Here is a 52,666-nt window from a genome sequence, read left to right as displayed (position 1 = left end):
ATCCTAATCCTCTGGACCCGCGTTCTGACACCGGACGGAACCTCGATGGAAATCTCCGCCGTGGGCGGCGATCAACTCGGTCGCTCAGGCCTCACCGGTCTCGTGGACACCAAGTTCGCCGAGCGCTTCGGTGGCGCGGCGCTGATTTCCGTGATCGGGGCAGCACCGGCCGTGGCGGCGGAAAGTGCCAACAACGAGACGACAAGCATCGTCCTGGGCGATGTCGGCAGCGACCTGCAGGATGCGGTCGGGTCCGTCATCGCCGAGCAGGTTTCGATCGCACCGACGATCTATGTCGATCAGGGTGCCTCGGTCACCGTGCTCGTGGACAGGGATGTGGTGATCTACGGGGGTTCCGGTTCACAATGAAAAAGAAGCATCAGGTTTCGCGTTCGAGCCGCAGGCGAGAGGCAGCGAAACCAGGTTCAATATTACCGGAATCACCGAATTGATGGATCAGGCGTCACCATCCTCCTACCTCGAGCGATATCTCGACCCGTTCCGCGACCTTCTAAGGCGTGACGACGTGGTCGAGATCGCGATCAACCCGGACGGCAAGGTCTGGCTCGAGGTCGCAGGCGACGCCACCATGCGCCACGAAGGTCAGACCGTGGATCGCACCACCGCCCTCAACATGGCCCAGACCATCGTCGGCGACGCCAAGGCCCGCGTCTCTGAAAAGAACCCCCTCGTCTCCGGCAAGGTGGAATATGCCGGCCGCCCGCTTCGGGTCCAGGTCGCCGTGCCACCCGCCATCGATCGCGGGGCCTCGATCACCATCCGCCTCTTCGCCTCGGGCAGCGTCCAGGATTACGCCCCCGCCTATCTCTTCGGCAAGGCCGTCTCGCTCGATGCGCTCCGCGCCGAGAAAATGAAAAACATCGCCAGTCTCGCCGAAGAAAGCCTCGAGGCCGCACTGCAAACTCTTGTCGAGGCGCGGCTCAACGTCCTGATCAGCGGCGGCACCTCGACCGGTAAGACCACCTTCGCCCGCCACCTTCTGACCCATGTCAGTGAACACGAACGGCTGATCACCATCGAAGACGCCTTCGAACTCTTCCCTGGTCAGCCGAACACCGTCGCCCTTCTGGCCGACCGAGGTGCCGGGTCGCAACGCAGCGCCAACGCCCTTCTGCAGGCCTCCCTCCGCATGCGCCCCGATCGGATCATCGTTGGCGAGCTGCGCGGGGCCGAGGCCTTGACCTATCTCGAAGCGATCAACACCGGTCATGGCGGCTCGGTCTCCACCATCCACGCCGAAACCGCGGAACTCGCCATCGATCGGTTGGCGATCATGGTACTGCAGGCGGGAACGCCGCTGACCTTCGCCGAGGTGCGCGAGTACATCCGCAAGTCCATCGATGTGATCGTACAACTGGGGCGGGCCGAGGGGAAGCGGGGGATTACGGAGTTCTATTTGCCGGGGTGGTGACTTACATCATTGAAGCCGTACTTTGCACACATTTGGCGCAGCGAGTAAGCTTAAGCCTGTAACCTACAGCAAGAAGGCTTGCGACCTTACACTTAGGCTATACGTTTGACACAAATTCTCAGGTGTGTGTTTTGCCCGAAAACAACTCGGCGGACCTGCCTAGAAAGTGGACGGCGATCCCAATAACCACCCCCCAGAAGGCCGAACCGATTCCGAACAGGGTCACACCAGATGCCGTGAACAGGAACGTCAGCAGCCCCGCCTGAGCATCTTCAGACGCAAGCATCGCACCGGTGAATTTCAGGATAGGTTGTAAGAGCGCGAGACCAGCCAGCAGGGCAATAAGCGCCGTCGGCAAAAGCACCAGTACTTCAACGATGGTCCCGGCGAAAACGCCGCCAAGGCAGAAGAAAACGCCACAGGCGATGCCGGCGACATAACGGCGGTCGGGGTCTTCATGGCTATCCGATCCCGCACAGAAGGCTGCGGTGATCGAGGCCAGAGCGGTTGTTATTCCGCCCAAGAGCGCGGCCAAGACAGAGACAAGGCCGCCAACAATGAGGATCGGATTTGCCGAAATCCGGAAGCCATTGGCCCTTAGGATCGCCATCCCCGGAAGGTATTGTCCGCTCAGTGTTGTGATGAGCAAAGGCAATGCCAGGCTCAGCATGGCCCCCATTGAAAAGACCGGTCCGCTGACTTCGAGGGACGCGAAAACCACGCCCACGGTTCCAACCGATGCATCGTAGAAGACGGCGCTGATCAACAGTGCCGAGGCCAGCAGGACAAGCATGGAATAACGGGGAAAGAGCATCGCGCAGACGGCGAAGACGACGATCAGCAGCGCAATTGCGGCAGGATCAGTTGCCAATCCTCCGGCGGCCTTTAGGCCGAATCCGAAGAGTATGCCAGCCATCATTCCATTGGTCACCGAAGGCGGGAGGAGTTGTACAAGCCGTTCGAAGACGCCGGAAAAGCCGATGAGCACCAGAATCGCTGCCACAGCGACATAGGCACCGACCATCTCGGCGGGTGACAAGGATGTCCCGAGAGAAATCAGAAGGACCGTGCCAGGGGCCGACCATGCCATCGCGACCGGAACACGGAACCACAGGCTGAGCCCGATGCTCGACAGCCCAGCTGCCACGGAAATTGCGAAGACCCAGGACGAAAAACCCTCCTTCGAGGTGCCCACCGATTCCGCAGCGCTCAGATAGATCAGAAGCGGACCGGCGTAGGACACAAGGACTGCAAGAAAACCGGCCCCGATTGCGGAGCCGGAATGTCATTCAGGCGTAGCCCGTGATATCTAGATGCTTCAGACAATCGTTGCCTCGGTCGCCTTGATGATATCGTCGCGGGAGACAGCATCGGCGCATTCGACGATGTGCAGGCCCTTGTGGGTCACGTCCAGAACACCGAGGTTGGTGATGATCCTGTCGACCACGCCTTTGCCAGTCAACGGCAACGTACACTCCTTCAAGAGCTTGCTGTCACCATGCTTGTTGGTGTGATCCATCACCACCACAACACGGCCAACACCGGCAACGAGGTCCATCGCACCGCCCATACCCTTCACGAGCTTTCTCGGGATCATCCAGTTTGCGAGGTCACCCTTCTCGGAAACTTCCATTGCACCCAAGACTGCCGCGGCGATCTTGCCGCCGCGGATCATTCCGAAGGACATGGCGCTGTCGAAGTACGAGGTTCGGTTCAGCTCGGTGATCGTCTGCTTGCCGGCATTGATCAGGTCCGGGTCCTCTTCGCCCTCGAACGGGAACGGACCCATGCCGAGCATGCCGTTTTCCGACTGCAGCGTGATATCCTTGTCGCCGACGTAGTTGGCGACAAGCGTCGGGATGCCGATCCCGAGGTTCACATACATGCCGTCTTCGAGTTCCTGTGCGGCACGTGCCGCCATCCGGTTGCGATCCCAGGGCATTATGCTTCCTCCCGCTTGCGTGTTGCCCCTTCGGACCGCGCTCGCGTTGTGCGCTGTTCAATCCGCTTTTCGTGTTCGCCCTGTATCAGGCGGTGCACGTAGATCCCCGGCAGATGGATATGGTCGGGGTTGATCGAACCGCGCGGCACGATTTCCTCGACCTCGGCTACGCAGACCTTGCCGCACATGGCGGCGGGCGGATTGAAGTTGCGCGCGGTCTTCCGGAAAATCAGGTTGCCTGTGTCATCGGCTTTCCACGCCTTGACGATCGACAGGTCGGCAAAAATGCCCTCTTCGAGGATGTACTCTTTGCCGTTGAACTCTTTGACTTCCTTGCCTTCGGCGATCTGGGTGCCAACACCTGTCTGGGTGTAGAATCCGGGGATGCCTGCCCCGCCAGCGCGCATGCGCTCGGCCAACGTGCCTTGCGGGTTAAATTCCAGCTCCAGTTCTCCGCTCAGATACTGGCGCATGAACTCGGCATTCTCGCCGACGTAGGACGACATCATCTTCTTGATCTGGCGGGTGGCCAAGAGCTTGCCGAGGCCGAAGTCATCGACGCCCGCATTGTTCGAAGCGACGGTCAGGTCCTTCACGCCGCTTGCCATAATGGCGTCGATCAAAAGTTCCGGAATGCCACAGAGGCCAAAGCCTCCGGCCGCGACCAACATCCCGTCATGCAGGAGGCCATCCAGAGCCTCGGCGGCTGTTTTGTATACCTTGTTCATGATGCGCGTCCTTTTGAGGCATTCGCAGACAAGCGCAGTCCAAGAATGCGGCGCGCCTCTTGCCACGTTGCCACCGAGCGATCGTTTCTTTCACAAATCTCAACAGCCCGGCGCACCAAGGCTGCGTTGCTGGGAGCGAGCGTGTCGCGATCAAGTCGAACGTTGTCTTCCAGACCGGTGCGGGCATGACCCCCCGCAGCGATAGCCCATTCGTTCAGTTTGAGCTGGTTGGCACCAATGCCCGCGGCGCACCATGGAGCGTCTTCACCGAAGAGGCGGCGCACGGTGTGGATGTAGTAGTCGAACACATCACGATCGACCGGCATCGCGTTTTTCACGCCCATCACGAACTGGATGTAAGGCGTGCCCACAAGCTGACCTTTGTCAGCCATGTCCTTGGCTTTCAGGATATGGCTCAGGTCGAAGGCTTCGATCTCCGGTTTGACGCTGTAGGTCAGCATTTCGCTGGCCAGCCAGTCCACCAGATCAGGCGGGTTTTCGTAAACACGTGTCGGGAAATTGTTCGATCCGACGGACAGCGAGGCCATGTCGGGCGAAAGCGGCAACATCCCGCCACGCGTCTGACCCGCGCCTGATCGCCCTCCGGTCGAGAACTGGATGATCATGCCGGGGCAGTGTTTCTCGATCCCTTCTTTCAGCGCGGCGAACTTCTCAGGGTCTGAAGACGGAGATTCATCATCGTTGCGCACATGGGCGTGCACGATGGTGGCCCCGGCCTCAAAAGCCTCGTGTGTGGAATCTACTTGTTCCGACACACTGATCGGGACAGCCGGATTGTTGGCTTTTGTGGGCAGGCTGCCCGTGATCGCCACACAGATAATGCAGGGATTGGTCATGGGTGTACTTCTCCGTTGGATGCGACCGGACGGGTGCCAGCATGTGCGGGTTCAGGTTTCAGAAAGGAACGGTCGAAAAGTGCCGGACGCTTGCGCAATGCCTCGGTGGCCTTTCGCTCGTCATCGGTGAAGAACATCCAGTCTGCGTCGGCTTTTTCATGTTTCTTGCATCCGGGACACGGGGTTTTCGCGTTCGTGCACATGACTCCTCCTCCTGCGCAGGGGTTATCGGTCAGGTAGTTTTCGCCGCCGGGCTTGGCATCTTTTCCAGTGCGTCCACGAAGAACGGGCGGAAGCCCTCAGGGTGTTCGCTCATCGGAAAGTGGCCCAGTTCATCCATGACGGCCAAAGTGGCGCCAGGAATGGCGTTGGCGGTTCGCTCGGCATCCTCGGGCGTGCAGGTCAAATCATAGGCGCCTACGATGATGTGCACCGGCGTCTTTGCAGTATCGATCGTTGGCAAGCGCGGGATCAGGCTGTCATCCTTGGTGTAAAAGCTCAGATCGCCGCGGAAAACGCCCGGACCGCTTTGCATGAACATCCAAAGCGTGTTCCAGCGTTCGGAGTTGGGCGCAAAGGGTGAGATGTTGGCGGATACGAGAGCAGCACCCATCTCGCCGCCATGGGCATCGGGTCTGTGGAACCAGTCGATGTCGTACCAGGCAGGCTGAAAATCCGACGCTTCGATCGCAATGAAGCCGCTAAATTTTTCCGGGTGAAGCGCCGCGATTTGGAGGGCAATGCGCCCGCCCATCGAGCAGCCAGCAAGGACTGGGCGATCAAGGCCCAGACAGTCGACGACGGCCAGAACGGTTTCGATGTAGGCTTCTGTCGTCAGGAGGTATTCCTGTGTCTCGAAGCCTTCTGGCGGCAGCGATTTGCCGTGCCACGGCATGTCGAAGGCGATCAGGCGGTACGATGCGGTGATCTCGGCGTCATTCATCAGGTGACGCCACTGGCGGGTATCGGCGCCTGCGGTGTGCAGGCAGATGACCGGACGCCCTTGCCCCGCCTCTTCGAAATAGATACGGCGCGGGGCACCGCTCATGGTGGCAGTTACATAGCGACCGGTGATCGGTTCGATGCTCATGCTACCAACTCCTCTTTTGCACGGGCGAGAGTCAGCACTTCCTTGAAGAAGCGCAGGTTTTTGACGAGGTTCAGAATGTCGCCATCGACCCGACCGCGACCGATCTTCACCAGTCCAAAGATGTCATGGAAGCCGGGTTCGGGGCGCGCTTGCCAGAATTTGGTAAGAGCCTCGGAGTCGGTCCGCAATGCAAAGCGCCAAGGCGTCTTGCGGCTTGGGCCCTCTACGACCGATACGATGTGCCCCTTGTCGAAAGTCAGGTAAAATTCGTCACCGCCCACCTCGATGAGCACGGTTTCGGAAAACAGCCGGCCGAGGCGCAGCAAATGCGGCGTTACCTCAAGGCGTGTTTGTATGTGCGTGAAGGTGTCGATCACCTTGGCCTCCCATGCGTTAATAAGTTGAGCAAAAGCTGCCACGATCGCGAACCCGTCGGCCATACCGGCAAGGGTATGGGTCAATACTCTACCTTGAGGTCTTTGGAAAAACACCGGTTCACAGGACTCGGGTTACCGTCGGTATCAAGCAATACCGTTGTGGGCATTGGGGAAATCTGCGGACTCGGCAAAGTCTGTATTGCGACGAGAGGCAGTCAAGCAACTCGTAACCGGATCTACAGATTGCCAGGAGGAGGAACTACCCATGGGCATCGTCAACCAACACAACATCACCGACGTCGTGATCGCGAGCCTCGGTAAGCATGGAGACATCACCGACCGCCAGCGCGAACTCGCGACTGGCCTGGTCAAACACCTGCACGCATTCATCAAGGACGTGAAACTGCAGCATAACGAATTCCTGTTCGTCTGCGACTACCTCGCCCGCGCTGGTAAGCTCTGCAATGACAACCGGCAGGAGTTCATCCTTCTGGGCGACATCCTTGGCGTCGAGGTTCTGGTCGACATGATGACCAATCCCGTCGAAGGCAACGAAAGCGAATCCACCGTTCTGGGCCCGTTCTACCGCGAGAACCCGCCGGTTCTGCCCAAGGGCGGTTCGACAATCCAGAAGCACTTTGACAACGAAGAAACCGCGTACTTCGAGGGCTACATCAAGGATGAAAACGGCAACGGCATCGCCGGTGTGACGCTCGACGTCTGGGAAGACGCGCCGAACGGCGTCTACGAAAATCTCGACCCCGACCAGCCCGAATACAACCTGCGCGGACGGTTCGAGACCGATGAAAACGGCCATTACGCTTTTGTCGCCGTGCGCCCCGTCCCCTACCCGATCCCGGACGATGAAACCGCCGGTGAGCTGCTGCGCTTCATGGGCCACCACCCGAACCGCCCGGGCCACATGCACTTCATCATCTCGAAGGATGGCTACCGTCCGCTGATCAGCCAAATCTACGACGCCGACAGCGCATGGCTCGAAGAGGACAGCGTCTTTGCGGTCAAGGAAAGCCTGATCGGCAAGTTCAAACCGGCTGCCGCCGACCTGGGCACCGACCTGCACTTCGAGTTCGATTTCGTCCTCAAGACGGCCGCCAACGGAAAGGCGACCGCCGCCGAGTAATCCCCGATACCTCCCTGAAGACTGGCCCCCGCAAGACGGGGGCCTTTTTTTTTTCGTTTAGAGGTATAGAATATCGTAAGTTCTTGGGAGGACGGCGAAAATGAATTTCAAACAGCTGACCTATTTCATTGCAGTGGCAGAGGAGCTGCATTTCGGGCGCGCCGCAGAACGCCTCGATATGGCGCAACCCCCGCTCAGCCGTCAGATCAAGCAGCTCGAGGAAGACCTCGGCGCAATCCTGTTCAACAGGGGCCGGAGCACGATCACCCTGACACAAGCAGGTGAGCGGTTGCTGAAGCGCGGCAAGACAATCCTCGCAGAGCTTGAAGACACGCAACTGGAAGTGCGTCGGCTGGGACAAGGGGCGGAAGGACGACTCAGGATTGGGTTCGTCGGCTCTGCCACATACGGAATTCTGCCAAACATCATCAGATCGTATCGGGCGAATTACCCGGACGTGAACCTAAGTCTGATCCCGATGAACAACGCCGAACTGCACCGGTCCCTGGTGTCACGGGAACTGGACGTTGTATTTGCGCGCCCAACCCTGAAGGATCCCGAGTTCCTGTCAAAGCATTTGGTTGAAGAAAAGCTGATCCTCGCCTTACCTGACATCGTCGATACGGGAACTCGGACAGTGGCCAAGCTCGAACGGCTGATGACCCACCATTTGATCCTCTATCCCGAACGCCCCAGGCCCAGCTATGCCGACATGGTTCTCAAGGCGGTTGAGGATGCGGGATTCGAGGCGCCCCTGCGCATCTGGTGTATGGATCTGCAAACCGCCCTCAGTCTTGTTGCGGTCGGTGAAGGCGTGTGCATTGTCCCAGAATCCGTCGCCAATGCGCCGCGCAAGGGTATGAAGTTTCTCAATATCGAACCCGAGATCGCGCGAACTGAACTCTCGGTCAATTACCGCCTCGATGAACAGGGCGTTCACGTCAAGAATTTCGTTAACATCGCGCAGAAAGTCGCGCGAAAGAGCCCTGTCAAAAAGGGGTGAAGGTGCAAAGCGCGTTGGCCCTGCACGCAGATTTCACACGCCCAGCCAAGTGTGCTGTGCGTCTTCATCGGCCTTGATCGCCTCGGCATCTCCCGTCCAGACGATCTGCCCTTTGCTGACGACGACCACATCGTCGGCAAGCGACGTGGCAAAACCGAAGTTCTGCTCAACGATGATCATCGACAGGCCCGCCGCTTTCAGCTCTTGCAGCTTGTCGTGGATCAGTTTGACGATGATCGGGGCCAGGCCCTCGGTCGGTTCATCAAGGATCAGCAGCTTTGGGTTCATCAGCAGTCCCCGCGCGATGGCCAGCATCTGCTGCTCGCCGCCCGAAAGCTGCGTGCCGCCGTTGTCCATGCGCTCTCCTAGTCGCGGAAACAGGTCCAACACCCGCTCCATCGTCCATTCAGGGTTCGACCCGCCAAACCGCTTGGCCGCGATTTCGAGGTTCTCACGCACACTGAGCGACGGAAAGATATCGCGCGTCTCTGGCACATAGGCGATCCCGCTCTTGGCGATGTCAAATGGTTGCCCCGCGATCGGCTTACCACCCCACAGGATTTCGCCGGACTTCAGCGGCAAAAGGCCCATGATCGTTTTCAGTGTCGTGGACTTGCCGGCGCCGTTTCGCCCGAGGATGGCCAAAACCCGGCCCGTCTGCGCTTGAAGCGACAGGCCGTAAAGGACCTGCGTTTCGCCGTACCCGGATTCGATTGCGTTCAGTTCAAGCATCTTCCCAGCTCCCCAGATAGATTTCCTTGAGCAGGCTCGACCCGCGTGCCTCTTCGGGCAGACCATCAAAGACCACTTCGCCGTAGTTCAGCACCGTGATCGTGTTGGCCACGTCAAACGCAAGGTCCATGTCATGCTCGATGATCAGCATGGTCAGGTCGCGGGGCAGGCCCGCCAGCAGGTCGTGAAAGCCTTTCGACATTTCCGGCCCGACGCCGCTGGTCGGTTCGTCCATCAGCAGAACCAGCGGCCGCGTGGCCAGCGCCACACCGACTTCAAGCTGGCGACGCACGCCATAGCTGATCTCGGACACTTTCGCGTGGATGAAAGGCATCAGGTTCACCTGGCTTGCCACCTCCTCCACGATCTCACGGACTTCGGGTTTTGCCAGGCTGTCCGACCAAAGCTGCGTCGCATTGCCGGTGTGGACTGCCGCCGCAAGCCCAAGGTTTTCCTCGACCGTCAGACCATCGAACAACGTGTTCTTCTGGTAGCTCCGCGAAAGCCCACGACGGGCGCGTTTGGCAACGGGAAGTGCTGTGACATCTTCACCGGCGAGATGCACCGATCCGCTGTCTGGGGTCAGCTCGCCGACAAGCTGGTTGAAGAGCGTCGTCTTGCCCGCCCCGTTCGGCCCCAAGATCACCCGGCGCTCGCCACGTTCCAGCTTTAGCGACACATCGCGCGTGACGTGAACGGCGCCAAAACTTTTGTCCAGATTACGTGTCTCAAGCATCGGTCAACACCTCCTCAGGCTCCTGTTTGCGGGTCGCATCGGCGAGACGGCGGTCGAATACGCCGCCCCAGCGGGCCTCGATCCAGCCGAAGATGCCATTGGCGCGGCTCATCACGACGGCGATCAGGATGACACCGACAACGAGGTGCCAATAGGTCGTGACCGAGCTCAGTTCATGTTTCAGGACAACAAAGGCGGCTGCTCCGATCACCGGTCCGACAAGCGTTCCAAGACCACCAAGGATCACCACAACCAGTGCTTCGCCCGAGACCGTCCAGCTGAGCAGACCCGGGGAGATGTACATGATGTGTTGTGCGGCTAGCGCACCGGCGAGGCCTGCGATCATGCCGGACAGTCCGAACACATCGGCCTTTACACGCCAGACCGTCAGGCCAAGCGCGCGCATCCGCTGCTCATTGTGCATGACACCGGTGAGCGAGCGGCCAAGACCGGATCGGAGGATCAGTACAGAAGCACCGTAGACCGCCCCGAGAGTGGCCAGACAGAAGAGAGCAAAGCTGCGACTGTTGTTCAGATCGACGCCAATCAAGCTCAAGTCCAGCCGGGATATGCCGCCCAACCCATCGTCGCCGCCAAAGAGCGGCGCCTCGAATACGTAGGAATAGGCCAATTGCCCGAAAGCGAGTGTCGCCATGATGAAATAGATACCATGGCTGCGCGACCCGATGGCGCCGATGACCCAGGCAGCCGCGCCGGTCAGCGCGATACTGCCCGCCATGGCAACGGGCAGTGCGATCCCCGCCTTGGTCGACAGGACTGCGTAGGCATAGGCCCCGACCCCCATCAGAGCGCCATGGCAGAGCGAGACCATGCCACCGAAGCCCGCAACGATGTCGAGCGCCAGAACCAGCATGGCAAGGATCAGGATCTCTGTCAGGATCTCCAGACCGAAATATTCAGCCGTGAAAGCCTGAAAGAGGGCACCGGCTGCGAGCAGGACCAGAGCGGTGTAACGAAGAGTGTTGTGGCGAAACATCGTCTTATCCTTTCGCTGGAAAGAGGCCCTCTGGCTTGATCACAAGGACCGCAGCCAAAAGCGCGTAGATGAGAACAGAGGCCAGTTGCGGGGCCAGAACCGCACCGAAAGTCTGCACAAAGCCATAGATCAGTGATCCGGCGATGGCGCCCTTGAGGGAGCCGAGACCACCGATCACGATCACGATCAGAGTCGGGATCAGGATCTGCAGACCCATGTCGGGCGTCACACTGAGAAGCGGTGCCGCGACGGCCCCGGCCAGGCCCGCAAGGGCACAGCCCAGACAGAAGACGATGAAGAACAGCCGTTCCACATTGATGCCCAGACAGGCCGCCATGGCATCGTTATCGACACCGGCACGGATCATTGCGCCGATCTGGGTGCGGCTGAGCACGAAGGCCAGTGCGCCGAAGATGGCGAGACCCAGAACGATGATGAACAACCGGTAGGTCGGATACTCGACACCAAGGAAGGTCAGACGACCGCCAAGCAGCGTGGGTACGTCGATGGCGAGAGCCAGATCTCCCCAGAAGATGCGAGTCAGATCGAGCAGGACAAAGATCAGCCCGAAGGTGACGAGAACCTGTGCCATGGGCCCCGATTTCCGCATGCGCTTTATGAGGCCGGAATAGAGGAGGATCCCCACCCCGGCGACCGCCACGGGCGCCAGAAAGAACCCCATCCAGTAGCCGCCCACGGCAGCCAGCGAGGCAGCGAAATACGCGCCAAGAGCATAAAGCGAGCCATGCGCGAGGTTCACGAAGTGCATCAGCCCGAAGATGACCGTCAGGCCGATGGAAAGAAGAAACAGAAGCATGGACAATTGCAGGGCGTTGAGCGCCTGAAGGGTCCAGAATCCAAGATCATGTGCCATGAGCTAAGTCCTCCTCGGACGTTATGTCCCGGCCGCAGGCGAGCGGCCGGGACAGATTGGTCAGTTGGAGTCGGGTGCCATCTCGCAGCCATTGGTCGCGTCGGCTTCCGCGGGAAGCTGAGCTAGGACCTTCTGCGTCAGCCCACCTTCACCAGCGACGGTTTCGTAGACATAGACGGGCTGGATGATGTTGTTGGTTGCGGGGTCGATGGAGAGCTGACCGCGCGGCCCCTCAAAGCTGACCTGGCGCAGGGCAGTCGCCAAAGATGCACGGTCATTTGCGCCGGTTTTTGTTGCCTCAATCAGCGCGCGAGCCGCATCGTAACCTTGGACGGCGAATTCCGACGGCGCGCGGCCGGTTTCCTCGGTGAACGCGGCCACGAAAGCGGCGTTCGCCTCGCTGTTGATGGTCGGCGCGTAGTGAAGCGCTGTGATGACGCCTTCGGCAGCCTCGCCCTGTGCGTTCACATAAAGCGGCGAGGTCAGGAAGCCCGAGCCATAAAGGGGAAGGTCAGCTTTCAGGCCAAAGCTGTCATATTGCTTGACGAAGGAAATCGCCTCGCCGCCTGCATAGAAAACGTAGACCGCATCCGCACCGCTGGCCTTGGCAGGGGCGGGGTAGGGACCGAAGTCCTGCGTCTTTTGGAACGGCGTGAATTCCTGCCCGACGATCTCGCCGCCTGCGGCGGTGAAGGTCTCGGTGAAGGCGTCGATCATCTGGCGACCGGCAGCATAGTCAGGCGCAAGCGTGAACACCTTCTTCACACCCTGCTCGGCCATCCAGGTGCCCATCGGACGGTTGATCTGGCCGTTGGAAAACGACATCCGCGTGATGTAGGGTGAACAAGACCCGCCAGTCGCTGCATCATTGCCGGCATTAGCAACGATCAGTGGCACACCTGCGCCATGCACCATGTCACGCACCGCACCCAGAACACCGGAACTGACGATCCCGACCATGACATCGACCTGGTCCTGTAGGATCAGTTTCTTGGCTTTGCCAAGTGCGACAGGCGGCTTCACCTCGGTGTCTTCACGGGCGATCTCAAAGGTTGCACCAGTCTCGGAACCGAACTGTTGCAGACCGAGGTTGAACCCGGTCTCAATTTCATTTCCGAGCGACGCATATACACCCGAGAACGGGAGCAGAAGGCCCACCTTGATCTCTTCTTCTGCCACAGCAGGCACAGCGAAGCTGGTGGCGAACCCAAGGGCCGCCAGGATTGCGCGTTTCATTTTGTATCTCCTCCAGTTGGTTAACGACCCCTCCTCAGGGCCTAGCCTAAGTCGCCCCCACCCACCGGGACTGTGACACCGGTGATGTATGAGGCTTCGTCCGACGCCAGAAACAGGATGGGACCTGCCTGCTCGTCGAGCGTTCCATATCTTTTCATGAACGAGGACTGGATCGTCTGGTCGACGATGGTCTGGTACCAGTCTTCGCGTTGTTCTTCTTCGGCATTGGGGTTGCGCGGTACGACCCGCGGCGGGGCTTCGGTTCCGCCCGGTGCGGTTGCAACGACGCGGATCCCGCGTTCGGCAACTTCCCAAGACAGGCTAGCCGTGAGCGCGTTCACGCCGCCCTTCGCTGCTGCGTAGGGCACGCGGTTCAGTCCGCGGGTCGCAATGGAAGACACATTGACGATGGTGCCCTTACCTTGCGGTAGCATCCGTTCAATGGCGGCGCGGCAGCAGTAGAGTGTCGGGAACAGCGAACGGCGCACTTCTGCGTCGATCTGCTTGGGCTCGTAATGCTCAAACGGTTTGGCCCAGATCGTGCCACCGACGTTGTTGATCAGGATGTCGATGCGGCCCCAGAGATCCACGGCCTTGCCGATGGCCTTGTCGCAGCCACTCCACGTCTCGAGGTTAACCGAGATCGCCTCGACCTCGCCCCCCGCTTCGCGGATCGCCGCGACGACGTCTTTGCGTGCGGGCGAGCGGTCCACGATCAGAACCCGTGCGCCTTCGCTTGCCGCTCGTTCGGCGACGCGGCGGCCGATACCTTGTGCCGCGCCGGTGACGACCATCACCTTGTTGTCGAAACGGCCTGTCATGCCGCTTCGGCCTTCTCTTCGGTGGGGTTGAATTTCTCGTAGTAGAAATTCGTGGGCTCGACGCCCAGTTTCCCGAAATGCGCGCGCACGGCATCGACCATAGGCGGCGGGCCGCACAGGTAGACGTCGCAATCGCCGCCCGACAGGTCATCGCCGCTGAGGTGATCGGTCACGAACCCCTTGCGCTCATGCGCGTCTTCTTCGGCGGCCAGAATGGTGATCACGGTGACGTTGCCGATCTTTTCAGCAAGCGCGCTAACGCGATCCAGTTCCACGAGGTCAGCGGCGCGCGTCACGGCATAGTAGAGCGTGATCGGGTGCTCTGCTCCCTGCTCAGCCACTTGTTCCAGCATGGAGAGGAACGGCGCCAGACCGGTGCCACCGGCGAGCCAAACCTGCGTGCGCTCGATTGGCCGCAGGTAAAAGGCACCCATCGGACCGGTTGCAGTCAGAGCGTCGCCGGGCTTCGCCTGCTCGCCAAGATAGGTGCTCATGACACCGCCGGGCAGGTTGCGGATCAGGAATGTTGCTTCCTGCGCACCCGGTGCGGACGAAAAGGAATAGGACCGGTGTTTGTCCGTACCGGGGACTGTCAGGTTCACATACTGGCCCGGCAGGAAGTTGATTGGCTTGGCCAGATTCACCCGCAGACCGAAGGATGTCTCGGAAAGTTTGTCAACGCCCTGCACTTCGGCTTCCACTGCCTCGGGCGCGGTCTTGCAGATGGCGGATGAGGCCGGAACCCGCACAACGCAGTCGCTTTCTGGGGTCATCTGGCAGGTGAGCGCGTAGCCTTCTTCGGCCTCCTCGTCGCTCATCGACTCGTCCATGTAGAATTCCAGCTCGTACTCGCCCTTCTCGACAAAGCACTTGCAGGTGCCGCAGACGCCATCGCGGCAGTCCATCGGCAAGTTGATCTTCTGACGGAAGGCCGCATCGGTTACCTTCTCGTCGTCATCGCACTGGATGACGCGTGTGACGCCATCTTCGAAATTCAGGGCAACGTTGTAGGTCGTCATGGCATGCTCCTCCCTTATCCGCGCACCCAGACGTAGATGCGCGGAGGTCTTCAGGCTCCCGGAGTAACGGGGATCAGGTGTGATAGACGTCGATCACGTGGTGGATGTGATCGTTCTTCAGGACGACCTTCTTATCGGTGATCAGCGGCTTCGGCCCGCTGGTGTCGATCGAGTAGAACGACGTGCCCCAGTGGGTATCGGTCTCGGCGTAGCGGTAGCTCAGCGTTTGCCAGTTGAAGCGCAGCTTGATTTCGCTACCTTCGCGGCTCAGCACTTCGATACCCGACAGATAGTGGTTCGTGCGCGGCTCCGGCAGCGAGGTCGCCGACGACCGGTCGGTCTTGATCCGGAATACGCGGTCCTCGATGCCCTGCTTGTTGGGGTAGTACATCAAGGACATCTCGTTCTGCGGATCCTCCGTCAGCGTGTCGAAGTCATCCCATGCGGGCATCCAGAACGGACAGTCCTTGTGGTAGAATGTCAGCCAGGTGTCCCAGTCGCGATCGTCCAGAGCGCGGGCCTCCGCGAAGAGAAAGGCCTGGATGTCTTCGAAGCTCATCACATCGGTTGCAGGGCGTTCAAGAGTCGCAGTTGTCATGTTCTTTCCTCCTCACTCGGCTGCGACCGACGCCTGAGGCGCGGTTTCGCGTTCCTTGGCGATGGCGTCTCCCATCCGCTCGGACCAGTTGCTGTGCTGGATGACGAAGAGCCCTTCGTCCTCAGTGCGCGCACCGGACATAACCGGGTTGATGCCAAGGGCCTTGGCGTCTTCATCGGGACCTTCGATCCATTGGGTTGCTCCGCGGGTCAGGTCGTTCCACTTGGCGTGTGCCGCACCGGCATAGCCGCGCTGTGTGGCCCGGAATTCTTCGGTATCATCCGGCGTCGCCATGCCAGAGGCATTGAAGAAGTCCTCGTACTGGCGGATGCGTCGGGTGCGTGCTTCCTGGCTCTCGCCCTTCGGCGCGATGCAGTAGATCGTGACCTCGGTCTTGTCGACCGAGACGGGCCGGAAGACGCGGATCTGGCTGGAGAACTGGTCCATCAGGAAGACGTTTGGATAGAGGCAGAGGTTGCGCAGCACTCCCACCATCCATTCGGCCTTGGTCTTGCCGTACTTCTCCGTCCATTCCTCCAGACGCGGATAGCCGGGGCGGTTGGTCGGGTCGGCCCATTCCGTCCAGAGCAGGATGTGACCATTCTCGTAGGCGTGGAAGCCACCGCGCTGCTTCGCCCATTTGGACGCGTCGGTTGCCTTGATGTTGTCTTCTTTGCCGTCATCGGTACGGTGCGCCGTCGTGGCCACGTAGTTCCAGTGCACGGCCGAGACGTGGTAACCGTCAGCGCCGTTTTCGGCCTGCAGCTTCCAGTTGCCGTCATAGGTGTAGGTGGACGAACCGCGCAGCACCTCGAGACCTTCGTCAGCCTGATCGACGATCATGTCGACCATCTTGCGTGCTTCGCCGAGGTACTCCTCCAGCGGCTTCACATCGGCATTGAGGGAGCCGAACAGGAAGCCACGGTAGTTTTCGAAGCGGGCAACTTTAGTCAGGTCATGGGAGCCGTCCTTGTTGAACTGCTCAGGATAACCTGCACCCTTGGGATCCTTGACCTTCAGGAGCTTGCCAGTGTTGGAGAATGTCCAGCCGTGGAACGGACAGGTGAAGGTTTTCTGGTTGCGGCGCTTGAAGCGGCAGAGCTGCGCACCACGGTGCGAACAGGCGTTGACCAGCGCGTGCAGCTCGCCGTCTTTATCGCGGGTGATGACGACAGGCGTGCGGCCCATGGTCAGAGTAAAGTAGTCGCCCGGGTTCGGGATCTGGCTTTCATGCGCCATGTAAATCCAGTTGCCTTCGAAGATGTGCTTGATCTCAAGCTCGAACAGCTCTTCGTCGGTGAAAATATCTCGGCGGCAGCGGAACACGCCATTTTCCGGGTCGTCCTGAATGGCGCCGTCGAGCCGTGCTTCGAATGCGTCGAGATTGGATTGGGTGAACATCTGTGATCCTCCTCCAGACTGCCTCAGCATGGATGCATCGGCTGGTTTGTTGTTCGTGTCGCGGGACTATTCACCCGCGACGGCTTTCATGCTCCGCCGACCATCTCGGCGGAAGAAATCGATCTTGTCGGGGTCGAGCGTCGCGCCAATGCCCGGGCCGTGTGGAATTTCGACGCAGAAATCTCTGTAGACGATCGGATTTGCGAGAATGTCCTCGGTCAGCAGCAGCGGGCCGAACAGCTCGGTGCCCCACGCCAAGTCATCAACGGTAGAGAACAACTGCAATGCCGCAACGGTGCTCAGGCCGGTTTCGAGCATGGTGCCACCGTAAAGGCCAAGGCCCGCAGCCTGCCCAATGGCTATGACTTCTGAGGCGCGCTTGAGCCCGCCGGATTGCCCGATCTTTACGGCGAAGACGTCCGCAGCTTGTGCCGTTACCACTTCGAGAGCATCCTCAGGCCCGTTAAGCGCCTCATCAGCCATCACGGCGATTTCGTAGCTACGCGTCAGTTCTGCCATTGCCCGGCGATAACGCGCGGGGACAGGTTGCTCGACAAGTTCGCAGCCCGCCTCTTGCAGCCCCCTCAGACCCCAACGTGCATCCTGCAACGACCAAGCCGTGTTGATGTCAACGCGCACGCTGGCTGCATCACCAACCGCCTCTTTGATGCGGGCGACATGGGCCACGTCATCACGGACCGCTCGCTTGCCGATCTTCAGTTTGAAGACGTTGTGGCGGCGGGTTTCGATCATCTGCTGGGCTTCGGCGATGTCGGTCTCGGAATTGCCGGAGGCCAGCGTCCAGGCGACCGGTAGACGTTCGTGAACGGCCCCACCAAAAAGTTGCGACACCGGCACGCCCAAGCGCTTGCCCAGCCCGTCCCACAGAGCTATCTCGACAGCTGTCTTGGCGATCCGGTTACCTTTCACCAACTTGTCGATGAGCTGTATTGCACCATTCACATCGTCGCTGTTGCGACCAAGCAGGCCGGGCGCGATATAAGTCTCGATCGCCGACTGGATGCCTTCAGGGCTTTCCGGTCCGTAGCTCAGCCCGCCAATCGTCGTGCCTTCGCCGATGCCTTCGGAGCCGTCCGAGAACTTGACCCTGACCAGCACCGCAGTTTGCGTACGCATCGTGGCCATCGAAAGCACGTGACCGCGAATGGTGGGAATGTCGAGGATCAGGGTCTCGATCTGGTCAATCTTGGTCACTGGGGCTCACCACATCTGCAGGTTTCTAATGGATGCAGATTGCCCGCCCGAGCCGGATTCTGTCGATGATTGGGAGGGTCTTGGATAATACCCTGGCGAGATGGGACAGTAAAAACCGAGCGAAGGTCAGACCCGGTTTCAGGCCGCTCTTCGCCGTCAATTGAAAAACAGCTATTTAGATTTTCTGGAAACAGGTCTCACCGAGAAACCTTCCGCAGCACGTGAAATTCTAGTTGGCATTTTTGCTAGAACGCAGGTGGCACAAGGTAAGTAGCTCCACAACAACTGCAATGCTGGCTGAAAAAGTTGAACGAATGCAAGAGTTACGCAGCGAGCAGCAGTCATCACTCACCCTCCCAACAATTCCTCGATGAAGTCCTCCTGCCGGTCGAGCGCCGCCTTCCAATCCTTCGGCACGGCGGCTTCCCTTTCGAGCGTCTCGGGCTCGGGCTGCCCGCGTCCGGCCTCAATCGGCATCACGCTCATCGCGCGCGCTTCGCGCCGCTGCGATCGATCCCGGACAGGCGCACGTTCGGCTAGTTTCGCCTGGTCGTCTGCGCCGACCTCAAAGTCACCGCCCCAGGGCCCCACGCCCTGCACACTCGGCGGATAGGGGAACGGCTTGCCGTCCTGGCGGGCCAGCATGTCCTTGAAGAACGGATCGTCGTAATACTTGATCCGGCTAGCCTTGATAGGGTGCTGGGGCGAAGCGAGGATTATGACCTCGTCGGGATCCATGAGGCGCGCTTCCGTCTCGGAAAGTAGCGGCCGCTCTTCCAGACGCGCCGAGGTCGAGGTCGCGCCAAGGAAGCCCTTGTTGCGACCGTACATCCGGGTCACCGCCTCGCGGGTGGTGCTGCCGACCGCGGCGGAGACCTCTTTCACCGTGCGCTGGTCCCGCGGGGTGATGTAGAGCTTCAGCCCTGCCCCGTTCTCGAGACTTTCACGGCCCTCGGGCCCGTAAATCCGATCAAGCGAAGCCAGCGACTGCGCGATCATCGCGACGCGGCCGCCATAGCTTGCCAGCGAATGGATCGCCCGCTCGAGATAGGGCATCGCCCCCATCTGCTGGAATTCGTCGATCATCATCATGACCGGCCAGGGCTCGTCCGGGCCGGGCTCGTTCAGCCGGATCGAGGCGATGAGATCGGCGAACATCAGGCGCAAGAGCGGCGCCAGCGTCGCGATGTGATCCTCGGACACCGCGATGTAAAGCGACTGAGGGGTCTTCCGGAAGGTCGAGAAATCGAAGTCGCTCGCCTCGGTGGCCGAGCGCACCGCCGGGTTGTCCCATTGCTTGAGACCGGCCGTCATCAGCGCCTGAATGTTCGAGGTCAGCAGCCGCGACGAGGCTGAGGCCGCATTGGTCCAGAGCTCGCGCAGGATGTCTTCCTCGGCCTCGTCGGCATAGGTCTTGTACTGGGCGTTCTTGTATTCGCCCCCGGCGACGATCTTGTTCACCTCGCCGAGGTTCGGCGTGCCGCGTTGGATCGCCAGCAGACAGGCCGCAACGAAGATCGACTTGCCGGCCTCGGAAAAGGTGTCGAGCGTCTTGTTGTCCTTGTCGAGGAAGAGGTCTGCCAGGATCGAGACCTCGGTGAAGCGCTGCGCGAATGTCGGGGCCTTGGCAATCCGCGCAAGCGGGTTGTACCGATGCGTGGCATTGGCCCAATCAAACGGGCTGAACCGATAGACCTCGTCGCCGTTGAGCGCCCGGAGCCGCGCGGTCTTCTCGAAGTTCTCGCCCTTCACGTCCAGCACCACAACCGAGCCCGCAAAGCTCAGAAGATTCGGGATCACGAAGCCAACCCCCTTACCGGCCCGGGTCGGCGCGACCATCATCACATGCGGGATGGTGGTCGAGGAGATGAACTCAGCTTTGGACGTCGGGGCTCCGAGCTTGCCACAGACAAAGCCCTTGCCAGGCGCTTGAAGCATGTCGTTCTTCTTCAGCTCCGCCTTGGTCTGCCAGTGGGCCGAGCCATAGTCGTCCCGCTCCTTCTTCCAGGTCCAGGCAAGCGCCAGGGCGCCGAGGCCAATCGCCCCGAAGCCTACGGCGCCAAACCCCACCTTGAACGCTTCGGGATGCGCCGCTCGGGTGCCCGCGCTGGCTTTCCAGAGCGCCAGCATGTCAAAACTACCAAACCCGGTTTTCAGGGCCAGGGTCAGGTAGAAGGCGGCGACGATGGTGCCGATGACGGCGCCGCAGATCACCCCGAAGAGGAGCGCGGCCCAAAGGGGGAGTGTCTTGGTCATGGTTGTCATCTCCCCCTTAGAATTCCATCTCGTCATCGAGACCACGATCTAGTGTTTTGTTTCGGGCAAGTTCACGCCCCATTTCCTGCGCCTCTTGCTGGCCGCGCATCCGCGCCACCTCCGTCGCCTTGTCCTGCTGCAACCCGGCGGCGCGGTCGGTGAAGACTTGGTCGCCGGTCTCCTCAAACGTCATCTCGAGGAATTCCTGCGTGACGGTGATCTGGTCGAGCTTGCTCGGAAGGGCCGCGTCCAGCACCTCGTAGTTGCCGCGGCGAAGTGCAGCCAAACCCTCCTCACCCAACTCCTTGAAGAGCTCGGATTGCAGGGTCCGCTCAACCACCTCTTCCTGTTCCTCGGTGAGCTTGCCGTCCCGAAGCATGTCGGCCAGGTCCTGCAGGTAGGGATTGGGCGTCCGGTCGTCTTCGTCGATGAGGGGCAGTGTCGCCTCCTCTTCGTCCGCGAGGGTTCGGCCGATCTCGACGCCCAGTTCCTTCGCCCGCTCCATCAGTGCGTCCATCACGCCGTCGACCTTTTCGAGCGCGGCATCGAGCTGGTCGTCACTCGCGGTCTCCACGCTGAGACCGTCCTTGGCCAGCACCGCATTCATGTCGCGCTCAACCCAGTCCTGCGCCATACCGTAGTTCCGCGTGCCGCCGGCCATGATCCGGGCCACCAGCTCCTCGCTGTCCATGCCTGCCTCTTCGGCACTCTCGAGCACATCGCGCAACCCCTCGTCATTGCCGGACTGCAGCGCGCCGATCAGCACCACGCTGCCCGCCCCCGGGGGATAGGGTTCTTCAAGCTGCTTGCCGAAGCGCGCCCGTAGCTCCGGGTCGGGCACCATCTGCGAGAGATCCGCGATGATCGGCGCGGCCTTGGCCTCGAATGCGGCGCACTCGGCCGGGTCCAGTTCCTCGGCCTTGAGCCTGAGCGCCTCGATCGTGCGCTCGGAATAGTCGATCGCATCACCGACGGTCTTGATGTCCTTCATGTCTATCTCTCCTTCGGTGAAGTTCCACGGCGCGCCGGAACCGAGCCCCTCCGCCATGCCGCGCAGGGCGCGGGCCATGTGGCGCTGGTCCATCCGGTCCAGCAGGTCAGCGAGGTTCTTGTAATCCTTGGCGAAGCCCACCACCTGCGCCTGCGCCATGGCGGTTTCCTGGGCCGTCAGGGCGATCTCGCGCGGTAGGCGGGCCTCTTCCTTGGCGCGGTAGATCTCTTCGATCCCGGCGGGTTTCTCGAAGATGCCGCGCTCGAGCCGCGTGGTGGCATCAAGCATCACGCCGTAGCGTTCCGCGATCTCGGCCTGTTTCTCGCGCATGAGCTGCGGCGACATCACGCCTTCGGCCCAGCAAGAGAACCAGGTGCCTTTCTCGAGGCCGCGATTGTTCAGGATGATGTGGGCGTGTTTGTGCGCCCGGTCGTCATGGACCGCGAGCACATAGTCCCACTGATCGCCGTATTCGCCGCTCTCGAAAAAATGCTCCGTCCAATCCATGGCGATGTCGCGCACCTGATCGACCGTCACGTCGGTCGGGAAGGAGAGCAACATGTGAGAGGTGAAGCCGAGCTTGGTCGAGCCGCGCCAGGTCCCGGCCCAATCCTCGATGATGTCCTCTTTCTGCCCCTCAGACAGCACCGCCGCATCGGTCAGCGCATTGGTCATTGTCGAGTAGGTGTAGACCGCCTTGTCGTTGATGTAGGAGATCTGCGCTCCGAGCGACGCGCGCGTCTTGCAGCCTCCCGCCCGGATCCGTTTGAAGACCGCCGCCCGGCTCTGACCCGACGCAGCCTTCAGCGCGTTGCGCGCCGACATGGATCCGACGCGCGAGAAACTCCGCCCCTGCCGACGCCCCGCCAGCCGCGCGTCGATCCGCGCTGCGGCCTGACCCCGGATGCGCTCATCCTCCCAGAGCCGGCCCATGACCGAGGCGTAGAGGGCGAGGGGATCAGCCACTGCGCACCAGCCTCAGACCGCCGTTTGTCACGGGCGAACCGTCCTCCAGAACCGCGCTCTCCGCCCCCTGCCCTTCTTCCTTTTGTGGCCACTCCTGATGACGCATCGCCTGCGCCGCATCTTTCATCCGGCCCAATTCACGGCTCATGGATTGCGCCAGATCAAGGAGATCAATCAGCACCGCGCGGTCTGCCTCCGAGACCTCCAGCCGACCGCGATGGACCGCCTTGGCGAGCATCAGTCCGGCGTCGCTCACATCCTTCGCCTGACGCCACGCTGCACAGAATTCCGCGACCAGATCACGGGGCACATCGAGGAATCCGCACCGTCCGCGCAGCACCGCATTCAACGCCTGCGACCGGTTGGCAAAACCCCGTTCGCGCCACTCCGCATCGAAGGCCTCCAGTTCGGATCGGCTTGCCCGGAATGCCACTGTCTCGCTCGGATCGCGCACCGTGATCCCCTCGCCCGCCTCCTCTTTCGCGAGCCGGTTCACGTGGCGCGCAGAGATGCCGAACGCCGCCGCCAGCTCCTTGGCACTTTCGCCCGCCGCAAAGCGCCGCGCGACTTCGATGCGCTGCTCAAGCTTCAGGTTTTTCGCTGGCCTCGGCACTAGGGCGTTCTCCCGCTGCCAGAAAAAGATTGCATGCGCAGACGCGCGCGAGGCAGCGATTGCTCGCAATCGCTTTCGCGTGCGGCGGAGCATTCAGCTTTGCGGGAAACGCCCATGACAGACCCCTCGGACAAAATGTGCAAACATTGGCCATATCCTGCCAACGTCTTCCTTCTCTCCTTTGCTTATACTTCAATACATCACATTGCGCAATATAACGTTTTGCATGCTGTGTCTTTTTGCTGGCAATAGGGTGCAGTCAAGACTGCTCCGCAGCGCGACATGGAACGCCGCCGTCCTCATCGATGCGCGGCAATCTGGTCGAATTAATCTGCCTAAACTTGCGCTGGAGCAGCACGCGATGTCAGGCAAACCGAGCGCCCGAGCCGGTAACGGATCGGGCGCGAAGAACACGAAAACGGCCCGCGCGAGATAGCGCGGGTCCCACCATTCGAGGGCGTCACGAAGCTTCTGAGAGACGGTGTCAAACCCCTGCGGATCAGTAGACCCGCAGGGGTGTCTGGGTCAGTGACCCAGTCCCTGAGAGCGCAGGTCGTCGTAGCGGCTGCGGGCGATCAGCGCCTCGGTCTCGAGGCTGTCGAGTGTCTCGGGATGGGCGTCTTCATCAAACGCGGCGAGGTAGGCATCAAAGGCCATGTCGGCTTGCAGTTCGGCGAGGTCGATGGATTGTTCGAGTGTCATGGTGTGATCCTTTCCGTTGATCGTCGTTGGACGGATCGTGGAAAAGACCGGGGGCATGAGAGCGGGCTGCACCCGGCACGGGGCGGAATGAAATGGAGCACGCCGGGGGCAGGTTTGTTGTGAGCGGTGCACCGCAGCGCTCAAGGCGCAGCCGTCCAGAAACCTGCCCCCAGCGTTGCCGGCCGCTCGACCCCGGGCTAGCGATCTGAGAGGCCAACAGGTCGACGGAAAGGCGCGCGACGGTGGCCCTGACGTGAGACGTCGCCCCCCGGACGCATGACGTTGATCTGCGGTTTACACCCTCGCGGCAAAGGGTGAGTTCGGCACCCTGGCAGCCTCGCCAACACGACCCAAGCGCGGGTTGCTCGACTGAGAGAAGGGGTGCGCTTACCTCGCACAGTGGGCTCCCATTTTTCCCCTGCTGACTTTCGGCTCACCCTCGGGTTCGCGCGATCCACTCTGTCCCTCAACAGAACGATCAAAGCTGCTTCTGCGATCGATCCAGTCAGACTATCCGCCTCGGTGTCAGCGTCCGAAATATGCCGCATCCTTCTGACACGGGTTTCGGACCCGAACCGCTGCCATTCCTCATAACGAGAAATAGCCAGACCGCCGGAGCGGTCTGGCCCTTGGCTTAGGCGGCGTCTTTCGGGCCCCAGGGGATGACGGCCTGCAGGGACAGATCGTCCTGGTTCGCGGCCTTGCCGAGGTTGGCGTTGAAGCCGTGGTCGCGGATGGTCAGCGTGTAGTAGTCGGCACCGGTCTCCTTGTTCTGCTTCTTCCAGATGCCGCCGCACTCGACCAGCTTGCCGCGCGGGGAGCGGCCGAGGACGCGGTGCGTGGGGGCCATCGGGTTCGTGCTCGCGACGGGCTCGACCGTGATGTCGAGGTCGAAGGTCAGGGTCGAGATGGAGCCTGTGCCCTTGGCGGTCTCGATGTCGGCGCTGGTGAATTTGATGCAGTTCGTGGTCATTGCTCTTCTCCTTGTTTGCGTTGCAATGATGGTCACCTTGCAGCTGGCCAAGGCCCGGGCACACCGAAGGCGAAGCGTAGCGGAGAGGGGCAGGTGCCGGTCTTTTTGCTCCGCGAGGAATGACCCGCAGGGTCAGGGGAAAAAGATCGGCGGCAACCTTTGTGGACGGGACGACAGCTGCGACCAGCATGTCATGCAACTCAGACAAAGGGAGAAGTGCGTTGGCCGCTAAGGAAGGATGGTGAACAGCCGTCAAAGATGCCAGAGGGCGCATGTTGATGCATGGATCATAGCTGGAGCAGGCATTTTCGGATCCATGTCACTTGCCAGATTCCCGACGCACCCACCTTGCGACGACAGCGAAAACTTGCTGTGACAAAGAAGTGCTACCGGGGGTATCGTAAGAGCGAAATTTTGGACCAAATCGTTTTCGGGCACAGACAAACTAAGCCGAAGTACAAGAAGTGAGGCAAAATAGCTTTGGAACTAGAAGAACTCGCAAAGCAGTGCCAAAACTGTGCACAGCATAGCCCAGTGATAGTCTTGGGCAGCGGGGCCTCGATACCGCATGGCATTCGTGGCATGGGGGATTTGGCCGTTTGGCTCCGCGATAATGTACAGGCCGACGATGGACCGGAAGTCGATGCCTGGACACTTGTTAGAACAGCCTTGGCCGCTGGAGATCATTTAGAAGCAGCACTAGAAAACAAGCCTCTACCCGACTCCTTGGTTGTCAAGATTGTCCGAAGTACCTGGGACTTCATCGCTCAGGGCGATTATAGCCTGCTCAAATCAGCTATAAAGACCGAGACCATTTTTCCGCTCCGCACCCTATTCACAGGTTTATTCCGAAGTACAAACCGCAATATCCATGTCGTAACAACAAACTACGACCGCGTTGCAGAGTATGCAGCCGATTCAGGCGGCTACATCCACAACACGGGTTTCCTTCCGGGCTATCTGCGACGGGCCGATGGGGCGGAGAATCTGATTTTCAAACAAGGGGCCAATTTGGCGCGGACGGTCACAGTCTGGAAAGTCCACGGGTCTCTTGATTGGTTTTCAGACCCGCATGGGGGTGTGATGTCGCTACCGATGACGAGCGAGTTGCCCGATGGTTTGGTTCCGTTGATCGTCACGCCAGGTGTAAGCAAATATCAGCGGACGCACGACGAGCCCTTTCGGAGCGCGATACAGGGCGCCGATCGTGTGTTGAGTGCCGCGACCGCATTCATTTGCATAGGATACGGGTTCCGCGACGGCCATATCCATCCGAAGCTGATGACGCGTTGTCGTGTGCATGACGTTCCCATCCTTGTCGCAGCGCGCACCTTAACGCCCGAAGCCAAGGATTTTCTCAAGAACAACGCCGGGCGTCACTACCTCGCGCTCGAGAACCACGATGAGGGGACGATGGTTTACAACCGTGACAGCCCAGACGGTATTGTTGTTATCGGGGGCAAATATTGGGAGTTGCCTGCATTGAACGAATTGATTGGGTTTTAGGAGGAAGAGTTGGGCATACTTGATTTCAACGATGATGAAAGTCTCGGCAAAATTATTGCCGTCGATACTGCCACTGTGACGGTGCGAGTCGATGAACTTGAACGCCTCAAACGGATTCAGGTCAATCGGTTGACCGCGATCAGAAGCTCGAAAGCCGGGCAGCACTTAATCGGGATAGTTTCGCGCATCACACGCAAAGCAGGTGACGAAACTGCAATAGACGGGTCTGAGGAGGATCCGGAAGCCGCGCTCCCCGAAAACAACCTCGTTCGGGTCGCTCTGATTGGAACACTCGTAGACAAGGAGGGGCTGAAAGAGAACGTCTTTAAGCGCACCCTAGAGACTGTGCCCGAAATCGATGCGGATTGCTTTTCCTTGGAAGGTCAGCGCCTGACAGACTTCATGCAGGTCATTTCGCAGGTTTCCGGCGACGGCCCGCAGCTTGATCTTGGTCGCTATGCTTTGGACGAGGACGCGCGGGCCTTCTTGAACGGCAACCGTCTGTTCCAACGTCATGCCATCGTGGTCGGTAGCACTGGCAGCGGCAAATCGTACACAACTGCGCGGCTCCTAGACCAGATTGCCGGTCTTCCACAAGCCAACGTAATCTTGTTCGATATCCATGGTGAGTACCAGACCCTCGATAGCGACGAGTTTCGGCATCTACGCATCGCTGGGCCGGGGGACATTGGACACGATCGCCGACTGGCCGACGGTGTTCTACATCTACCGTTCTGGCTTCTCGGCTATGAGGCATTGGTCGCTTTGTTTGTAGATCGGTCCGATCAGAACGCTCCGAACCAAGCCATGCTCATGACGCGCTGTATCACCGATGCGAAGCGCGCAATGCTTGATCCGGGAAAACACGCCGACATTCTTGCAAATTTCACTATCGATAGCCCCGTGCCTTTCGATATCGACAGTGTCCACAAGCAACTATCTGACTTGAACGAACAAATGGTTCCGGGCGCTAACAACAAGGATAAGCAAGGACCATACTTCGACAAGCTCAGCCGCTTAATCGCGCGATTTGAAGCCAAACGAAATGATCGCAGGCTTGGGTTCATATTTCAGCCGCCAGCAGCCTGTATGGATATGGCCTGGCTGTCGGAGGTAACGCATTTCCTGATAGGCGGGCGCGGATCGCAAGCTGATGGCAAGGGTGGGATCAAGATCATCAATTTCTCGGAAGTGCCGTCCGACATCCTGCCGCTCATGGTCAGCTTGATTGCTCGGCTGATATTCACAGTCAGCCAGTGGACGCCACCAGACAACCGTCATCCCATCGCATTGTTCTGCGATGAGGCACATCTGTATATCCCGGAGCGTGCATCGTCAGAGTCAGCCGATGAGATCTCTGTCGGGATTTTCGAGAGGATCGCCAAAGAAGGCAGGAAATACGGTGTTGGACTAGTGGTTATCAGCCAAAGACCATCCGAAGTGAACCGCACCGTTCTGAGCCAGTGCAACAATGTCATTGCGATGCGGCTGACCAACGGCGACGATCAATCCGTGATCAAACGGTTGCTGCCTGACAGCCTCGGCGGGTTTGGTGATCTTCTACCGGTCCTCGACATCGGTGAGGCATTGGTGGTCGGCGATGCGAGCTTGCTTCCGACGCGAGTTGTGGTGTCCGAGCCGCGCTTCAAGCCCAATAGCGCGACAGTCAATTTCTGGGATCGTTGGAGTGACGCGGCACCAGTTGCGGGAACGGAAGATGCCGTCCTTTCTTGGCGGAGACAAAGCAATCACTAGCCCTAGGAGCGATGAAAACAGTCAACGAGTATTGCCGCACATATTATGCTGGGACGATTCTACCGACCATCGCGGTAAGAGTATCGGGCGCAAGCTTGGAAGAAATTGCATCCAACTCCAAGAGGGGCTGCGACAGGTAAGGATGAAACTTCTCCGACATTAAATTCCCAGCTCCAGCGAACAGATCGACAGGTTCGCCAGATCGAATGTGCGCTAGTACCGTTTGAAGATCGGGGGTTTCGTCCCCGGCCTCCACCATCAGAAACCCGTCATGCAGTTCGACCGAAAACCCCTCACTTCTCAGTGCTAGCGCGAGGGTTGATGTCTTCACAGTACCGACCCGCGTCGCAATGACTGATGTATGCTCGCCAATGGTGTGTAGGTTATTGGCCCTAAACCCCAGCTGTTCATAGTGAGCACGCGCTTCCTCGAGCATCATCAAAGAGACTGTATCCATGTAAGCTGGGCTGGAATCCCCCTCGAGCACGGCGAACATTCGGTCGATCACTTTGTCATGAATGTCCCCCGCATCGCCGCCGAAGACGGGCGGCACACCAGCCTTCGCGGGTTTGACGACGATGACCTTTTCACGATCATGGATTTCTTGAACAACCCAACGTCGCCCAGAGAATATTAATAGCATCCCAGGGGCAAGAACATTATCGATCGGCAGGGTTCCAAGGTCCCGCCCCTCTGCGACCAACCGGAATTCCTCAGGCGTCTGAAACACCGCATAGAAGCTGTAATGCTCAACCAGTTTTTCGCCCGCGGGTCCCAAAAGCAACAGCCCGCTGCCGACCTGTTCGATCAAGCCGGTTTCTGGGTGGCCGATTGCACGCAACACATCTGCGAAGACTTCGGTTGTGACCTTCCGAAAGGGGCCTTCGCGGCAGAGCACATTGTAGACCACGCTTGCAGACGCACCGCCGCGCTGCGCTATGACTGACAGTATCTGGTGGACGAGCGTCGAGAGATGAAGCGCCTGAGGTTTTGGAGGTTCGCACCAGCCTTCCAGCAGCAAGTCTATCATCGCGATGGACCTGATCAGGCCGAGGCGAAGACGATCCACGAAACTGCTCTCCGGCGTCAACTTGGCTTCGACAGCATACTGCCTGAGAATGGCCGGCTGTCCTTCACGCCGGCCTGATCGGCCAAGCCGTTGTCGCAACGCGGCGACGCTGAATGGCGCACCGATTTGAGCCACGCAGGTCACGTCACCGATGTCGATTCCAAGCTCGAGCGTCGATGTGCAAACGGCTGTCGTCGGTTTCGCAGGGTCCTTCAAGCGCCGCTCAACGAAGTCACGGTGTTCTCGGGAGAGGCTCGCGTGGTGGGGATAGAATTCCTGTGGCAGGTGCTCCCGTTCGCAAAGCTCCCGCAACCGATCTGCGTAAATCTCGACCCGTTGACGCGCTCCGGCGAAGACCAGGTTGTCGCTGCCTCGAAGGTGTTTGAAAAGATGTGCTGCGATCGCGTCCGTTGCGGATGGGCTGTTTTCATCTTCATCGCCGGAAAGGTAACCGCGAAGCTGAAGCTTCAATTCAGCCTCGCCGCCATCTGCTTCGATCAGCTGGACAGCGTTTGCGGCGTCAGGGCGAAGATAGGCCTTAGCGAGGTCCATGTCGCCTAGCGTAGCTGACAGACCTATCCGACGGATTGGGCGCTTTATCGCGAGCTCGAGCCGTGTGAGCAGTGAACGAAGCTGGACACCGCGTTCGCTGTCCAGAACTGTGTGCAGCTCGTCGATCACGACCGCCCGTGTCGCCCCAAACAGGCGGGCAATTTCCAAACCGCGACGAATGAAAAGCGCCTCAAGGGACTCTGGGGTTATCAGAAGGATCCCTTTTGGAGATATCAACGCGCGCGTCTTGATGGATTGCGAGACATCTCCGTGCCAGGGAACAACCGGAAGCTCTGCTTCCTGGCAGATGCCCTCCAGCCGCATGGCCTGGTCCGTGATCAGGGCTTTCAGCGGACCGATGTAGAGCAGGTCGAAGCCGGTGCCGCCCGACGGCTCGTCAAGCACCTGTGAAATCAACGGCAGGAACGCCGCCTCGGTCTTTCCGCCCGCCGTAGAAGCTGCAACGATTAAATCGGCATTGGATTCGCAGATCGTCCGGATGGATCGCGCCTGGATGTCGCGAAGTTCGCGCCAACCTTTCTGGCGTATCCATTTCTGCACAGGCCTCGCCAGTTTGTCGAACGCACTGCTCATCGGCGTCAGAGCTTGAAGCTGATCAGATCATCGTCACCGGGGTCTTGGGCACCAGTCGACTCGTCTACCTCGTTCATGTCTTCGCCGAGGTCTTCGGAGACCTCGATCTTTTCGATCAGATCGCTCCACTCGACACCGGGGTTTTGCTCAAGCACGGAAAGCAGGTTCACGAATGCCGTCACCGTATTGCGCGGGGTGCGGAAGTAAGCTTCACCGATCCGGTCCGAACAATGCGCCATGAAGGCCTCGAGCGCGTCGTCCGGCAGAGCACCGGCATCGTCCTGCATGATCCGCCGCACATTGGCCAGAAGAACGAAGAGATCTTCAGGGGTCAGGCTGGCCAGCCGGACAACCGGTCCTGAAAGGTCGACCAATCCGTCCCGCGCGAAGGTGTTCTCGGCCAAACGCGATTGAAGGGCTTCGTAGCTATAGAGCCCTCGACGGGTGTTCATCAGAAACTCCGGGGTTCCACCCATAAGGAATCCGAGGTTCTCGGCGCTACCCTGCAGCACATCGTTCAGGATCCGGAGGATCTGTTCGTAGTTTGCATTGCGGGCCTGCGACGAAGTGAGCTTGTAGAGGTTCACCATCTCGTCGAGGCCGACCAGCAATCCTTTATACCCGGCCTCGCACACGAATGCCGACATCAGCTTCAGATGGTCATAGACACTGGCGTCGTCGATGATCGTTCGCACACCAAGTGCTTTGCGCGCGTCGGTGCGTGTCGCGAACTCGCCGCGCAGCCATCTCAGGGCTGCGGATTTCAACTCGTCGTCGCCGGTCTCATGGCCTTCCCAATATCGACGGATGACTTCGGCGAACTCAAACCCTCCGGTAAGTTCTTCAAAGTGGCCAAGGCGTTCACGAATGACGGTCCCCGTGGGCAAATCCCGTTCTTCAGCATCTCGGTGAGCCTGGCTGACAAATCGCTCCACCACGCTGGCCAATGCCCCGCCATCGGGCTTGGTCCGCGTCGAGAGGTTTCGGGCCATCTCGGCATACAGCCCGCGAGCTTGTCCGCCGGTCGCGTGAATGCGCCGATCTGGCGCTAAATCCGCGAACATCACGACCAGGCCTTTCTCCAGAGCCACGAGGCGGATCAGGTTCATGAAGAACGTCTTGCCCGATCCGTACTCCCCGATGATGAACCGGATCGCCGATCCGCCATCGGATATCCGGTCCATGTCCTTGACGAGCTCTTCAATCTCTCGGACGCGGCCAACCTGAATATGGCGCAAACCGAGTTTGGGCACGACCCCGGCCCGAAGCGCCTGTACGATTGCATCGCGTTCACGTGGTTTCAACTTAGACATCCCTGCCCTCCGCACTCATCTTTTCTTTTACCGCCTCCGCAATTTCCAGAGACACGTCATATCCATCATACTCGTCGAGCAGTGCTTCGTTGTAGGTCTCAAAAGCCCATTCATTCACGACTTCCAAAGCCCCGGATGCCATCAACCCATGCGAGGCGCAGATCGTCTCGAACTCGGTTTCAGACCAATGCTCTCGAGTGACCAGTTCGAGGACAAGGGCGCCGTGTTTCGGGTCAAGCCCTACCAGCTGGCTTTGGCTGGCAGGCGCGGAGGCACCACTTTCTTCCTCTTTGACATCGAAAATCTGACCGAGGACGGACGACACGCGCTCTGTGTCCGAACGAATTGCTGCGATCCGTGAAGCGTCGAGTTTCGGTCCGCTGGCTTTTTCGAGCGCGGGTATCGCTTCGCCCGGGCGACCCGGTTGCGACGCGCGAACAGTGCGTGGACCATCCGCAACTTCGCCAGCATGCAGGTCGGTGTAGGCAAGCGCAGGATCAAGTCCCAAAGCCTTGTAGATTTTCTCGATGCTTGCGACTTCGTCGGAGTGAATAATGCCATCGGCATGTGCTGCACCGACCAGCGCTGCCCGCATAGCGGCTTGGCTGTCTTGGCCCACCTCCTTCAGTTTGCGCCGCAGAAGCGTCATGTCCGGTGGCACGGCCAGGAACCATTCAAGGTTTGCACGCAGCCTGCGGCGTTCCTGATCGCTGAGGGCCGTGGCAGAAACCTGATCTTCCAACGCCCTGCGTTCAGGCTCCGCGATGCGACCATCAGCATGGGCGACTAACGACCCAAGTGCCAATTCGATCAAGGCGCTTCGATAGCTGTCGGAAACGTCCTCCAGTCTTTCGATGGGTTCGCCCAGACGAAACAGCACAACAGGCTCCTCCGTCTTGGGCGACCGGAGCGCAAACCGAGGGTCGGGCGCCAGACCGAAACCGAGGCGCGCGAGCGCGTCGGCGGCTCCTGTCATTTGCCGTTTTCCGATCTTCTCGTTCGTTTCTCCCTCCAGTCGTCCGATCACCTCCTCAAGCGGCACCAATCCCCCGCGATCGACGATATCGCTTGCCCAAGATTTCAAGCGGTCCATTTCCTCTGATGGGAAAGCATCCCAAAGTTCAGAGGGTAGCAAGGCATGCGCTTCCACACTTCCGCGGCCGTCAGGGTTTCGGCCCAGGAAGCGACTGAGCTTGTCGAGGTCGTTCATCACCTCGTCAGCCAGCTCTTGCGCAATCTCGACCGGCTTGCGCAAGCCGGAGATGTCGGGCACGGGTTTGCCATCCACGGTCGGATTGACTGACCCCTGAAACTCGCTGGAGGCGGCGCGATAGGATGCCGTGAGTGATTTCCGGGGTTTTGTCACTTTGAGCCCATCAGGAAAACGCCGATCAAACCGCATACGGAAAAGAGCGACGAACTCGTCACGGCACCGCGTCGCGGGAGTTCTCAGATTTGTTTCCGGATGGCAGATGAACCAACTCAGCAACCAGTCAGCCGTCAGGTTCTCGCCTTTGTCGATCCGAGCTCCGATTGCGTATTTGAGTGAGAACGGAAGTTCCCAGCCCTGCTTCTCGAAAATCGGTTCGATAGCGTCGAGGTCGGTTTCGGCAAGCATCGCAATGTCGAGGAACTCACCCAAATAGCGCCTGACGGAGTGGTTGTCAGGGTAAAGTGAATGCAGCCGCCGAACTTCCTGGACGATATCCTTGGCATCTTCGTTGGACTGATCGACGAAGAAGCGACGCTCCAGCCCGTAGAAGTACAGGAACATGTATCCGGGGTTGTAGGAGGCGTCGTTGCGCCCGCTGGCCAACCAGTCGAGGTAGGTCGCCCGGCACTGAGGTGAGATATCCGCGTATCCGGGCCAGTAAGGCATACCTTCACCAGCTTTGTCGGCTCCAGAGCGCGCGACAGACAGAGACGGATCGATATAGGCTCGGCACTTGTCACGATACCCGTAGGTGTTCAGCAAGGGAGCCGTGCCGACATAGACCATCCCGCCGATGTTGCGGCCGGCGACGCTAGCTGTTTCATAAGACGGGACCCACCCGCTTTTCGATGATCGGACCGATGCGCTCGATGCCACTCGCGAGGGCTGATTTCGTTCAGCGGCCGCGGCAAGTGCCGGCGCCGCAGACTTTCCAGCCCGAACGATTTCAGCGTAGTCCTGCTTTGGTGGGGAGTAAGCCTGCACGGCAGCCGGCTGTTTGGACGCGTTGGCTTCGCGAGTTCGTTCGCGCTCACGCTCGATACGCTTGTCGTAGGCACTTGGGCGCGGCACCGGCTCAGGTCGGGGGGGTAGATTTTCGGAACTCCCCTCAGCTTGCGCCTTTGCAGCGACTTTCCGCGATCTCCGTTTTTCTTGCCACCAGACCAGAATGACGGGAACACCAAATGCAAACAACATCTGGCCGCCAATCGGCCAACCCTGAAGCATTGTGGTCACCACGACCATACATAAGAAAAAATACAGGACGAGAAAGAATGTAATTCGGAAAAACTTGATTATTGAAGACATTATCGGAACCCTCTCCGAACCACACTATTTTGCACAGCCATCTTTGCAACGACTAACGTCATGGTTGAAGCACTTCCCATGCTTTATGCTTGATTGGGCCGATGGCCACATACATCTGTTCGCACCGTTGCGGGCACACCCCTGCCCCAGTGACCGTAACCGGAACGGCCGAGATGAAGCGTTGCCACGACCATGCGACGGCTGGTCGGGCTGGCTCCGGAGGAGACGGCCGGGCCAGCGGCACGTCGCAGGGAGAGGCGGCGTTTCAGCTCGGGGAGGGCGGCTGCGCGCAGCCGACCGAGTAGGGCGCGGTCCTGGCCAAAGGGCGGGAGGGGCCAATGTTCCCCTTGAATGCTTCAACTTAAGAATCAAAAGTTACTTCAACGGCAGGGCCATTGAGACAGGCGGAACACACTTTGATTGAGCTGAAAATCGAACTGGTTGGCATCAAACCACCCATCTGGCGCCGTATCGTCGTGCCGAATGACATCAGCTTGGACATCCTGCATTCCGTTCTCCAGGGCGCTATGCCTTGGCAAGACTATCATTTGCATGAGTTCGAGATTGGCGAAGACAGGTTCGAGGCCCGCGACGAAAGTGACGACAGCTGGGACCCTACCGATGGGCGGAAGGACGAGAAGAGGTTTACTCTTGGAAAGCTGGTCAAGAAAGGCAGTCAGTTCACATACACTTATGATTTCGGCGATGGCTGGCGGCATCTCGTCACCGTTGAGAAGTTTAGCAAACCAACCGGAAGACCAGATCTGGACTTTCCCGCCTGTGTTGACGGAGAGCGAGCCTGCCCGCCAGAGGACTGTGGAGGACCCTACTCTTACGAAGAGTTTCTCGACGCGCTGACCGACAAACACCACCCGGAACATCGCGATACAAAGCAATGGGCGGGCGCGTTCGAACCGGAAGTGTTCAGCGTGCAGCAAGCCAATGCTGCCGTCGGTGCGATGTTTGTATGGGCAAAAGAACGCCACAATCGAAAGTGAAACCTGACTCTGGTTTGGCGCAGCGGCTTCGACAGGGGCACATAGCTTCGACTGTTCGATCCGAATGGCCGGATGTCTTCTCAGCCCTCCGAGGGCATCCACGCCCTGCTTTGCTGGTGAGCTTCAGAGCTGACAACCACCAGTCTCTTTGAAAATTCCAGAATTTGTCGATCCTTGACGGACTATCTCACAGGTTATCACAGAAACAAGTGGCGGCATCTTTAAAAATACATCATTATGTCGCCCATGAGTGGACAAGAACACGAAAAACTAAAGAGTCTTCTTGAGGCTGTCCCCACGGGGTTCCTCGTGGACTCCGCCTGGCTGGAGCACCACGGGATAGGTCGGCGTTCGTCCTACGGCTATGTGCAACGCGGCTGGCTAGAACGCCTAGGACGCGGAGTGTTCCGCCGTCCCGCACCAAGCAGCGCCACCACGAATACGCTCGACTGGAAGACCAGCCTGCTCTCGCTCCAGCACATCATGCACTACCCTGTCCATATCGGGGGGGCGACGGCATTGGGCCTGCAAGGCTATGCGCACTACCTCTCACTCGGCGACAAGAGCACAGTCTGGCTCTACGGCTCAAAAATCCCCAACTGGCTCGAAAAACTGCCGCTCAACACCGAACTCCGCACACGCAGCGTATCGCTGTTCTCCGATCCAGAGTTGGGTGTCAATGACGCGCGAAATAATCTCAACGAGACAGCATCGTCCCTGCCATGGGACTGGAAACTGGTGATGTCCTCGCCGGAACGCGCCATCCTCGAAGCGCTTGACGAGTTGCCGGATCAGGAGAGCTTTCACAACCTCGACATGGTGTTCGAAAGCCTGACGACGTTGCGCCCAAGAACCCTCTCGGCACTGCTCAGAAGTTGCAAGAAGATCAAGGTCAAACGCCTGTTCTTCGTGTTCGCCGACCGCCACGACCATGCCTGGCGCAAGCGTCTCGATCCGGAAGACTTCGACCTCGGCAGCGGGGATCGCGCATTGGTCAAAGGCGGCAAGATACATCCACGCTACAGGATCATGGTGCCCGAAGAGTTTGTAAGAAAGGAACGTGGTGATGGCGCGTGAAGACTATGCCGCCCAAGTGGCCCTGCTCGTACGGGTACTTCCATATGTGGCGAAGGAGGAGATATTTGCGCTCAAGGGCGGGACGGCCATCAACCTCTTCTATCGCGACCTTCCGCGCCTCTCGGTCGATATCGATCTGACCTATCTGCCTGTCAAGGACCGCGCCGACAGCCTCGTCGAGATCAACGACGCGATGGACCGGATTACCGCCGCCATCGAAGGCGGCATCGCCGGCGCCAAAGCGCAGCGAATTGCCGGCGGTGGCGGCGGCGCCACGCGTGCGCTCGCCCGCCTCGGCACAGCCGAAATCAAAATCGAAACCTCCCCCGTTACCCGGGGCGTCGTGCATGATCCGGAACAACGCGAAGTCTCCGAAGCCGTCGAGGAGGCGTTCGGATATGCGACGATGAACATCGTCTCCTTCGAGGATTTGTTCGGCGGCAAGCTACATGCGGCCCTAGATCGCCAGCACCCGCGAGACCTCTACGACGTTAAACTGCTCTACGAGAACGAAGGGTTTACCGACGAGTTGTTCCGCACGTTTCTGATCTACCTCGCGAGTTCACCACGCCCGCCGCACGAACTGCTGAATCCAAACCTGATCGATCTAGATCAGCCCTACGCGCGGGAATTCGAGGGCATGACGAAGGAAGCAGTCGACCTAACGGAATTGGTCTCAACGCGCGACCGCCTGATCGGTGATATCCAATCCCGCTTGGATGAGGGCGCGAAGAGGTTTCTGAGAACCCTGCATGACGGCGATCCAGACTTCGACGCGATCGACCGCCCTCAAGCGGCCGAGCTTCCAGCGGTCCGATGGAAGCTCATCAACGTGAACAAGCTGAAAGCAGAAAACCCCAAGAAGCATGCCGCCCAAGGGGAAGAGTTGGAGAAGCTCCTCGGCTGAAGATGGACCAGAGATGACTGATTTCGAGAACGACCCCGACTACGAAGAATGCCTTGTGACCTTTTTTGATGTCCTCGGTTTCAGGAACCTCCTGCACACGCGAAGCGGTGCAGAGATCAGGCACTTGCTTTCGATGTTTCGCAGGGTGTCCGAAGGGGATGCCACGCCGCCCACCCGCTCCGACGAGATGCGGATGATCAGCGAAGTCCATGCAGAGATCGTGTCTGACGCGATCGTAAGAACCAGAACCATTGAAACTCAGTACCAGGCTGGCCCTTTGGTCTGGGAACTCATCGATCTGCTGCACATCCAGATCGAATGCGTGGCGAACGGCATAATGGTGCGCGGCGCGATGACCATCGGCCCTATGCATCTCGGCATCGACTTCAGTGGTCCGGTGTTTGGGCCTGCCCTCGTTCAGGCTTATTTCATGGAAGAAGGCGAGGTCATCTTCCCGCGCATTGCGATCCATGAAGATGTCATCGAACGCCACCGACAGGACCAAACGCTTTGGCGGGAAGGACATTCCTATGAGGATGAAGAGCGTCACCTGAACAACCTCCTGCGCCAGGACGAGTCAGGCCTCCACTACATCGACTATCTTCGCGCCAGTCTGAGCGAGCTCGACGGCGAATACGCCGGCTGGATCGAGTTTCTGGGTAGGCACAAAACGTTGGTGGAGAGCGGTCTCGCCGACAGTCCCAACGCGACGGTGCGGCGCAAATACAGCTGGCTCAAGAACTACCACAACGCAGTCATCGACGAGAACATAGCAAACCTGGAACCGGGCGCGATGACCGAGGATGGGGACCCTTGGGAAGCTCTGTTCAGAGGGCTCAGGATCGAAGCCTGAGTTCTCTCAACAAGTCACAACTGAGAGCGTCACGAAATGTCCACGACATGCCTCACCGTTTGGCCAATACGGGGATCGCCAGCCCGCAACCATTCCTATGACCCGCCATCCAGACCTGCGTCCTCCAACTGCTCCCGCTCTGGCAGATCCGCGAGAGTCTCCAGATCAAATGCAACAAGGAACTGCTCGGTCGTCACAAATGTGTATGGCGCACCGCGGCGCGGCGATCGTGGCCCGGTCCCGATCAAGTCGCGCGCATGCAGCCGACCGATCAGGTCGCGGCTGATCTCCTTGCCGAAGATGTCCTTGAGCCCGTCGCGCGTGATCGGCTGGTGATAGGCGATGGCGGCCAAGACCGCGACGTCGAATTCACTCAGGTCGAGTAGCTGATCCTCGACATCCGCGGCGACCCGGATCGCGGGAGCGTAGGCCGCCCGCGTCCGAAACATCCAGCCGCCAGAGACCTGGGCGATCTCGAAGGCCCGCCCTTCCAGATCGGCGACGAGATCCTCGACCAACAGATCCACCGAGACCCCCTGCCCCACCACGCGCGCCAGGTCTTCGCGCGGCACCGGCGAGGCCGAGGCAAACAGCACCGCCTCGATCCGGCGCATCCATTCCCGCCAGCGCAGCTCAGGCGGCAGGTCGGCCAACTCACGGTCCAGGTCCGGCTCTGAACGATCCTTCGCCATCGCTACACCCCGTAGAGCCGAAACGTGTCTCGCCCTGTCAGCTCGCGCACCGCGCCGAGATCGACCAGTCGGTCGCAAAGCCGCCGCGCGGCGCGATCCGACAAGGGCAAGGCCAAAGGTGCCACGGCATCGCGGGTGAGGAACATCTCGACAGCGGCATCCGCTCCCTTGGCGCGAAGCTTTGGCGCAACGGCCTTTAGGTGTGCCGCCCGACGCGCGAGGTCGGCGGAGAGACGCACAGCCTCGACCGCCGATAAGATGAGTGCCCGATGACAGACGAGACGCAAATCGTCGCCCTGCTTGCGCAGGTCGGCACGTTTCAGACCCGCGGCCAACAACGGCACGAGATGATCCCAACCGAATGTTTGGGCGAGAGCCGCATCCGCGAGGACCAGCGAAGCTACGTCAGCGCGTGGCGCCTCCGTCAGCACCGCCTCCAGCACCATCGCGGCCCGAGTCACCGGCGCCCCCTTCCCTGCATTGAGCCACATCGCGATCTTGCCCGACTCGAAGGCCGGCAAGGCTCGATCCAGAGCCTTGGTCGACACCGGCCGCTCCACCGCGCGCCGCCAGGCGAGGCAGGTCTCGCCAGCCGGTCCCGGCAGATCGCCAGAACGCAACAAATGCACCGCGTCGCGCAGATCCCCTGCTCTCTCCAGGCGCCCCGAAAACGCGACACAGGCCTCCGCTGCGCGCAGCGCGAGCCGATCCCGCAACAAGGCTTGGGGCACCTCCTCGCGCTCCAGCACAACATGCAGGTGGCTCAGCGCTGCGCCCGACAAAAACGCAACATCTTCAAGGCTTTCAGCCCGCGCTGAGGTGACCCAGGCGGGCATCCGGGGTAATGTGTCGAGGTCGCTGGTGTGATCGAGCCGAGCATATGTCATGCTTGGAGCCTACGTCATCGCGGCGCTTTTCACCAGAAAATAGCGTTAGAACCGCCGCAGCCTGCAAGATCGCGCTATGTCCAATAAGTTTGCATTATCGGACACCAAAGAATATGCTCAGCGACATGTCAGAAAACAACGAGAAATCGATCTCAAAGCCGCCAAATGGGCCTTCGGTCAGCGAGAACAACGAGAGAGATCATCCCAGCAGCGAGGCTTTGAGCCTTCCTTCCTTTGTGGCTGGTTCAGGCACGCTCGATCGGCTGGTGGATACCGCGCGCGACTATGCGCGCGCCGCGGCCTCGGACAATACGCTGAAGGCCTATGCGAAAGACTGGGCGCATTTCGCGCGCTGGTGCCGGATGAAGGGCGCGGAGACTCTGCCCCCGTCGCCCGAAATGATCGGGCTCTACCTTGCGGACCTGGCGTCCGGAGCGGGCCCCTCCCCTGCCCTATCGGTCAGCACCATCGACCGCCGCCTGTCGGGCCTTGCCTGGAACTATGCGCAGCGCGGCTTTGCCCTCGATCGCAAGAACCGCCATATCGCCACCGTGCTGGCCGGGATCAAACGCAAACACGCCCGTCCGCCGGTGCAAAAGGAAGCGATCCTGGCCGATGACATCCTTGCGATGGTGGCCACCCTGCCTTTTGACCTGCGCGGCCTCAGGGATCGCGCGATCCTGCTGCTGGGCTACGCCGGCGGCCTTCGTCGCTCGGAAATCGTCAGCCTCGATGTCCACAAGGACGACACGCCGGACTCGGGCGGCTGGGTTGAAGTGTTCGACAAGGGCACCCTGCTCACCCTCAATGCCAAGACCGGCTGGCGCGAGGTCGAGATCGGCCGCGGCTCCAAGGATCAGACCTGCCCTGTCCATGCGCTCGAACAATGGCTGCACTTCGCCAAGATCGACTTTGGCCCAATCTTTGTCGGCACCTCGCGGGACGGCAAGAAGGCGCTGGAGACACGCCTCAACGACAAACACGTCGCGCGCCTGATCAAGCGCACCGTGCTCGACGCCGGCATCCGGTCGGACCTGCCTGAGAAAGACCGCCTGGCGCTGTTCTCCGGCCATTCGTTGCGCGCCGGTCTCGCCAGCTCCGCCGAAGTCGACGAGCGCTACGTCCAGAAACACCTCGGCCACGCTTCCGCCGAGATGACCCGCCGCTATCAGCGCCGCCGGGACCGGTTCCGGGTGAACCTGACCAAAGCCGCCGGTCTCTGAGCCCCTGCCCTATCACGCCGCCTGCCCACTGAGCCTACCATAGAAGCTGCGCTCGAGATGCAGCTCCCCTGCCCCGGCCTTCTCGACCATGCCCCGCAGATAGCCGCCCGGCGAGGCAACCTCGCCCGCACTGTGCTTCTCGAAGACGAGGGCAAACGCGGCCGTGGCCACCTGGGTGCCCATTCGGTCCTGCGCCACGTTCCAGGCATGCTCAGAGATCCCGATCATCGGCCTGAGTTGACCGGCAACCCGGTGCAGATCGCCCCAATCTTTCAGGAATCCACCCAAATTCCGCGCCCAGGATGCGAATTCCGGACAGGCCTGCATGATTGTCGGCAGATCGAGCGCTGTCCGCTTCTTGCGTACCTCGGCAACCCAGTCTTCCAGCTCCCTATCAACCCGCTCTTCGGGTTGGGCATTAGGCACCACACCCGCCGCTTCCTCTTTTTCAGAGGAATTACTAGTTACAGGATTAAGTTGGTTTGTAATTAGTATATGAGGTTCAGAAATGACCTCCCTGGGGTTCATTTCTTGAGTCTTCTTCGTGACTTGGGCGTGTTTATCATCGGTGTTTTCCACAGGTTTTGTCGCAACAGTCGCCTTAAGATAAGCCGCCTCGACCCGTTCTTGGAGTTCCTTGAACCATGCCAATAGCCGCTCCAACTGCTCTGAAGCTTCATGACGGCGCGGAAGTCGTTCCAGAAGCTCCTCAAAAAGCCCCGTGAATTGCCTCCAGGGCCCACGCAGAGCGCTGCTGAGAGCTGCCTCGATCCGGGCTCGGATCATCCGGCGCGCCACAGTGATCTGGCGCTTCAGGCGTAGGCAGAGCTCGCGTTCAGCCTGCAACTCAGCATGAAGCTCCTCGAACTCCTCGACACGGGCTGAGAGCGGCGACAGATCGAAGCCATAGGCCTCGACGATGCGGCCATCGACGTCTCTGCGGCCCCACCGCTTGCCATTGGGGCTATCCTGGAAGGAGATCACGCCGATCTCAGCAAGGCGCCGCGCGTGGCGCTTGAGGGCAGACAGCGAAAAACCCGTTTGCTCCATCAGATAGGCGTTCGACGCCCAGACGATCGGACGCTGCCCCTCCTCCCAGTCCTGGGCCTGGGTAAAGGCCCCGAGCGTGTCGAGGAGCAACATGTCTCCGGCCTTCAAGCCGATATGTGCCCCCACGCGCTTAAGTGCCACGAATGCCCGTGTTTTGGGTACTGCTACCCGTTCACCGGCTTGGGCAAGTTGCTCAGCAACCCCAAGACCCGGTGTCGGCTTGCGCCAACCTGTATGTTTCATGCCTGTATCTCACCTCCGTTTATGTGGAGGCAAAAGAAAGCCGTTCGCTCAGGAGCGTTCGTCGTTGACAGTGAATCCTGCGAGACTTATCTTGAAGGTGACCAAACCATTAAGATCAGCTCTCAGGCCACACCGCTTGGGGGCTTTTCTTTTGCCTTTATTTCGATTGTCGTTCCTTTTTGCTCCTTGCCTCGTCGTTCTGGAGGATATGTCGCTGACATTGTCGTCAGTCGGTTTCCTTCCCCGAACCTTCGGCGCTCAAGTAGTCGGCGACTAAATCTCCGAGCTTCTCGAGACGCTCTTGGTCTATCGGCACACCTGCAACCTTGATGGATAGGTTTCCATCGACTGAAGTCGCCGAAAGATTTCGGTTGCCCACCTTGCGTTTGACCGTGAGCTTTCTGGGCTTTGCCTTCGGTTTGAGCTTGGGTTTGTTCACCCTCTCCAAGCTCGCTAAGGCTCCCTGCAAATCACGAAAGCTCATGTCGTAGACATTCTTGAACGCGTTCAAGATCTGATCCTGCGCAGCGAAAACAGACCTCGCTCGTGAGACTAGGCTCTCATGCACGCCAATTTTCTTTGCGAAGGCCACAGCTGTCAGCTTGTCTGCCCCAGAAGCCAACGTTTCATACATTTCACCAATCGAAACCAAACGCTCAAATGGGCTAAGATTCTCGCGCTCCTCATTCTCGCGGAACCGCAGAAACAACATCTCAAACTTGCTGTTCTCGGCGTTTCGCGCTTCCGGCGAAGCGAGGATTGCACGAAGAGGTAAACCCAACTCCGACGCGGCCGCCAGTCGGCGGCGTCCTGTAAGCATGACAAATGGAACACCAGTGACGTTCGACGGCTCCAACGGATCCGGCTCCCAATCCGGATCCTCGGGCCACACCAGAATGGGTGTGTCCTGCCCGTTCGAGGCAATGCTGTTTACCAGAGACCTGAATGCTTCCTGGGACATCCAGTCTTGACGGCGGTCTGTCCCCATCGGATCTGATATCTGGTCTGGCGACAGGCTTATTTCGTGGCGGCCGTTTAAGATATCCGAACAAAGCTCAGCTCTGCTTCGCTCCACAGCGGCTTGCGATTGCGCAAGCGCCCCTGATTTCCAAGCACTGCCGGCCCCCTTGAAAGGAGTAGAAACAGCGTCGCCCGTTTCTGCCCGGCCTTCGGGACCGGGCGTGCGCTCCTTGGATGTGTCGGGACTAGTAGCCTTGCTGACCAGCGACCTTGGAATACTGCGTTTCATGCTTCACCCTCGCCGTCATCTTCATAGAACTCGTCCATCCATGTATTGGCATAACCGCGTTCGAAGCCCGGCCAGAGTCGCGATACTATGGCGTCGTTAACCGCATCGGCATTCGTGATGAACCGGTTGATCCCCTTGCGTTTTCCCGGCGTGTCCGGCTCATATTCGTATACGGATTGATAGACGTCCGACGCATTCGAGATTGCGTCGGAACGCAGATAAAACACCGGCAGAATTTCCGTGGGGCAGTGTTCCAGCAGGTTTCCGATGTGGTTTAGATCCTGCGCATTGGATCGTTGGACGATCGTCGGCAACAGCATGTTGGCACCAGTTCCTATTTCGATCCGTTCATGGGCCAGAATATGCTGAAGCATCCCCAGCAGGCCGGTCACAAAGGTCGACAGCGTTGCGATGTCAAACCCCTTCATGGTTTGCGGGATGACCAGCGAAGTCGACGCAATCACGTTATTCAGCTGGAAAAGTGTCAACGCAGGCTGATAGTCGATGATGATGACATCGAGGGTCTCGGTCAGCGCAGCGTTCAGTCGCTGCTGATCGACCTTGCCCTCGACTACCAATTCGTTGGGCAGCGTTTTTGGCGGGTGGCCCGCTTTCCAGCGATCAAGGGCATCGCGCAGGTAGCGATAGAAGCTCTTTCCGGCGGGGGCCTCTCGCACAAGGCGCGCAATCTGGATCTCTCCCTCAGACGTTTCGCCATGTGCCGGCAGCAGACGCAGCCCCGGCCAGGAGGTCTTTAGAAAGAAGCTGTCGAGCGTCTGCGCATCGTGATCAGTGTATGGCGCATCTTCCGACTGGAAGAGGCCGGCAAAGTCCACCATGGAGGCGGTGTTTTCGTCGGGCATCTGGGGAAGACCTTCACCCCCGACAAAGTAGAGCGTTATCGTGCTTTGCGGGTCTGCATCCATGACACCAACGCGCATGCCGTAATGCAAGCTGAGATACTGCGCAAAATGCGCGGCGCTCAGGCTCTTAGCCGTGCCCCCTTTCTGGCTGGCAAACGAGATGACGGGTAAGGGGGCGTCGGGTTTGCGCCAGGCTAGGTAGTCGTAGGGCCGCTTTGCCGAGGCCGCCAGAAGGGCCCGCATGTGCATCAATTCGGAAAGCGTGAAAACACGCTCTCTTCCAACATATTCGCCCGCGGGAAAGTCGTCGCTCGAATTGGCGAACTTGGTTAGATACTGAATACTGACGTTCATAAACCTTGCGCACTGGCGCATTGACCACGTGCGCTTGATGCGCTGACGCAAGGTGAGTTCCTTGTTCACTGCCACCATCGTGCGCTCAAGCCCACGTGACAGGTCCGTCAAAAACTGTTCTAGACTACCGCTCATTCCTAAGCCCTGACTTCGGTTGGGTCCGAGTTCGACTCGATTCTGCTTCTATGGTAGCACGGTTTTGGAGGAAAAATAAAGATACCACGCGCCTATGAGTTTCAGGCGCTTATTTAGAAGCTCCACCACCCCTAAAACTCCAATCTTGAACGCGTTCAAGATTGGAGTCTTGATGGGCCGGTCGGTGGAGAACCGACCGGCCTTAGCCGTCACGCGGCGTCTTTGGGACCCCAGGGGATGACGGCCTGCAGGGACAGATCGTCCTGGTTCGCGGCCTTGCCGAGGTTGGCGTTGAAGCCGTGGTCGCGGATGGTCAGCGTGTAGTAGTCAGCGCCGGTCTCCTTGTTCTGCTTCTTCCAGATGCCGCCGCACTCGACCAACTTGCCGCGCGGGGAGCGGCCGAGGACGCGGTGCGTGGGGGCCATCGGGTTCGAGCTCGCGACGGGTTCGACCGTGATGTCGAGGTCGAAGGTCAGGGTCGAGATGGAGCCGACGCCCTTGGCGGTTTCGATGTCGGCGCTGGTGAATTTGATGCAGTTCGTGGTCATTGCTCTTCTCCTTGTTTGCGTTGCAATGATGGTCACCTTGCAGCTGGCCAAGGCCCGGCCACACCGAAGGCGGAGCGCAGCGGAGAGGGGCAGGCGCCGGTCTTTTTGGTCCGCGCGGAATGACCCGCAGGGTCAGGGGAAAAAGATCGGCGACAACCTTTGTGGACGGGACGACAGCTGCGACCAGCATGTCATGCAACTCAGACAAAGGGAGAAGTGCGGTGGCCATGAAGGAAAGTAGGGGAACAGACGAGAGAGATGCCGCAAGGAGTAGGGATTGTCTTCTCGTCCATCCAAACTTCAAGACTCTTCGAAGACCAAAGCCGTCAGATCACAAATCGATGGCAACGGCAGAGCATTCGCCCATCCTTCCGTGGCATCACAGGGGCGTTTGCGTTCGCATTCGGAGATGCAGGCGTCCAGATACCATCGAGTTGCCAGACACTCATCCGCTCTGGTGCCCGACTAATGGCCAGACCTGGCTCTGAGATTCTTCGCGTGTCGCTGTTATCCTCAGACCAATGGAAGTGTCCTGAGCCAGAGATAAAAACGAGGTCATAGCGCGCTCAACAACTCGATTGCATGTGCCAGTGGTAACGCTCGAATGTCCTTCGCGACGGGGACCTCATGCTCACCGGCATAGACCAGGAGCTTTCGGTTGGCTCCAATGTCCTCGGCCCCTGTGTGAAATCCTCTCGAAACCTTTGGTGCAGTCGTCCGTTTGATCTCAACAGCCCAGATGTCGCCGCTTGGCAAACGCAAAACCAAGTCGAGTTCAGCACCGGCCGAAGTGCGATAGAAGAAAGGTTCGGTGCCTAAAGGGACGGCAGCAAGAAGCGCCTCGATACAGAACCCCTCCCAACTGCCACCGACGACCGGGTGCCCGAGCAAGCCTTCTGTCGTGCCGATGCCCAACAGCGCATGCACGATGCCGCTGTCTCTCACATAGACCTTTGGCGATTTCACCAGACGCTTGCCGACATTCTCGTGCCAGGGCTGCAGGCGTCTCACCAGCATGAGATCGACGAGCAGATCGAGGTAGCGCCCAACGGTCTGGCCGGACACGCCCAATCCCTCGGCAAGGGCCGCGGCGTTCAGAAGGCCGCCCTGGACATGCGCAAGCATCGTCCAGAACCGCCGCAAGGTCGCTGCCGGAATCCGAGGTCCGAGGGCAGGGATGTCTCGCTCCAGATAGGTGCGCAGGAAATCCAGACGCCAGTCCATACTTGCCCGATCGCTCGCGGCCTGAAAGCTGTCGGGAAAGCCGCCGCGCAGCCAGAGCAAGTTCAACTGATCGGCCCCCACCTCGTCAGGCTGCAAGGGGGGCATTTCAACATATCGAACACGACCGGCGAGGGATTCCGCCGTTTGGTGCAAGAGGATATTGGAAGCCGATCCCAATAGCAGGAACTGTCCCGTCCGAAACCCGGCCCGCCGACGCTGATCGATCTGGCCGCGCAAGGTTCTGAAGAGGTCAGGCATCTGCTGCACCTCGTCGAGGATGACGAGTTTGCCCGCCTGTTCGTCCAGATAGAGATCTGGTTCAGTCAGGATTTGCCTGTCCGCCTCACGCTCAAGGTCGAGATAGACAGATGGGCGCTCTGATGCGATGTCGAGTGCAAGTGTTGTCTTTCCGACCTGTCGGGGGCCGAGAAGGACCACAGCCGCTTGGCTCTCCAAGGAAGACTGAACGAATTGTTGGGTCTTGCGTTTGTACATACCTTGCAATTACTCCACGATACGGAAGATTTGCAAGGTTAATCTTACCTACGGCCATAGCTAGTTGCTCAAGCCGAAGTATCTTACTGCCCCAGCAAAACAGCCGTGGCCAAGGAGCATCGACGCAAAATGAGTGCATTCAAATCTGTATCCAAGGGCCTCGAAGAGGCTCTGGCCTTCGCGAATGGCGATTTGGCCGACGCCAAAGTGCATGAAGTGTCCGTGGCGGAGGTCGATGTCGCCGAAGTCCGGCAACGGACGGGCCTGTCCCAGGCCGAGTTCGCCAAGAGCATTGGCGTCGCGAAAGGTACGCTCCTGAACTGGGAACACGGGCGCCGGCACCCGACAGGCCCAGCACAGGTTCTGCTGGCATTGATCGCCAAGAAGCCTTCCGTCGTACAGGACCTCTTGCGCGGGGCGTGAACCGGGGCCTAAGCCCCGATCCTCTTGATGCGGATTCCGAGCTTGCGGGCCTTGTCGACGATGTTCTCGGTGATGCCCGAACCGGGCGTGGCAATCAGACCCTGTGGCATGGTTTCGAGCATCTTGTCGTTGCGCTTGAAGGGGGCAGCCTTGCCATGGCTCTTCCAGTCGGGTTTGAACGCCACCTGCGTGACACCACGGGTATCTGCCCAGCGGGCAGCGATCATCTCGGCACCTTTTGGTGTGCCGCCGTGTAAAAGAATCATGTCTGGGTATTTCGCATGGGTGGCATCGAGGACGGACCAGATCAGGTCGTAGGCGTGATAGTCCCCGCCCGAGAAGGCGATCCGCGTGCCTTCGGGGCAGTGAACCTCGGTCTCCTTGCGCCGCTTGGCCGAGAGATAGGCCCGGCTGTCCACCACGGCGGAGGTGAGACCGCGATGCGAGACCTTGGATCCGGTGCGGGGCAGCCAGGGTGAACCGGTGGCGGCCGAGAAGTGGTCCACGGCCAGATCGCGCATCTGCTCGAAAGCGTCGCGATGGTCCCAGAGCTTAAGCCCGATCAACTGGAGGCGTTCCAGTTCAACCGAAGCGACCTCGGAACCGTCCTGGATGGCCAAACTTTCCCGGACCTCGAATTCGTTATCGTCGAGAAGCTTCTGGATATGGGCAAGCCGGCGATGGAAGATCGAGGTGAGGGACCAGAGCATCTCTTCGAGATTGTCTTCCAACTGGCTGCCGGTGAGGAGGCCGATAGTGGTGTCGAAAAGTGTCGCCATGGCGAGCTCGACCTCGTCAGGCTGGGGCAGGGGGCGATGATCGGTCTCGCCGGGTCCTGGTGTTGCGCCATGAAGTGCGAGGTGGTCGAGGATGGCGGAGGTTACGCCGGTTTCCTCGGGGATGTCTGTCTGATGGGGCATTGTCTGGTTCCTCTGATTGATCTGACCCGATTTGGATGGGGCGATAACAGGACCGGCGGCGACCGGGCCGCATCCGTCAGGATCGGAGCGCAGCGGAGAATGCGCCCAGGGCCGGAAAATTGCTCCCGCGAGGAATGAGCCGAAGGCTCAGGGGAATTTTCTGGTGCGGGGCGCATTGCTGTCCGGGCGAGGAGCACTCTGCTCCGACCCGCCGGTCCATCGCTCCTCTTTTCCAAACGGGTTCAGATCGAACCCGCGGAACCTTTGCCCTGTCGGACGTCACTTATGGGGCTGGCGCTCACCCGTCCTCGATCTCCAGACCTTGTACTTTCATGGCCTCAAGCAACGACCGGCGCAGCGCATCTTTGCCAAATGCCCGCAGATCGTCGTTGAAATCGCCCATGTTTGGCACGAGACCACCACAGGCAATACCAAGCGATTCCAGTTGGTTACGCAGTCTCAGTGATGCGGTTCGTCCCGCTTCGTCATTGTCCCGCGCGATCCAGATACGCTTGATCCCCGGCGGCGGGATGAAGAGGCCGAGATGGGTGGCAGTGAGACAGGAGGCGAGGTCAAACTCGGAGAGAGCCGTGCCGACCGAGAGGGTGTTCTCGAGACCTTCACCGACGATGAGATCGCTGCGCGCCTTGCCGGACCAGAAGCGGATGGCATGGCCGTGCAGCTGTCCGAGGATCCGCTTCGGGCTCTCGATCTCGGCCAAACCGCCGGTGGACGGGTCGAGATAGAAGCGTGCGCAGCCGGTGATCTGGCCCCGATTGTCGGTGATCTTCGCGAGCAGGGCAGGGGCCCTTTGCGGCGGATCGGCGTCGTCCTCGCCCTGCCGCAGGAAAACCCGCGGGTGATAACGCAGCGCCGGACCCAGCCGTGTGATCCCGCGCCCCTGCAGATAGGTGGCAGCCAAGGTGCCGAGAACCGGCTTGCCAGCGGCAAAGAGCTTCCGCGCCCGCGCAATGCGTTTGCTAGAGGCAGCATCGGGGCACTCAGCCCTTTGGGTGTCACAAGGTAAGGAAGGGCAGGGGGCCTCGCCGAGAAAGGACCGGGCCTCCCTCAGCGTTTCCTTGAGCGTGACCGAACCAAGCCGTTCATGCATCAGGTCAATCAGATCGCCATACTCACCGGTCGCGAAATCGGTCCAAGATCCGGCTTTGCGCCCACCCTGAGCTTGCAGCCGGATGGCGAGGCTCTGACCCTTTGCGCCCGAAGTGTCGCCAACCTGCCAATAGTTGCCCTGCTTGGACCCCTCGGGGAAATACTGGCGGCAGAAACTCTCGGCGCGGTCTGCAAGATCAGCCGAGAGGTCTGCGATGCTGCGCCGCGCGCTCATGCGGCTGCATCCGCTGCGCTTGCGCCAACCGGATGCGCGGCAAGGACCCGCGCCAGCACCTCGGTGCAATCCACCGGGATGAACACCCGCGTCTTCCACTGGATCACCTCGGTGAAACAGCCCAAGGCCTTCAATGCGGGCAGTGCCGCGCCCGACGCTCCGATCAGCTCGAGCCTCGGCTGTCCCATGACCAGAGAGCGACGCAACTGGTAGCCCCCAAGCAGGCTGAGGGTCGTCTTCGCGTCCATGACCGCGCCGAACACCTCCTGCGGCGTCATCTCAATCTGGCAGTCGAGACCAAGGCGCGCATAGACATTGAGAAGCTGTTCCTGGCTGACCAAGCGGCCGATGGCGCGCTCCCCGTCCTCGGTCTGCAGACGATAGATCCGCATGTTGTCGGCGGGCAGCCGGTCCCAGATCGGCAGGAGGAGGCCGCAGATCAGCGTGATCTTCGATGTAGTGAACTCCGGCACCGCGTCGACCTCGGCCTGCCAGAGCTGCTCGAACATCGCATCATCGATCTCTTCCCAGTGCGACTTCGAGAACTCGGTCAGCGCGAGGATTTCGGTCGCCATGGGCCGCAGGAGCTTCACCCGCAAGATCGGCACGCCATCCTCGTCCATGAAGGCCGGCGCTTTCACCATCAGGGCCGCGCGTTTGGAGGTCTTGTTCCAGCACAGCGTCGCGCCTCTTGTGTCGGCGCAGATGGCTTTGACGCGGGGCAGAGTGAGCGGATCGTTGCGATCGATACGCTCCACGGTCAGCGCAGTTGCCGTCGCGCCCGTCGCCTCATGCTCGAAGATGACCTTGCGATCAACGATCTCAAACTTCTCGGCGCGCAGGGTCTCTAGCCCGACATCGAGGGTGCCTGCCTGACGCGCGTCCTCAATTATCGCCGAAAGAAACCCGCCGAAGGCCTCGAAGATCGCGTCCTGCATGTCGATGCGGAGCGCGAGGCAGCGGTTCAGGAACTGCTGGATCGGCGGCAGGGTTTCCTTCATCGTGCCATCCGCCTCATCGAGCGTCAGCCCGGTCATCTCCTGGAACCTGGAGTAGGAGCAGGCGTCGATCTTGCCCGCGCGCAGCTTGTAGAAGAACTGCCGCAACGCCGCTCGTGCATAAGGGCTCTCGAGGTTGTCCTCGGCGCGGAACATGTTCTGCCCACCCGTCTCGCGTTGCCCCTTGGTGATGGCCCCGAGCGTATCGAGGCGGCGGGCGATGGTGGAGAGGAACCGCTTCTCACCCTTCACGTCTGTGGCAACGGGGCGAAAGAGCGGCGGCTGCGCTTGGTTCGTGCGGTTGGTACGCCCCAGCCCCTGGATCGCATTGTCGGCTTTCCAGCCAGGCTCAAGCAAGTAATGCACCCGGAGGCGCTGGTTCTTTGCACCAAGATCGGCGTGGTAGCTGCGCCCCGTGCCACCGGCGTCAGAAAAGATCAGGATGCGCTTGGCGTCATCCATGAAGGCCTGGGTTTCGCCGAGGTTGGAGGAGGCGGCTCGGTTCTCGACCTTGAGCCGCCCTTCACGCGTCCTCGCGATGCGCCGCTTGCGCCCCGTGACCTCGGCCACCGCATCGCCCCCGAAATGCCACAGGATCTGATCGAGCGCGCCCTGCACCGGGGCAAGGGCACCGAGATGCTCGACAAGCTCATCCCGCCGCCGCTCCGCCTCACGGCAGATAATCGGATTGCCATCACCATCGAGGGCGGGACGCGAGCGTAGGTCGCCGTTCTCGTCGGAGTAGGGCTCGAAGAGCTGCGTCGGGAAGCTGTGCATGAGGTAGTCCATGATGTTCTCGCGCGGCGTAAAATCGACCTGCAGGTCGTCCCACTCCGAGGGCGGGATCTCTTCGAGGCGCCGTTCCATCACCGCCTCGCTGGTCGAGACCACCTGAATCACGGCCGAATGCCCCGCGGCCAGGTCCGCTTCGATCGCATGGATGAGCGAAGGGCATTTCATGGCGGTGATGAGATGATTGAAGAAACGCTGCTTGTTGCTCTCGAAGGCCGAGCGCGCAGCGGATTTCGCCTGGGGGTTCAGCGTACCGGTCTCGGAGGAAATACCCGAGGCCTGAAGGGCGGCCTCCAAGTTGGTGTGGATGATCTGGTAGGCATCGGCATAGCTGTCATAGATCGCGATCTGTGCGGGCGTCAGCTCATGCACCAGCATTTCGTATTCGACCCCGGCATAGGAGAGGGACCGCGCAAGATAGAGCCCGAGCGCCTTCAGATCGCGCGAGATCATCTCCATGGCAGCAATGCCCCCGGCCTCCATCGCGGCAACGAACTCGGCCCGCGTCACGAAAGGGAAATCACCCGTGCCCCAGAGCCCGAGACGGGAGGCATAGGCGAGATTGCCGACCACCGTCGCGCCGGTCGCTGAGACGTAGAGCACCCGGGCATCGGGAACGGCATTTTGCAGCGCGAGGCCAGCAAGGCCTTGTTGGGATGCCTTCTTGTCGCCGCGGTCGGACTTTTCGCCGGCGGCATTCGCCATGGCGTGGCTTTCGTCGAAAGCGATGACCCCGTTGAACCCCTCGCCAAGCCAGGACGTCACCTGATCGAGGCGGGAGGCTTTCCCGTCGCGTTCAGCAGAACGCAGGGTGGCATAGGTGACGAAGAGGATGCCCTCTGGGAGACGGATATCGCTCCCCTGGCGGAATTTCGAGAGCGGCACGATATCGCTTTCACGCCCCCCAAGCGCCATCCAGTCGCGGCGCGCATCCTCGATGAGCTTGTCGCTCTTCGAGACCCAGACCGCGCGGCGTCGTCCTTGCAGCCAATTGTCGAGGATGATGCCCGCGACCTGCCGGCCCTTGCCGCAGCCCGTGCCATCGCCGAGGAACCAGCCCTTGCGCAGGCGAAAGGCGCCTTCGTCCTCCTCCGCCGCTGCCATGAGCTGGCCTTCGATCTCGCCGCGCTTGAACCAGCCCTTGAGATGCGTCTGATGCGCATTGCCCGCGTAGATCACGCTTTCGAGCTGCGGCGCAGAGAGGAGACCGTCTCGAACGAGGGTCTTCGGCAGAACGGGGCGGTAGCTCGGCACGGGCGGCGGCACCGAGGCCATGGCGGCGGATTGCACAAGTGCTGTCGGATGCTCCGCCGCGCCGTCGATCCGGATCGCCTGCAGGTCATAGACCTCGTAGACCGTGTCCTGCAACGTGCCATAGGG

The 52,666-nt window shown here is 60.0% G+C and carries 47 protein-coding genes; 12 read left to right on the top strand and 35 right to left on the bottom strand.

Annotation, left to right across the window (positions count from 1 at the left end):
- A partial coding sequence (locus tag J7416_RS22105) for a TrbI/VirB10 family protein (RefSeq protein WP_209227860.1) occupies nt 1-369 on the top strand: 369 nt, incomplete at its 5' end.
- A gap of 82 nt (nt 370-451) precedes the next feature.
- Nucleotides 452-1,432, top strand: a complete 981-nt coding sequence (virB11, locus tag J7416_RS22100) for a P-type DNA transfer ATPase VirB11 (RefSeq protein WP_180888392.1) — start codon at nt 452-454, stop codon at nt 1,430-1,432.
- Nucleotides 1,433-1,550: 118 nt separating this feature from the next.
- Here virB11 and J7416_RS22095 read toward each other — a convergent pair whose 3' ends face one another.
- The 7 genes from J7416_RS22095 to J7416_RS22065 all read right to left on the bottom strand — a co-directional run bounded on the left by J7416_RS22095 (nt 1,551) and on the right by J7416_RS22065 (nt 6,447).
- Nucleotides 1,551-2,675: a benzoate/H(+) symporter BenE family transporter gene (locus J7416_RS22095; protein WP_209227859.1), complete on the bottom strand. Its 1,125-nt coding sequence runs from the start codon at nt 2,673-2,675 to the stop codon at nt 1,551-1,553.
- Nucleotides 2,676-2,750: 75 nt separating this feature from the next.
- Nucleotides 2,751-3,374: a 3-oxoacid CoA-transferase subunit B gene (locus tag J7416_RS22090; RefSeq protein ID WP_040179337.1), complete on the bottom strand. Its 624-nt coding sequence runs from the start codon at nt 3,372-3,374 to the stop codon at nt 2,751-2,753.
- On the bottom strand, nt 3,374-4,102 hold the full coding sequence (locus J7416_RS22085) for a CoA transferase subunit A (RefSeq protein WP_040179339.1): 729 nt from the start codon (nt 4,100-4,102) through the stop codon (nt 3,374-3,376). The genes J7416_RS22090 and J7416_RS22085 overlap by 1 nt, the downstream gene beginning before the upstream one ends.
- The gene (locus J7416_RS22080; RefSeq protein ID WP_040179341.1) at nt 4,099-4,959 is read right to left on the bottom strand and encodes a 3-keto-5-aminohexanoate cleavage protein; all 861 of its coding nucleotides are present in this window, start codon (nt 4,957-4,959) and stop codon (nt 4,099-4,101) included. The genes J7416_RS22085 and J7416_RS22080 overlap by 4 nt, the downstream gene beginning before the upstream one ends.
- Nucleotides 4,956-5,162 (bottom strand): hypothetical protein, encoded by a 207-nt coding sequence (locus J7416_RS22075; RefSeq protein ID WP_040179343.1) that lies wholly within the window; start codon nt 5,160-5,162, stop codon nt 4,956-4,958. The genes J7416_RS22080 and J7416_RS22075 overlap by 4 nt, the downstream gene beginning before the upstream one ends.
- 29 nt (nt 5,163-5,191) lie before the next feature.
- Complete coding sequence (locus J7416_RS22070) at nt 5,192-6,049, bottom strand: alpha/beta hydrolase (RefSeq protein WP_040179345.1); 858 nt, start codon at nt 6,047-6,049, stop codon at nt 5,192-5,194.
- Nucleotides 6,046-6,447 carry a hypothetical protein gene (locus tag J7416_RS22065; protein ID WP_082035297.1) on the bottom strand — a complete coding sequence of 134 codons (402 nt, stop codon included), beginning with the start codon at nt 6,445-6,447 and terminating at the stop codon, nt 6,046-6,048. Before J7416_RS22065 ends, J7416_RS22070 begins: the two co-directional genes overlap by 4 nt.
- 244 nt (nt 6,448-6,691) lie before the next feature.
- On the opposite strand from J7416_RS22065, the gene J7416_RS22060 reads away from it, so the two are divergent.
- A complete protein-coding gene (locus J7416_RS22060; protein ID WP_040179347.1) occupies nt 6,692-7,567 on the top strand; it encodes a dioxygenase in 876 nt (291 codons plus the stop codon).
- Between the two features lie 100 nt (nt 7,568-7,667).
- The gene (locus J7416_RS22055; protein WP_040179349.1) at nt 7,668-8,570 is read left to right on the top strand and encodes a LysR family transcriptional regulator; all 903 of its coding nucleotides are present in this window, start codon (nt 7,668-7,670) and stop codon (nt 8,568-8,570) included.
- Between the two features lie 33 nt (nt 8,571-8,603).
- On the opposite strand, the gene J7416_RS22050 is transcribed toward J7416_RS22055, so the two are convergent.
- From J7416_RS22050 to J7416_RS21980, 15 genes are all read right to left on the bottom strand, one after another.
- Complete coding sequence (locus J7416_RS22050) at nt 8,604-9,302, bottom strand: ABC transporter ATP-binding protein (protein ID WP_040179352.1); 699 nt, start codon at nt 9,300-9,302, stop codon at nt 8,604-8,606.
- Entirely contained in the window at nt 9,295-10,038 is a 744-nt protein-coding gene (locus tag J7416_RS22045; RefSeq protein WP_040179354.1) for an ABC transporter ATP-binding protein, read from the bottom strand. Before J7416_RS22045 ends, J7416_RS22050 begins: the two co-directional genes overlap by 8 nt.
- The gene (locus J7416_RS22040; RefSeq protein ID WP_040179355.1) at nt 10,031-11,035 is read right to left on the bottom strand and encodes a branched-chain amino acid ABC transporter permease; all 1,005 of its coding nucleotides are present in this window, start codon (nt 11,033-11,035) and stop codon (nt 10,031-10,033) included. Before J7416_RS22040 ends, J7416_RS22045 begins: the two co-directional genes overlap by 8 nt.
- A 4-nt stretch (nt 11,036-11,039) precedes the next feature.
- Nucleotides 11,040-11,909 carry a branched-chain amino acid ABC transporter permease gene (locus tag J7416_RS22035; protein ID WP_180888391.1) on the bottom strand — a complete coding sequence of 290 codons (870 nt, stop codon included), beginning with the start codon at nt 11,907-11,909 and terminating at the stop codon, nt 11,040-11,042.
- 60 nt (nt 11,910-11,969) lie between these two features.
- Nucleotides 11,970-13,145 carry an ABC transporter substrate-binding protein gene (locus J7416_RS22030; protein ID WP_209227858.1) on the bottom strand — a complete coding sequence of 392 codons (1,176 nt, stop codon included), beginning with the start codon at nt 13,143-13,145 and terminating at the stop codon, nt 11,970-11,972.
- Between the two features lie 41 nt (nt 13,146-13,186).
- Nucleotides 13,187-13,966 (bottom strand): benzoate diol dehydrogenase BenD, encoded by a 780-nt coding sequence (gene benD, locus J7416_RS22025; protein ID WP_040179360.1) that lies wholly within the window; start codon nt 13,964-13,966, stop codon nt 13,187-13,189.
- Nucleotides 13,963-14,985 (bottom strand): benzoate 1,2-dioxygenase electron transfer component BenC, encoded by a 1,023-nt coding sequence (gene benC, locus J7416_RS22020; protein WP_040179361.1) that lies wholly within the window; start codon nt 14,983-14,985, stop codon nt 13,963-13,965. Before benC ends, benD begins: the two co-directional genes overlap by 4 nt.
- Nucleotides 14,986-15,058: 73 nt before the next feature.
- Nucleotides 15,059-15,583 carry a benzoate 1,2-dioxygenase small subunit gene (gene benB, locus J7416_RS22015; RefSeq protein ID WP_040179363.1) on the bottom strand — a complete coding sequence of 175 codons (525 nt, stop codon included), beginning with the start codon at nt 15,581-15,583 and terminating at the stop codon, nt 15,059-15,061.
- A 12-nt stretch (nt 15,584-15,595) separates the two neighbouring features.
- Nucleotides 15,596-16,984, bottom strand: a complete 1,389-nt coding sequence (gene benA / locus J7416_RS22010; protein ID WP_040179364.1) for a benzoate 1,2-dioxygenase large subunit — start codon at nt 16,982-16,984, stop codon at nt 15,596-15,598.
- A gap of 66 nt (nt 16,985-17,050) precedes the next feature.
- A complete protein-coding gene (locus J7416_RS22005) occupies nt 17,051-18,199 on the bottom strand; it encodes a muconate/chloromuconate family cycloisomerase (RefSeq protein ID WP_040179366.1) in 1,149 nt (382 codons plus the stop codon).
- Nucleotides 18,200-18,547: 348 nt separating this feature from the next.
- Nucleotides 18,548-20,455 (bottom strand): type IV secretory system conjugative DNA transfer family protein, encoded by a 1,908-nt coding sequence (locus J7416_RS22000; RefSeq protein ID WP_084353827.1) that lies wholly within the window; start codon nt 20,453-20,455, stop codon nt 18,548-18,550.
- 16 nt (nt 20,456-20,471) lie between these two features.
- Entirely contained in the window at nt 20,472-22,412 is a 1,941-nt protein-coding gene (locus J7416_RS21995; RefSeq protein ID WP_180888390.1) for a relaxase/mobilization nuclease domain-containing protein, read from the bottom strand.
- Entirely contained in the window at nt 22,405-23,025 is a 621-nt protein-coding gene (locus tag J7416_RS21990; protein WP_180888404.1) for a helix-turn-helix domain-containing protein, read from the bottom strand. Before J7416_RS21990 ends, J7416_RS21995 begins: the two co-directional genes overlap by 8 nt.
- 525 nt (nt 23,026-23,550) lie before the next feature.
- Nucleotides 23,551-23,784, bottom strand: coding sequence for a hypothetical protein (locus J7416_RS21985; protein WP_008335615.1), 234 nt, complete (start codon nt 23,782-23,784; stop codon nt 23,551-23,553).
- A 577-nt stretch (nt 23,785-24,361) separates the two neighbouring features.
- Nucleotides 24,362-24,700 carry a DUF736 family protein gene (locus J7416_RS21980; protein WP_037207756.1) on the bottom strand — a complete coding sequence of 113 codons (339 nt, stop codon included), beginning with the start codon at nt 24,698-24,700 and terminating at the stop codon, nt 24,362-24,364.
- A 582-nt stretch (nt 24,701-25,282) separates the two neighbouring features.
- Between J7416_RS21980 and J7416_RS21975 the strand changes: the two genes are divergently transcribed.
- Together J7416_RS21975 and J7416_RS21970 are read left to right on the top strand one after the other, a co-directional pair.
- The gene (locus tag J7416_RS21975) at nt 25,283-26,206 is read left to right on the top strand and encodes an SIR2 family protein (RefSeq protein WP_152460852.1); all 924 of its coding nucleotides are present in this window, start codon (nt 25,283-25,285) and stop codon (nt 26,204-26,206) included.
- Nucleotides 26,207-26,215: 9 nt separating this feature from the next.
- On the top strand, nt 26,216-27,961 hold the full coding sequence (locus J7416_RS21970) for an ATP-binding protein (RefSeq protein ID WP_084353831.1): 1,746 nt from the start codon (nt 26,216-26,218) through the stop codon (nt 27,959-27,961).
- Nucleotides 27,962-28,004: 43 nt separating this feature from the next.
- Here J7416_RS21970 and J7416_RS21965 read toward each other — a convergent pair whose 3' ends face one another.
- From J7416_RS21965 to J7416_RS21955, 3 genes are read right to left on the bottom strand one after another with little or no spacing between them, the layout of a single operon-like run.
- Entirely contained in the window at nt 28,005-30,176 is a 2,172-nt protein-coding gene (locus J7416_RS21965; protein ID WP_084353832.1) for a DEAD/DEAH box helicase, read from the bottom strand.
- A 5-nt stretch (nt 30,177-30,181) separates the two neighbouring features.
- Complete coding sequence (locus tag J7416_RS21960) at nt 30,182-31,489, bottom strand: ATP-binding protein (RefSeq protein WP_084353833.1); 1,308 nt, start codon at nt 31,487-31,489, stop codon at nt 30,182-30,184.
- Nucleotides 31,482-34,010: a TerB N-terminal domain-containing protein gene (locus J7416_RS21955; protein WP_133840909.1), complete on the bottom strand. Its 2,529-nt coding sequence runs from the start codon at nt 34,008-34,010 to the stop codon at nt 31,482-31,484. Before J7416_RS21955 ends, J7416_RS21960 begins: the two co-directional genes overlap by 8 nt.
- Before the next feature lie 416 nt (nt 34,011-34,426).
- Here J7416_RS21955 and J7416_RS21950 point away from each other — a divergent pair, with 416 nt between their 5' ends.
- From J7416_RS21950 to J7416_RS21935, 4 genes are all read left to right on the top strand, one after another.
- Entirely contained in the window at nt 34,427-35,008 is a 582-nt protein-coding gene (locus tag J7416_RS21950) for a plasmid pRiA4b ORF-3 family protein (RefSeq protein ID WP_235866649.1), read from the top strand.
- Between the two features lie 246 nt (nt 35,009-35,254).
- Nucleotides 35,255-36,085 (top strand): type IV toxin-antitoxin system AbiEi family antitoxin domain-containing protein, encoded by an 831-nt coding sequence (locus J7416_RS21945; RefSeq protein WP_084353844.1) that lies wholly within the window; start codon nt 35,255-35,257, stop codon nt 36,083-36,085.
- Nucleotides 36,075-36,992 (top strand): nucleotidyl transferase AbiEii/AbiGii toxin family protein, encoded by a 918-nt coding sequence (locus J7416_RS21940; protein WP_084353836.1) that lies wholly within the window; start codon nt 36,075-36,077, stop codon nt 36,990-36,992. The genes J7416_RS21945 and J7416_RS21940 overlap by 11 nt, the downstream gene beginning before the upstream one ends.
- Nucleotides 36,993-37,005: 13 nt before the next feature.
- Nucleotides 37,006-37,845 (top strand): hypothetical protein, encoded by an 840-nt coding sequence (locus J7416_RS21935; RefSeq protein ID WP_084353837.1) that lies wholly within the window; start codon nt 37,006-37,008, stop codon nt 37,843-37,845.
- 95 nt (nt 37,846-37,940) lie between these two features.
- Here the strand turns inward: J7416_RS21935 and J7416_RS21930 are convergent, their stop codons facing one another.
- Entirely contained in the window at nt 37,941-38,537 is a 597-nt protein-coding gene (locus J7416_RS21930; protein WP_133840908.1) for an SMC-Scp complex subunit ScpB, read from the bottom strand.
- 2 nt (nt 38,538-38,539) lie between these two features.
- Nucleotides 38,540-39,424 (bottom strand): DUF1403 family protein, encoded by an 885-nt coding sequence (locus tag J7416_RS21925; protein WP_084353839.1) that lies wholly within the window; start codon nt 39,422-39,424, stop codon nt 38,540-38,542.
- 113 nt (nt 39,425-39,537) lie between these two features.
- Between J7416_RS21925 and J7416_RS21920 the strand changes: the two genes are divergently transcribed.
- A complete protein-coding gene (locus J7416_RS21920; RefSeq protein WP_008335646.1) occupies nt 39,538-40,647 on the top strand; it encodes a tyrosine-type recombinase/integrase in 1,110 nt (369 codons plus the stop codon).
- A 12-nt stretch (nt 40,648-40,659) separates the two neighbouring features.
- Here the strand turns inward: J7416_RS21920 and repC are convergent, their stop codons facing one another.
- From repC to J7416_RS21895, 5 genes are all read right to left on the bottom strand, one after another.
- A complete protein-coding gene (gene repC / locus J7416_RS21915; protein ID WP_081940158.1) occupies nt 40,660-41,940 on the bottom strand; it encodes a plasmid replication protein RepC in 1,281 nt (426 codons plus the stop codon).
- A gap of 226 nt (nt 41,941-42,166) precedes the next feature.
- Nucleotides 42,167-43,189, bottom strand: a complete 1,023-nt coding sequence (locus tag J7416_RS21910) for a ParB N-terminal domain-containing protein (protein ID WP_037207731.1) — start codon at nt 43,187-43,189, stop codon at nt 42,167-42,169.
- Nucleotides 43,186-44,541 (bottom strand): ParA family protein, encoded by a 1,356-nt coding sequence (locus tag J7416_RS21905; protein ID WP_009804235.1) that lies wholly within the window; start codon nt 44,539-44,541, stop codon nt 43,186-43,188. Before J7416_RS21905 ends, J7416_RS21910 begins: the two co-directional genes overlap by 4 nt.
- Before the next feature lie 209 nt (nt 44,542-44,750).
- Nucleotides 44,751-45,089, bottom strand: coding sequence for a DUF736 family protein (locus J7416_RS21900; protein ID WP_008335659.1), 339 nt, complete (start codon nt 45,087-45,089; stop codon nt 44,751-44,753).
- Between the two features lie 555 nt (nt 45,090-45,644).
- Nucleotides 45,645-46,808: an ATP-binding protein gene (locus tag J7416_RS21895; RefSeq protein WP_209227857.1), complete on the bottom strand. Its 1,164-nt coding sequence runs from the start codon at nt 46,806-46,808 to the stop codon at nt 45,645-45,647.
- Between the two features lie 129 nt (nt 46,809-46,937).
- On the opposite strand from J7416_RS21895, the gene J7416_RS21890 reads away from it, so the two are divergent.
- Entirely contained in the window at nt 46,938-47,231 is a 294-nt protein-coding gene (locus tag J7416_RS21890) for a helix-turn-helix domain-containing protein (protein ID WP_008335665.1), read from the top strand.
- 8 nt (nt 47,232-47,239) lie between these two features.
- On the opposite strand, the gene J7416_RS21885 is transcribed toward J7416_RS21890, so the two are convergent.
- The 3 genes from J7416_RS21885 to J7416_RS21875 all read right to left on the bottom strand — a co-directional run.
- The gene (locus J7416_RS21885; protein ID WP_009804234.1) at nt 47,240-48,151 is read right to left on the bottom strand and encodes a DUF2493 domain-containing protein; all 912 of its coding nucleotides are present in this window, start codon (nt 48,149-48,151) and stop codon (nt 47,240-47,242) included.
- Between the two features lie 298 nt (nt 48,152-48,449).
- Complete coding sequence (locus J7416_RS21880; protein ID WP_008335668.1) at nt 48,450-49,496, bottom strand: toprim domain-containing protein; 1,047 nt, start codon at nt 49,494-49,496, stop codon at nt 48,450-48,452.
- Nucleotides 49,493-52,666, bottom strand: a 3,174-nt coding sequence (locus tag J7416_RS21875) for a strawberry notch family protein (RefSeq protein ID WP_209227855.1), incomplete at its 5' end; no start/stop codon positions are given. The genes J7416_RS21880 and J7416_RS21875, both read right to left, overlap by 4 nt.

This window comes from Ruegeria sp. R14_0 (assembly GCF_017743975.1).
GTDB lineage: Bacteria > Pseudomonadota > Alphaproteobacteria > Rhodobacterales > Rhodobacteraceae > Ruegeria.
This window is presented reverse-complemented; position numbering and strand designations above follow the sequence as displayed.

Coding starts and splice junctions, on each gene's coding strand:
- J7416_RS21935 (WP_084353837.1), top strand. CDS start 37,006: ATGACTGATTTCGAGAACGACCCCGACTACGAAGAATGCCTTGTGACC.
- J7416_RS22030 (WP_209227858.1), bottom strand. CDS start 13,145: ATGAAACGCGCAATCCTGGCGGCCCTTGGGTTCGCCACCAGCTTCGCT.
- J7416_RS22050 (WP_040179352.1), bottom strand. CDS start 9,302: ATGCTTGAACTGAACGCAATCGAATCCGGGTACGGCGAAACGCAGGTC.
- J7416_RS21955 (WP_133840909.1), bottom strand. CDS start 34,010: ATGTCTTCAATAATCAAGTTTTTCCGAATTACATTCTTTCTCGTCCTG.
- J7416_RS21945 (WP_084353844.1), top strand. CDS start 35,255: ATGAGTGGACAAGAACACGAAAAACTAAAGAGTCTTCTTGAGGCTGTC.
- J7416_RS21895 (WP_209227857.1), bottom strand. CDS start 46,808: ATGTACAAACGCAAGACCCAACAATTCGTTCAGTCTTCCTTGGAGAGC.
- benD (WP_040179360.1), bottom strand. CDS start 13,966: ATGACAGGCCGTTTCGACAACAAGGTGATGGTCGTCACCGGCGCGGCA.
- benB (WP_040179363.1), bottom strand. CDS start 15,583: ATGACAACTGCGACTCTTGAACGCCCTGCAACCGATGTGATGAGCTTC.
- J7416_RS22045 (WP_040179354.1), bottom strand. CDS start 10,038: ATGCTTGAGACACGTAATCTGGACAAAAGTTTTGGCGCCGTTCACGTC.
- J7416_RS22040 (WP_040179355.1), bottom strand. CDS start 11,035: ATGTTTCGCCACAACACTCTTCGTTACACCGCTCTGGTCCTGCTCGCA.
- J7416_RS21910 (WP_037207731.1), bottom strand. CDS start 43,189: ATGAAACGCAGTATTCCAAGGTCGCTGGTCAGCAAGGCTACTAGTCCC.
- benA (WP_040179364.1), bottom strand. CDS start 16,984: ATGTTCACCCAATCCAATCTCGACGCATTCGAAGCACGGCTCGACGGC.
- repC (WP_081940158.1), bottom strand. CDS start 41,940: ATGAAACATACAGGTTGGCGCAAGCCGACACCGGGTCTTGGGGTTGCT.
- J7416_RS21980 (WP_037207756.1), bottom strand. CDS start 24,700: ATGACCACGAACTGCATCAAATTCACCAGCGCCGACATCGAGACCGCC.
- J7416_RS22035 (WP_180888391.1), bottom strand. CDS start 11,909: ATGGCACATGATCTTGGATTCTGGACCCTTCAGGCGCTCAACGCCCTG.
- J7416_RS21890 (WP_008335665.1), top strand. CDS start 46,938: ATGAGTGCATTCAAATCTGTATCCAAGGGCCTCGAAGAGGCTCTGGCC.
- J7416_RS22090 (WP_040179337.1), bottom strand. CDS start 3,374: ATGCCCTGGGATCGCAACCGGATGGCGGCACGTGCCGCACAGGAACTC.
- J7416_RS21960 (WP_084353833.1), bottom strand. CDS start 31,489: ATGTCTAAGTTGAAACCACGTGAACGCGATGCAATCGTACAGGCGCTT.
- J7416_RS21965 (WP_084353832.1), bottom strand. CDS start 30,176: ATGAGCAGTGCGTTCGACAAACTGGCGAGGCCTGTGCAGAAATGGATA.
- J7416_RS21930 (WP_133840908.1), bottom strand. CDS start 38,537: ATGGCGAAGGATCGTTCAGAGCCGGACCTGGACCGTGAGTTGGCCGAC.
- J7416_RS21905 (WP_009804235.1), bottom strand. CDS start 44,541: ATGAGCGGTAGTCTAGAACAGTTTTTGACGGACCTGTCACGTGGGCTT.
- J7416_RS22000 (WP_084353827.1), bottom strand. CDS start 20,455: ATGACCAAGACACTCCCCCTTTGGGCCGCGCTCCTCTTCGGGGTGATC.
- J7416_RS21925 (WP_084353839.1), bottom strand. CDS start 39,424: ATGACATATGCTCGGCTCGATCACACCAGCGACCTCGACACATTACCC.
- J7416_RS22075 (WP_040179343.1), bottom strand. CDS start 5,162: ATGTGCACGAACGCGAAAACCCCGTGTCCCGGATGCAAGAAACATGAA.
- J7416_RS21975 (WP_152460852.1), top strand. CDS start 25,283: ATGGGGGATTTGGCCGTTTGGCTCCGCGATAATGTACAGGCCGACGAT.
- J7416_RS21885 (WP_009804234.1), bottom strand. CDS start 48,151: ATGCCCCATCAGACAGACATCCCCGAGGAAACCGGCGTAACCTCCGCC.
- J7416_RS21940 (WP_084353836.1), top strand. CDS start 36,075: ATGGCGCGTGAAGACTATGCCGCCCAAGTGGCCCTGCTCGTACGGGTA.
- virB11 (WP_180888392.1), top strand. CDS start 452: ATGGATCAGGCGTCACCATCCTCCTACCTCGAGCGATATCTCGACCCG.
- J7416_RS21880 (WP_008335668.1), bottom strand. CDS start 49,496: ATGAGCGCGCGGCGCAGCATCGCAGACCTCTCGGCTGATCTTGCAGAC.
- J7416_RS22055 (WP_040179349.1), top strand. CDS start 7,668: ATGAATTTCAAACAGCTGACCTATTTCATTGCAGTGGCAGAGGAGCTG.
- J7416_RS21920 (WP_008335646.1), top strand. CDS start 39,538: ATGCTCAGCGACATGTCAGAAAACAACGAGAAATCGATCTCAAAGCCG.
- J7416_RS21900 (WP_008335659.1), bottom strand. CDS start 45,089: ATGACCACGAACTGCATCAAATTCACCAGCGCCGACATCGAAACCGCC.
- J7416_RS22080 (WP_040179341.1), bottom strand. CDS start 4,959: ATGACCAATCCCTGCATTATCTGTGTGGCGATCACGGGCAGCCTGCCC.
- benC (WP_040179361.1), bottom strand. CDS start 14,985: ATGACGACCTACAACGTTGCCCTGAATTTCGAAGATGGCGTCACACGC.
- J7416_RS22085 (WP_040179339.1), bottom strand. CDS start 4,102: ATGAACAAGGTATACAAAACAGCCGCCGAGGCTCTGGATGGCCTCCTG.
- J7416_RS22060 (WP_040179347.1), top strand. CDS start 6,692: ATGGGCATCGTCAACCAACACAACATCACCGACGTCGTGATCGCGAGC.
- J7416_RS22070 (WP_040179345.1), bottom strand. CDS start 6,049: ATGAGCATCGAACCGATCACCGGTCGCTATGTAACTGCCACCATGAGC.
- J7416_RS21985 (WP_008335615.1), bottom strand. CDS start 23,784: ATGCCCCCGGTCTTTTCCACGATCCGTCCAACGACGATCAACGGAAAG.